The organism is Streptomyces sp. NPDC088194, assembly GCF_040702025.1.
Lineage (GTDB): Bacteria > Actinomycetota > Actinomycetes > Streptomycetales > Streptomycetaceae > Actinacidiphila.
Genome location: NZ_JBFBIV010000062.1, coordinates 1 through 52,704, shown reverse-complemented (window position 1 = coordinate 52,704; position 52,704 = coordinate 1). Strand labels below are relative to the sequence as shown.

Annotated in this window: 38 protein-coding genes; 20 read left to right on the top strand and 18 right to left on the bottom strand. The window is 73.5% G+C overall.

Annotation, left to right across the window (positions count from 1 at the left end):
• Nucleotides 1-59: 59 nt before the first annotated feature.
• The 6 genes from AB0399_RS28415 to AB0399_RS28390 form a co-directional block, all read right to left on the bottom strand.
• A complete protein-coding gene (locus tag AB0399_RS28415; protein ID WP_366413287.1) occupies nt 60-3,047 on the bottom strand; it encodes a glycoside hydrolase family 2 TIM barrel-domain containing protein in 2,988 nt (995 codons plus the stop codon).
• 53 nt (nt 3,048-3,100) lie between these two features.
• Nucleotides 3,101-5,836 (bottom strand): alpha-mannosidase, encoded by a 2,736-nt coding sequence (locus AB0399_RS28410; RefSeq protein WP_366413286.1) that lies wholly within the window; start codon nt 5,834-5,836, stop codon nt 3,101-3,103.
• Nucleotides 5,837-6,071: 235 nt separating this feature from the next.
• Nucleotides 6,072-6,878 (bottom strand): carbohydrate ABC transporter permease, encoded by an 807-nt coding sequence (locus AB0399_RS28405; protein ID WP_328473780.1) that lies wholly within the window; start codon nt 6,876-6,878, stop codon nt 6,072-6,074.
• Nucleotides 6,879-6,943: 65 nt separating this feature from the next.
• Nucleotides 6,944-7,897: a sugar ABC transporter permease gene (locus tag AB0399_RS28400; protein ID WP_366413285.1), complete on the bottom strand. Its 954-nt coding sequence runs from the start codon at nt 7,895-7,897 to the stop codon at nt 6,944-6,946.
• Between the two features lie 7 nt (nt 7,898-7,904).
• Nucleotides 7,905-9,248, bottom strand: a complete 1,344-nt coding sequence (locus AB0399_RS28395; RefSeq protein WP_329372244.1) for an ABC transporter substrate-binding protein — start codon at nt 9,246-9,248, stop codon at nt 7,905-7,907.
• 243 nt (nt 9,249-9,491) lie between these two features.
• The gene (locus AB0399_RS28390) at nt 9,492-10,499 is read right to left on the bottom strand and encodes a LacI family DNA-binding transcriptional regulator (protein ID WP_329372242.1); all 1,008 of its coding nucleotides are present in this window, start codon (nt 10,497-10,499) and stop codon (nt 9,492-9,494) included.
• A 553-nt stretch (nt 10,500-11,052) separates the two neighbouring features.
• Here AB0399_RS28390 and AB0399_RS28385 point away from each other — a divergent pair.
• On the top strand, nt 11,053-13,353 hold the full coding sequence (locus AB0399_RS28385) for an NEW3 domain-containing protein (RefSeq protein WP_366413284.1): 2,301 nt from the start codon (nt 11,053-11,055) through the stop codon (nt 13,351-13,353).
• A gap of 366 nt (nt 13,354-13,719) precedes the next feature.
• On the opposite strand, the gene AB0399_RS28380 is transcribed toward AB0399_RS28385, so the two are convergent.
• Nucleotides 13,720-14,223, bottom strand: a complete 504-nt coding sequence (locus AB0399_RS28380) for a MarR family transcriptional regulator (RefSeq protein ID WP_328460806.1) — start codon at nt 14,221-14,223, stop codon at nt 13,720-13,722.
• A 106-nt stretch (nt 14,224-14,329) separates the two neighbouring features.
• Between AB0399_RS28380 and AB0399_RS28375 the strand changes: the two genes are divergently transcribed.
• Nucleotides 14,330-15,544, top strand: a complete 1,215-nt coding sequence (locus AB0399_RS28375; RefSeq protein WP_366413283.1) for a PP2C family protein-serine/threonine phosphatase — start codon at nt 14,330-14,332, stop codon at nt 15,542-15,544.
• A gap of 58 nt (nt 15,545-15,602) precedes the next feature.
• Here the strand turns inward: AB0399_RS28375 and AB0399_RS28370 are convergent, their stop codons facing one another.
• The 3 genes from AB0399_RS28370 to AB0399_RS28360 all read right to left on the bottom strand — a co-directional run bounded on the left by AB0399_RS28370 (nt 15,603) and on the right by AB0399_RS28360 (nt 17,682).
• A complete protein-coding gene (locus AB0399_RS28370; protein WP_366413282.1) occupies nt 15,603-15,944 on the bottom strand; it encodes a hypothetical protein in 342 nt (113 codons plus the stop codon).
• A gap of 197 nt (nt 15,945-16,141) precedes the next feature.
• A complete protein-coding gene (locus tag AB0399_RS28365) occupies nt 16,142-16,390 on the bottom strand; it encodes a hypothetical protein (RefSeq protein WP_366413281.1) in 249 nt (82 codons plus the stop codon).
• 101 nt (nt 16,391-16,491) lie between these two features.
• The gene (locus AB0399_RS28360) at nt 16,492-17,682 is read right to left on the bottom strand and encodes a helix-turn-helix transcriptional regulator (protein WP_366413280.1); all 1,191 of its coding nucleotides are present in this window, start codon (nt 17,680-17,682) and stop codon (nt 16,492-16,494) included.
• A 368-nt stretch (nt 17,683-18,050) separates the two neighbouring features.
• On the opposite strand from AB0399_RS28360, the gene AB0399_RS28355 reads away from it, so the two are divergent.
• From AB0399_RS28355 to AB0399_RS28305, 11 genes are all read left to right on the top strand, one after another.
• Nucleotides 18,051-19,238, top strand: coding sequence for a LacI family DNA-binding transcriptional regulator (locus AB0399_RS28355; RefSeq protein ID WP_366413279.1), 1,188 nt, complete (start codon nt 18,051-18,053; stop codon nt 19,236-19,238).
• Between the two features lie 86 nt (nt 19,239-19,324).
• Nucleotides 19,325-20,200 (top strand): sugar ABC transporter permease, encoded by an 876-nt coding sequence (locus AB0399_RS28350; RefSeq protein ID WP_329374500.1) that lies wholly within the window; start codon nt 19,325-19,327, stop codon nt 20,198-20,200.
• Between the two features lie 101 nt (nt 20,201-20,301).
• Nucleotides 20,302-21,120 carry a carbohydrate ABC transporter permease gene (locus AB0399_RS28345; protein ID WP_328473782.1) on the top strand — a complete coding sequence of 273 codons (819 nt, stop codon included), beginning with the start codon at nt 20,302-20,304 and terminating at the stop codon, nt 21,118-21,120.
• Nucleotides 21,120-22,442, top strand: coding sequence for a sugar ABC transporter substrate-binding protein (locus AB0399_RS28340; protein ID WP_366413278.1), 1,323 nt, complete (start codon nt 21,120-21,122; stop codon nt 22,440-22,442). The genes AB0399_RS28345 and AB0399_RS28340 overlap by 1 nt, the downstream gene beginning before the upstream one ends.
• A gap of 302 nt (nt 22,443-22,744) precedes the next feature.
• Nucleotides 22,745-23,881 (top strand): ADP-ribosylglycohydrolase family protein, encoded by a 1,137-nt coding sequence (locus AB0399_RS28335; protein ID WP_366413277.1) that lies wholly within the window; start codon nt 22,745-22,747, stop codon nt 23,879-23,881.
• A 419-nt stretch (nt 23,882-24,300) separates the two neighbouring features.
• A complete protein-coding gene (locus AB0399_RS28330; RefSeq protein ID WP_329374498.1) occupies nt 24,301-25,575 on the top strand; it encodes an ADP-ribosylglycohydrolase family protein in 1,275 nt (424 codons plus the stop codon).
• Nucleotides 25,559-26,704 carry an ADP-ribosylglycohydrolase family protein gene (locus AB0399_RS28325; protein ID WP_329372225.1) on the top strand — a complete coding sequence of 382 codons (1,146 nt, stop codon included), beginning with the start codon at nt 25,559-25,561 and terminating at the stop codon, nt 26,702-26,704. Before AB0399_RS28330 ends, AB0399_RS28325 begins: the two co-directional genes overlap by 17 nt.
• A complete protein-coding gene (locus AB0399_RS28320) occupies nt 26,701-28,263 on the top strand; it encodes an ADP-ribosylglycohydrolase family protein (RefSeq protein ID WP_366413276.1) in 1,563 nt (520 codons plus the stop codon). Before AB0399_RS28325 ends, AB0399_RS28320 begins: the two co-directional genes overlap by 4 nt.
• Nucleotides 28,260-29,267, top strand: a complete 1,008-nt coding sequence (locus AB0399_RS28315; RefSeq protein ID WP_329372221.1) for a ribokinase — start codon at nt 28,260-28,262, stop codon at nt 29,265-29,267. Before AB0399_RS28320 ends, AB0399_RS28315 begins: the two co-directional genes overlap by 4 nt.
• Nucleotides 29,268-29,588: 321 nt before the next feature.
• Entirely contained in the window at nt 29,589-30,755 is a 1,167-nt protein-coding gene (locus AB0399_RS28310; RefSeq protein ID WP_329374496.1) for a CoA transferase, read from the top strand.
• A gap of 149 nt (nt 30,756-30,904) precedes the next feature.
• Nucleotides 30,905-31,747: an aldolase/citrate lyase family protein gene (locus AB0399_RS28305; RefSeq protein ID WP_366413289.1), complete on the top strand. Its 843-nt coding sequence runs from the start codon at nt 30,905-30,907 to the stop codon at nt 31,745-31,747.
• Nucleotides 31,748-31,838: 91 nt separating this feature from the next.
• Here the strand turns inward: AB0399_RS28305 and AB0399_RS28300 are convergent, their stop codons facing one another.
• The 7 genes from AB0399_RS28300 to AB0399_RS28270 all read right to left on the bottom strand — a co-directional run bounded on the left by AB0399_RS28300 (nt 31,839) and on the right by AB0399_RS28270 (nt 42,301).
• A complete protein-coding gene (locus AB0399_RS28300; RefSeq protein ID WP_366413275.1) occupies nt 31,839-35,189 on the bottom strand; it encodes a tetratricopeptide repeat protein in 3,351 nt (1,116 codons plus the stop codon).
• 40 nt (nt 35,190-35,229) lie between these two features.
• The gene (locus AB0399_RS28295) at nt 35,230-35,544 is read right to left on the bottom strand and encodes a trypco2 family protein (protein ID WP_328460832.1); all 315 of its coding nucleotides are present in this window, start codon (nt 35,542-35,544) and stop codon (nt 35,230-35,232) included.
• A gap of 186 nt (nt 35,545-35,730) precedes the next feature.
• Entirely contained in the window at nt 35,731-36,858 is a 1,128-nt protein-coding gene (locus tag AB0399_RS28290) for a MerR family transcriptional regulator (protein ID WP_366413274.1), read from the bottom strand.
• Nucleotides 36,859-37,078: 220 nt separating this feature from the next.
• Nucleotides 37,079-38,827: an ABC transporter ATP-binding protein gene (locus AB0399_RS28285; protein WP_366413273.1), complete on the bottom strand. Its 1,749-nt coding sequence runs from the start codon at nt 38,825-38,827 to the stop codon at nt 37,079-37,081.
• The gene (locus AB0399_RS28280; RefSeq protein WP_366413272.1) at nt 38,824-40,488 is read right to left on the bottom strand and encodes an ABC transporter ATP-binding protein; all 1,665 of its coding nucleotides are present in this window, start codon (nt 40,486-40,488) and stop codon (nt 38,824-38,826) included. Before AB0399_RS28280 ends, AB0399_RS28285 begins: the two co-directional genes overlap by 4 nt.
• A 647-nt stretch (nt 40,489-41,135) precedes the next feature.
• Nucleotides 41,136-41,864 carry a haloacid dehalogenase-like hydrolase gene (locus AB0399_RS28275; protein ID WP_366413271.1) on the bottom strand — a complete coding sequence of 243 codons (729 nt, stop codon included), beginning with the start codon at nt 41,862-41,864 and terminating at the stop codon, nt 41,136-41,138.
• 68 nt (nt 41,865-41,932) lie between these two features.
• Nucleotides 41,933-42,301 carry a VOC family protein gene (locus tag AB0399_RS28270; protein WP_366413270.1) on the bottom strand — a complete coding sequence of 123 codons (369 nt, stop codon included), beginning with the start codon at nt 42,299-42,301 and terminating at the stop codon, nt 41,933-41,935.
• Between the two features lie 63 nt (nt 42,302-42,364).
• Here AB0399_RS28270 and AB0399_RS28265 point away from each other — a divergent pair, with 63 nt between their 5' ends.
• On the top strand, nt 42,365-42,844 hold the full coding sequence (locus AB0399_RS28265) for a MarR family transcriptional regulator (protein WP_366413269.1): 480 nt from the start codon (nt 42,365-42,367) through the stop codon (nt 42,842-42,844).
• 236 nt (nt 42,845-43,080) lie between these two features.
• A complete protein-coding gene (locus tag AB0399_RS28260; RefSeq protein ID WP_329372207.1) occupies nt 43,081-43,629 on the top strand; it encodes a DUF4232 domain-containing protein in 549 nt (182 codons plus the stop codon).
• Nucleotides 43,630-43,792: 163 nt separating this feature from the next.
• Here AB0399_RS28260 and AB0399_RS28255 read toward each other — a convergent pair whose 3' ends face one another.
• Nucleotides 43,793-45,274, bottom strand: a complete 1,482-nt coding sequence (locus AB0399_RS28255) for an MFS transporter (protein WP_366413268.1) — start codon at nt 45,272-45,274, stop codon at nt 43,793-43,795.
• 89 nt (nt 45,275-45,363) lie between these two features.
• Here AB0399_RS28255 and AB0399_RS28250 point away from each other — a divergent pair, with 89 nt between their 5' ends.
• From AB0399_RS28250 to AB0399_RS28230, 5 genes are all read left to right on the top strand, one after another.
• The gene (locus AB0399_RS28250; protein WP_366413267.1) at nt 45,364-46,461 is read left to right on the top strand and encodes a LysR family transcriptional regulator; all 1,098 of its coding nucleotides are present in this window, start codon (nt 45,364-45,366) and stop codon (nt 46,459-46,461) included.
• A 338-nt stretch (nt 46,462-46,799) separates the two neighbouring features.
• Nucleotides 46,800-47,966 (top strand): L-rhamnose isomerase, encoded by a 1,167-nt coding sequence (gene rhaI / locus AB0399_RS28245; protein WP_366413266.1) that lies wholly within the window; start codon nt 46,800-46,802, stop codon nt 47,964-47,966.
• A 189-nt stretch (nt 47,967-48,155) separates the two neighbouring features.
• Nucleotides 48,156-50,195 (top strand): bifunctional aldolase/short-chain dehydrogenase, encoded by a 2,040-nt coding sequence (locus tag AB0399_RS28240; RefSeq protein ID WP_366413265.1) that lies wholly within the window; start codon nt 48,156-48,158, stop codon nt 50,193-50,195.
• A gap of 289 nt (nt 50,196-50,484) precedes the next feature.
• Nucleotides 50,485-51,894 (top strand): rhamnulokinase family protein, encoded by a 1,410-nt coding sequence (locus tag AB0399_RS28235; RefSeq protein WP_366413288.1) that lies wholly within the window; start codon nt 50,485-50,487, stop codon nt 51,892-51,894.
• Between the two features lie 58 nt (nt 51,895-51,952).
• On the top strand, nt 51,953-52,704 hold a 752-nt coding region (locus AB0399_RS28230; RefSeq protein ID WP_366413264.1), incomplete at its 3' end, for a (Fe-S)-binding protein.

Here is a 52,704-nt window from a genome sequence, read left to right as displayed (position 1 = left end):
GAGTTGACGCCGTGCCGGGCGCGGGGGCGGACCGGGCGGCAGCGGGTGCCGACCACCCGTCAGACCGCCCGCAGCCGCAGCCTGAGGGTGCGGGCCTCCGGGCGCAGCGCGAACTCCGGCGCCACGTCGGGACCGCAGGCCCGCGAGCCGAGACCGTGCTGGGCGGCGTCCACGATCAGGTGGCTCGCCGTGCCGGCGGGCAGCTCGAAGGGGTGCCCGGCGCGGGCGATCTGCTGCGGGGTGTGCCGGCTCAGGGTGAAGCCGGGCCGGCGTCCGCGCGTGTCGGGCAGCGCGGTGACGACCAGTACGCCGGTGCCGCCGCTGGTCAGCGTCAACTCCCGCAGGGCGGAGCGGTGTCCGCTCTCCTGGGGGCGCGCGTACGGCACCCCCCACTCCGCGACACCCGCGGCGAACCGGCCGGTGCGGGCGGCACGCATGCTGTCCGGGTAGGACTCCAGCGGGCCGGTGCCGAACCACTCGACGCCGTCCACCGGGCGCTCCCCGTCGGGCAGTTCGAGGTGGATGCCGATCCGCGGCCAGACCGTGGACCAGCCGCGCGACGGCGTCGCCTCCACCCGCAGTTCGAGCGCGTCACCGTCCAGCGACCAGACGGACTCGACCGTCACCCACCGCCCCGAGTTCGCCGCCGAGACCCGGTCGACCGTGCGCAGCGCGCCGTCGGCGCACTCCACGGACATCCGCCGCGTGGTCAGCCGGTCGAGGCCGTCGCGGCGCCACAGCGCGGCGTGGGAGGCCCCGGCGACGTTCGCGTCGGCGTCCGGGTCGACCTCGGCGCCCTCGTCGTTGTCGGTCGGCGCCCGGAACAGCTCCAGCCGCGGGCCCGTGACGGGCCGGCCGGCCAAGCGCACCAGGGAGCCGCCGGCGAACTCGGCGACACCGAGCGCCAGGGTGCCTTCGGCGGGCCGCCAGTCGCCGCGGGCCCGCGCGGCGGGCACGGGTCGGGGTGCGGAGCGGTCCAGTTGGGCGCTCGCCACCACGTGGCCCGCATCGGCCCAGGCGGTCGCGGACGCCAGTACCGCGTCGACGGTGAACCAGGTCTCGGCGTCCGCCGCGACGGGTATCGGCGGCAGCGGCAGCACGGCCGTGCCGCCCGCCGCCACCACCGGCGCCTCCAGCACGCCGTCGGCCACCACCGCCCCGTCGTGCTCGACCCGCCAGCAAAGGCGCAGGTCGGAAGTATCGGCCGAGTGGCGCTGGTTGGCGATCTCCACCACGCCGTCGGCGAAGGTGAACCGCACCGGCTGCACGACGGCCTTGAACTCGTGCAGGCTCGGCGTCGGCACGTCGTCGCTGAGCAGCATGCCGTCCATCACGAAGTTGCCGTCGTGCACGACCTCGCCGAAGTCGCCGCCGTAGGCGAAGAAGGGCGTGCCGTCGGGGGCGGTGGCGGCGATGCCGTGGTCACGCCACTCCCACACGAAGCCGCCGTGCAGCCGCGGGTGGGTGCGGGTCAGTTCCTCGTACGCGTCGAGCCCGCCGGGTCCGTTGCCCATCGCGTGGGCGTACTCGCACAGCACGAACGGCTTGGTGCGCTGCCGGGCGCCCTGCGCGGGGGTGCAGCCGAGCAGGGGTGCGCGCGAGCCGTCGGTGCCGATCTGCTCGCTCTCGCGCACCGAGGCGTACATCCGCGAGTAGACGTCGGTGTAGTCGCCGGTGTAGTCGCCCTCGTAGTGGACCGGCCTGCCGCTGTCGCGGGCGTGCACCCACGCGGACATGGCGGCGAGGTTGTCGCCGCTGCCCGCTTCGTTGCCGAGGGACCACATGACGATGCTGGGGTGGTTCTTGTCGCGCTCGACGGTGCGCTCGACGCGGTCGAGGTACGCCTCGCGCCAGGCCGGGTCGTCACTCGGGTTTCCGGTCCAGCCCACCGCGTCGAAGCCGTGGGTCTCCAGGTCGCATTCGAGCACCACCCAGAAGCCGAGTTCGTCGGCGAGGTCGAGCAGCCGGGGGTGCGGCGGGTAGTGGCTGGTGCGGATCGCGTTCACGTTGAACCGCTTCATCCGGGCCAGGTCGGCGCGGGCGTGCTCCTCGTCGAAGACCCGGCCGCGCTCGGGGTGGGCCTCGTGGCGGTTCATGCCGTGGAAGACCACCCGGCGGCCGTTGACGAGGAAGCGGTCGCCGCGGATCTCGACCGTGCGGAAGCCCAGCCGCACGGTGACCGTCTCGGCGGCGCTGGTCACCGTCGCCTCGTACAGCCGCGGTTGCTCGGCCGTCCAGGGCTGCACCGCGCCCGCGTCCAGCGGCGCGACGTCGGCCGGGGTGGCCCAGACCTCCTCGATGCCGAGTTCGGGCACCCGCAGGGTGACCGGGAAGGCCGCCGGGTCCGCGGTGATCTCGGGGTCGATGCCGCCCCGGCCGGCCGCGAAGCCGGTCCGCAGCCAGACGTCCTCGATGCCGCCGGCCGGGCGGGCGTGCAGGGTGACGTCGCGGAAGATGCCCGGCAGCCACCACTGGTCCTGGTCCTCGACGTAGCTGGCCGCCGACCACTGGTGCACCCGCACCGCCACGACGTTGTCGCCCGGCCGCACGGCCGCGGTCACGTCGAACTCGTGGGCCAGCCGGCTGCCGCTCGCGGCGCCGACCTCCTCGCCGTTCACCCAGACCCGGAACAGCGACTCGACCCCGTCGAACCGCAGCACCACCCGCTCGGCGCCGGCCCACTCGGCCGGCACCGTGAAGCGGCGGCGGTAGTCGCCGGTCGGGTTCTCGTCCGGCACGTGGGGCGGGTCGATCGGGAACGGGAACTGCACGTTGGTGTAGTGCGGCCGCCCGTAGGCCCCGTCGCCCTGGAGCACCCAGTGGGAGGGCACCGGGATGGTGTCCCAGCCGCCGTCGTCGAAGGCGCCGGCCGCGAAGTCCGCCGCGACCCGCGCGGTCGGCGACAGCCGGAACCGCCACGGCCCGTTCAGGCTCAGGGCCGGGGCGTCGGAGTGCAGCCAGGAGCGCGCGGGGCGCAGGGCACCGTGCCCCGGCGCGGGGTCGGCCACGTACGCGGTGTCTTCGGGGGCGGTGCGAGAGGAGGACACGGGGTCACGACTCTTTCTCGTAAAGGGCTGTGCGGGGGGCTCCTTGCCGCTGCTTATCGCAGGACGACCGTGCGGATCTCCCAGCCGCTCAGGGTCAGGTCGAGGGCGCCGTCGGCCGGCTGGGCGGACAGCGGCCGGCCGAGCAGGTCGACGGTGGCCGCCTCGGTGAACGCGCCCGTCACGCGGGCCCGGGCCCCGGTGTCGCTCATGGCGGTCAGCCGGACCTCGGTGCCGGTCCCGCCGTCCGCGGCGGCGACCCGGCGGACCGCCGAGACGAGCACGTCGGGGCCGTCGACCCGGATGCCCTCGGTGTCCGGGGGCAGGGCGCCGCCCGCGGGGGCGGTGCCGCGGGCCACCAGCACGTCGTTGCGGAAGAGTTCGGCCGCGCCGACCGCGCCGGCCGCCTGCCAGCCGCCGGCCGAGGGCAGCACCGCGAGCCGGTGCGCGATCCGCAGCCCGAGGTCCTGCGCGCCCGGCGCGGGGATCTCGCTCGCCGCGGGCTCGTCGCGGTAGGGGTGGATGTTGACGCTGATCGAGCCGACCGCCCGCAGCAGGGTGACGGCGAGTTCCGTGCCGTCGCCGACGACCTCGTACTCCGCGGAGTGGTCGACCAGCACGGTGACCGGGCCGGCGGTGACGAACTGGCCGGCCGGGTAGGTCGGCAGCGGGTGCTCGCCCCAGCCGCCCTCGGCGGTGAGCCCGCGCGGGGTGACGGCGAACTGCCCGGCGGACGCGGAGCCGGCGACGGGCTCGGGCAGGGGTGCGTGGAAGCGCAGCCGGTGGTCGGCGGAGCGGTTGAGGAAGGACAGCGAGATCCGTACGAACGGCTCGCCGGCCCGCAGCTCCACCACGGTCTCGACCGGGGTCGCCACGGTCTGCGCGCTGCGCACGTCGCGGTCCTCGGTGAGGGCGGCGGGCCAGTGGTAGACCCGGGTGATCCTGGTGCGCGCCCGCAGCGGGCCGTCCTCCAGGACCTCCACGGCGACCTCGGCGGGCTCCTCGACCAGCACGTCGCCGGCCGGGGGCCCGTAGTTGTAGCTGTCGCCGCGGTCACCGCCGTCGACCAGCCGGCCCAGGCCGCGCAGCACGGTGCCGTCGGCGCCGGTGACGTCGACCGTGCCGTCGGCGCGGACCTCCACGTCGACCAGGCCGTTCGCCAGGGCGCGGCCGGCGGCGGTGGCCGGGGTGAAGCCGGAGCCGGGGGCGTACTCGGGGGCCTGCTCGGCGGGAGTGACGCGCACGCTCGCCAGGCCCGAGGCGGGCACGTGCACCGGCACCAGGGCGGTGGCGCGGGCCTCCTCCAGGGTCAGCACCTGCCACTCCCCCGGGTGCGCGGCCGCGGCCTCGGCGACCTGGCGGCGCAGGATCAGCAGGTCGAACGGGCCGGACGTCGGCACCTCGGCGAGGTGGAAGACGAGCCTGCCGGGGGTGAGTTCGTAGCTGTCGATCTGCCGGCCGAACAGCTCGCGGCGGTGGATACGGCGCAGCACCCGCTCGACCTGGGAGGCGTCCATCACCTCGTCGCTGAGCACGGTCGGCGCCTGGGAGATCAGCTGCACGGGGTGCAGCGAGCCGTCGGCGGCGGTCGCGGCCAATGCGCCGCCCTCGGCGGGCGCCGCCACGTCCACCTCGATGTGGGCGGTACGGGCGAACGGCAGCGTGTTGCCGACCAGGTGGGCGTCGCCGGGCACCGCGGCGGCGGGCTCGGCCAGGGCCGCGTCCCGTACCGCGCGTGCGGCCTGCGCCGCCTCGGCGAGCCGGGCGTCGACCTGGTCGCAGGTCTCGTCGGTGCCGGAGCCGACGACCGAGTCGTGCGCCGTGGACTCGATGATCTTGTGCCAGGCCAGCTCCAGGAACGGCGCGTCGTCGCGCCCGGACCACAGGGCGCCGGCTCGTTCGGCGTGGTCGACGGTGCGCTCGGCGGCGGCCATCCGCTGCTTGAGGCCGAGCCGGACCGAGAGCACGCCCGGCAGGATGTTGCCGCGCACATGGCTGCGCAGCTCGCCGGTGACGACGGCGGTCGGCTCGTCGCGGACATGGCCGCGGAGGTACTCGTCGAGCGTGGCCAGGGTGATCGGGCGCTCGTCGCTGGAGGCGCGCCGCAGCCACTCGGTGAGCCGCGGGTCGGGCGCGCTGTGGTCGGTGCCCGCCATGGCGAGCAGCGGGTCGCCGCCCCAGCGGCCGGCGGTCATCTCGGCGTAGTCGGCGAGCGCGCGGCGGATGTCCTCGGGCACCAGCAGCACGTCGAGGCCGTTGTCGTAGCCGTCGAAGAGGAACTCGGTCCTGACCTCGGAGCCGTCGGGGGCCTGCCAGCGGAAGGCGTGGCCGTCGACGGTCCCGGGCACGCCCCGCCACAGCGCGGCGTGCGCGAACCCGGCGCGGGCCAGGATCTGCGGCATCTGCGCCACGTGGCCGAACATGTCGGGCAGGTACCCGATCGGCATGGCGCCGCCGAGCCGCTCCGCCGCGGCCCAGCCCATCCGCAGGTTGCGCACGATGGTCTCGCCCGAGCAGAGGAACTCGTCGAGCAGGATCAGCCACGGGCCGACGGCGAGCCGGCCCTCGGCGACGAGGGCGGCGAGGCGGTCGCGGTTCTCCGGCCGCATCTCCAGGTAGTCCTCGACCGCGGCCATCTGCCCGTCGACGGTGAACCGGAACTCCGGGTGCGCGTCGGCGGTGTCCAGCACGGTGTCGAGTGCGGTCACCAGGCGGTGCCGGAAGACCTGGAAGGGCTCGTACCACTCCCGGTCCCAGTGGAAGTGCGGGACGAAGACGGCGGATTGGGGCATGGGTCGGCGACCTTCTGTGGGCGGGCCCGGGCGAGGCGGGCGGACACGGGAGGGTGGTGGTGCCCGCGGGCGGGCGCGGTGGGCGAACGATGGTGCTGCGGTGGCGGTGCCGCGGTGCCGCGGCAGGGGTGGTGCTACGGCGGTGCTGGGTGAGGCAGCGCTGGGTGAGGCGGTGCTGCGTGAGGTGGTGCTGCGGGCGGGCCGGTCGGGATCGGTGAACCGGCCCGCCCGCAGGTCATTTCAGCGATCCGGCGGCGAGCCCGGTGCGCCAGAACCGCTGGAGCAGGATGAAGACGATGATCACGGGCACGATCGAGACCAGCGAGCCGGTGATCACCGACTCCTGGAGCAGGGGCGCCCGGGCGGTCTGCCCGTTCCACTCGAACAGGCCGAGCGTGACCGGGAAGAGCGACTCCTTCTGGAGCATCACCATCGGCAGGAAGAAGTTGTTCCAGATGGCGACGAACTGGAAGAGGAAGATCGTCACCAGCGAGGGCGCCATCAGCCGGGAGGCCACCGAGAAGAAGGTGCGGAACTCGCCCGCGCCGTCCAGCCGGGCCGACTCCAGCAACTCCTCCGGCACCGCCGCGGAGGCGAAGATCCGGGCCAGGTAGACGCCGAAGGGGCTGACGATGCTCGGCAGGAACACCGCCCAGTAGGTGTTGACCATCCCCGTCGAGGAGAAGAGCAGGAACAGCGGCAGGGCGAGCGCGGTGGTGGGCACCAGGACCCCGCCGAGCACGACGGAGAAGAGGAACTCCTTGCCGCGGAACTGGAACTTCGCGAGCGCGTAGCCGCACAGCGCGGAGATCAGGGTGCCGACGCCCGCGCCGACCACCGCGTAGATCACGCTGTTGAGCGCCCACTTCAGGAAGATGCCGTCGCTGCGGCTGAACAGCGTGTGCAGGTTGCTGAAGAGGTTGAAGTGCGAGAACGCCAGGCCGTTGGTGGAGGCGAGGTCGCCCTGGGGCTTGGTGGCCGCGACGATCAGGAAGTAGACCGGCAGCAGGAAGTAGATGGTCAGCAGGAGCATCAGCGCCATGACCGCCGTGCGGCTGGCGAGGCTCTCTCGGGAGGCGGCGGACCGGCGGCCCTGGTGAAGATTGCTCACAGTCCGGCCTTCTTCGAGGTCAGTCGCATGAACCCGAAGCTCAACACGAAGGTGATGACGGCGATGACCACGGAGATCGCCGCTGCCTGCTGGTAGTTGTTCCCGGAGGCCACCGCGTAGGCGAGCATGTTCGGGGTGAACGTGCTGGAGATGTTCGAGGAGATCTGCCGCAGCACGGCCGGCTCCGCGTAGAGCTGGAGCGTGCCGATGATCGAGAACACCGTGGTCAGCACGATCGAGGGCGCGATGATCGGGACCTTGATCCGCCAGGCGATGGTCCAGTTGTTCGCGCCGTCGAGCTTCGCGGCCTCGTAGGTCTCCTGCGGGATGGCCTGGAGCGCGGAGAACATGATCAGCATGTTGTAGCCGGTCCACAGCCAGGTGGAGACGTTCGCCGTGGACCACAGCACCGCGCCCGGCCCGAGGAAGTCCGGGTGCAGCCCGAGGTGGCCGAGCAGGTCGACCACCGGGCTGAGCTGCGGCGAGTACAGGTACGACCACATGATCGCGGCGATCACGCCGGGCACGGCGTAGGGCATGAACGCCGAGATCCGGAAGAACGCCTTGACCTTCAGCAGCGGGGTGTCCAGCAGCAGCGCCATGATCAGCGCGACGAACAGCATGACCGGCACCTGCACGATGCCGAAGAGCCCTATGCGCCCGATGCTGGACCAGAACTCGGTGTTGTGCAGCACCTGCGCGTACTGGTGGAAGCCGCCGAAGGTGGTGTACGACGTGCCGTACTGGCCGCCGCTCCGGCGCACCACCCGGAAGCTCTGCCAGAGGGCGTAGCCCACCGGCACCAGGTAGAAGAGCACGAACGGGAGGAAGAACGGCGTCAGGAAGGCGGCGATGGTGCCCGCCCGCGGGCCGCCGCCGGAGCGACGGCGGCGGCGGGGGGCATCGGGCGCCGCTACCACGCGCCGTGCGCGGGTTTCGGTGTCAGTCATGCTGGGGTCACTTGCCGGACTCGGCCGGGATGGCCAGGTCCTTCATCGAGCTGAGCGCCTTGGCCTGGGCGGTGGACAGCGCACCGCTGAGGGTGCCCTTGCCGGCGGCGGCCTTGGCCATCGCGTCCTGCAGGCTCAGGTTCACGGTCTTCTGCGTCGGGCCCCACGAGAAGTCGGTGTCGATGTTCTTGGACGACTCGGCGAAGACGTCGAAGATCTTCTCGTTGTTGTAGTAGGGCACGCCCTGGGACAGCGACGGCATCTTCAGGCCGGCGGTGGCCGCCGGGTAGAGGCCGCCGAGCTTGTTCTCCAGCGCCAGCGCCTGCGGGTCGGTGTTGAGCCAGGTGTTGAACTTCACCGACTCGTACAGGTGCGTGCTGCCCTTCATGAACGCGACGGTGGAGCCGCCCCAGTCGCCGGACGAGGCGTTGGTGCCCCACGTCGGCATCGGGACGATCGACCACTTGCCGGCCTGCTTGGGCAGGTTGTCGCGGAACATGCTGTAGCCCCAGGCGGCGCCGACGTAGCTGGCGATCTGGTCCTTCTGGTAGGCCGCGTACATCTGGGTCGAGCCGTTGGCGAGGTCGGTGCGGACCTCCTTGGCGTCGATCAGCTTCTGCCAGTAGTCGGCGACCTGCTTGCTCTTCGCCGAGTCGACGCTGACCTGCCACTTGTTGTCGCTGTAGGAGTACATCTTGGCGCTGTTCTGCCACAGCAGGCCGTTGAACCACTCGGCGTTGTTGGGGTCGAAGAACGTCATGCTGATGTTCTTGTCGGCGGCGTGCAGCTTCTGCGCGTCGGCCGCGTACTCGTCCCAGGTGGTAGGGACCGGCAGGTGGTACTTGGTGAACAGGTCGGAGCGCACGTAGAGCGCCATCGGGCCGGTGTCCTGCGGGAGGGCGAAGACGCCGGTGCCCCCGAAGCTGGTCTGCGACCAGGTCCACGGCACGAACTTCGACTTGTCGGCGGTGGCGGTGCCGCACTTGGAGGCGTCGACGAAGGCGTTCTGGGTGCGCAGGTTCGGCAGCTCGTCATAGCCGACCTGGGCGAGGTCGGGGGCGTTGCCCGCCTTCAGGGAGTTGCTGATCGTGCCGTACTGGTCGTTCGAGATGTCCTTCGTCTGGACCTGGATGTCCGGGTTCTGCTTGTTCCACAGAGCGACGACCTTGTCCATGCCCGGAACGGTGTTCCAGTACTGGAGGGTGACCTTGCCCTTCGCGGGTGCGCAGGCCGAGGCGGCCGACGAGCCGCCCGAGTGGCTGGACGACGAGCAGCCGGCGAGCGCGGCGATGCTTGCCACCGCGGTGACGGCGGCGGCGGCAAGGCGGACGCGCGAGGCGGTGTTTCTCATGGTTTCCTTCCAGGGTGTCCAGCTCCAGTGCTGGACAGGTCGACGTTGACACCTCAAGGCAGGCTTGCCTTCTGGTTGGAATGCTCAGGTCGGCGGGGCCGGGGCGGCGGCTTCGCCGAGCGATCGGACGGGCTGTTCCGTGAACGTTCCCGGGAGCGTTCACGGGACTGGTGAATTGCCGGAAGTCTGCGCTTCGTTCATGTCGAATGTCAAGACATACGGGTCAATCCCAAGTCGTTCAGGTTACGCGGAGCCGCTCAGCCGCAGCTCGGCCCGGACCACCAGGTCCTCGGGCGGCAGCGGATCTGCGCCGGTCAGACGCCTTCTGACCTGCTCGACGGCGAGCGCTCCCAGCCGGCGCGTGTCGAGCGCCACGCTGGACAGCGGGGGCTCCATCAGCGCGCCGAACTGCAACCCGTCGAAGCCGATCACGGCCAGTTCGCCCGGCACGTCGAGGCCGAGCCGGCGCGCCTCGCGCAGCGCCCCGACGGCGACGATGTCGTTGAACGTGAAGACCGCGGTGATCTCCGGATGGGCGGCGAGCAGGTCCCGCAGGCCCGCCCCGCCGCCGTCGGCCGACTGGGCGGCGCCGGCCACCCGGCCCGGGTCGACGCCGTGCGCCAGCGCGGCGGCGGTGAACCAGGCGCGGCGCAGGCTCGGTTCGGCGCGGCCGATGTGGTCGAGCATGCCGATCCGGGTGTGGCCCTGGGCGACCAGGTGCGCGATCGCGGCGTGCACGCCTTCCTCGCCGTCGATCCGGATGCAGCTGAACCGCTCGGTCGGGCGGTCGCGGTCGATCAGCACCATGGGCATGCCGCGGGTGTACCGGTCGAGCTCGTCCTCGGTGCAGCTGAAGTAGCCGACCACCCCGTCCACCTGCGAGCCGATCACCTGGAGGGTGCCGATCTCCTCCTCGCGGCGGTCGGCGGTGTCGTATACGACCACGTGCCAGCCGCAGGCGCGGGCGGCCTCCAGTGCGGAGGCGGCGACCTCGGTGAAGAACGGGTTGCGCAGGTCCGGGATGACCAGCCCGATCGTGGTGGTGTCCTGCCGGACCAGGCCCCGGGCGAACCGGCTCGGCCGGTAGCCGAGCTCGCGGGCGGCGTCGAGCACCCGCTGCTTGGTGGAGCGGTCGATCTCGTCCTTGCCGTTCAGCGCGCGTGACACCGTCTGCCGGGAGACCCCTGCTGATCGGGCCACGTCATGGATCGTGACCCTCCGCGCCGGCTCCTGCCCCGACGACGACACCATCGCGCACCTCCGCTGCTCACGGGCCCGACGGGCCCGCACACCGAGTATGCCTTGCCGAGTTCCCGCCGGAGGCCGATCAGGTGCCCCGCGGGGGCCGGGCGGGCGGGCCCGGCGCACCCCGTCCTCGGCCGGCCGCGAAGTTCCCCGCGCCCCCGTAGGGCGCCCTCCTGCCGGGCAGGGTGCCGTCTCACGGGGTGCGACGTGAGCCTTGACACAGTGGGCGCCCATGGTGCTATCTGTTGCTGAACGTTTGATCGTGTGCGCTCAAACCCGGTCAACACGGGGATCTTTGAGCGTTTGTGGTGCGATCGGGCGTCGTACGGCGACGGGTGGCCGAGTGTGCTCTGGCTGGTCCGCCGGCCCTTCTCCGGGACGGGGAGAAGAGCGCGGTGTGCCGCGTCACACGCCCCCGCAGCCTTCTCCGTACCCGGACCCTGCCCGACCCATGGCGCCGGCCGCTCCCAGGCCGACGGCCCGGGGTCGCGCGGACAGGGCCCGGGCCATCACCCACCCCTCTCGCGCTGTCAGGGCGCTGCGACGGAGGAAGTCCCCCATGAGGAAACCGATCAGAGGCGCGCTGGCCGCGTTCGCCGGAGCGCTGCTGCTCGCCGCCGGCACCACCGCGGCCGGCGGACCGGCCGCACAGGCCGCGAGCCCGGGCTCGGCCCCGGCCACCGCTCCCGCCGCGGCCGGCACCGCGGCGGCGAAACCCGTACTCGGCTGGAGCAGTTGGAGCTTCGTACGGAAGAACCCGACCGCGAGCACCATCGAGGCACAGGCCAGGGCGCTCAAGGACACCGGCCTGGCGAAGGACGGCTACGTCTACGTCAACATGGACGACTTCTGGCAGCAGTGCCCGGGCAGCCAGGGCCCCGACGTCGACGCGTACGGCCGCTGGGTCACCGACCCGGCGAAGTTCCCGCCGCGCGGCGACGAGAACGGCATCCAGGTCGTCGCCGACTACGTCCACTCGCTCGGCCTGAAGTTCGGGCTCTACGTCACCCCGGGCATCTCGAAGCAGGCCGTCGCGCGGAACACCGCGATCGAGGGCACCGGCTACCACGCGGACGACATCGCCACCACCGCCGCCGAGAACAACTACAACTGCGGCGGCATGGTCGGCATCGACTACACCAAGCCGGGCGCGCAGGCGTTCACCGACTCCTGGGCCGACCAGTTCGCCGGGTGGGGCATCGACTACCTGAAGATCGACGGGGTCGGCACCCCGGACATCGCGGACGTCCGCGCCTGGTCGCAGGCGCTGAAGCAGACCGGGCGGCCCATCCACCTGGAGCTGTCCAACAGCCTGGACATCACCAACACGGCCGCCTGGCAGCAGTTGTCGGACGGCTGGCGGACCGGCGGCGACATCGAGTGCTACTGCGGCCCGAACGGCAGCAGCTACCCGCTGACCACCTGGCCCTCGCTCGCCTCCCGCTTCGACCAGGTCGCGGACTGGGCACCGTACGGCGGCCCCGGCGGCTACAACGACTACGACTCGCTGGAGATCGGCAACGGCGCGAACGACGGGCTGACCCCGGACGAGCGGCGTACCCAGATGAGCCTGTGGTCGCTGGCCGCCTCACCGCTGATGCTCGGCAGCGACCTGACCCACCTCGACCCGACCGACCTGGCCATGCTGAAGAACACCGACGTCCTCGCGGTCGACCAGGACGGCATCGACGCGCGGCGGATCTCGGACGGCGCCGACAGCCAGGTGTTCGCCAAGAACGAGCCGAACCGCGACGCGATCGTCGGCCTGTTCAACACCGGCTCCACACCGCGCGAGGTCGCCACCACCGCGAAGGCGCTCGGGCTGCCCGGCGCCCGCGACTACGCCCTCACCGACCTGTGGGGCCACCGCACCACCGAGTCGGCCGGCCGGATCGCGGCGGACGTGCCGCCGCACGGCGTGGAGCTGTTCCGGGTCCACCCGACCCGGCACGTCCCGGGGTCCGCCGCCCCGTCGGTGACGCTGGCGCTCGACTGGGCGCCGGCCGCGAGCGACAGCACCACCCGTACGGTCACCGCGGCCCTGTCCGACAACGGCTCGCGCCCCGTCACGGACGCCGCGCTGGAGCTGACCGGGCCGGATGGCGCGACGATCACCACGCACTCGCCCACCAAGGCCCGTGTCCTGGGCGCCGGGCACGCGCTGCGGGCCACGTACACCGTCACGCTCAAGCCGTCGGACGAGTTGTTCGCGGCGAGCGCGTTCCAGGCGACGGCCTCCTACCGCGACCGTTCCGGCACCGCGCACCCGGCGGTCGGGGACACCGTGACCGTCAACCACCCGGTGGCGGCGCCCTACCGGACCTTCGCCTCCACCACGGCGTCCTTCAGCCAGTCCGGCAGCCGGCTCGGCATCAGCGCCCAGGGCGCCGACCTGTACAACGGCACCAACGAGTACGGCACGATCTACCTGCCGGGCGCCGAGCACGACGGCTCCACGACCACCGTGAAGATCGACGCCCAGGCGGACACCGACGTGTGGGCCAAGGCCGGGATCATGGTGCGCAACGACATCACGCAGTCCGACACCTCACCGGGCTACGTGGCGCTGGTCGCCACCCCGGGCAACGGCTACCTGCTCGACTGGGACTCCGACGGCGACGGCAAGCTCGACTCCCAGGACTCGGTGGGCACCGCGGTCTACCCCTCGTGGCTGAAGCTCGTCCGCGACGGCACCACCTACAGCGGCTACTACTCCACCGACGGCAGCACCTGGCACCTGGTCGGCACCATCAGCGTGCCGACCGCCGCCGCGACCCAGGACGTCGGCCTGACCGCGACCTCGCACGCCGCGGGCACGACGGGCGAGGTCGACTTCGACGACTTCACCACCACGCCCTGACCCGCCCCTGACCCTCCGGGTCCCTCTCCAGGTCTCCATCCGGCGGCCGGCAGCCTCCGCCCAGGCTGCCGGCCGCCGGCCGTCTGCGACCCCCGCGCCGCCACCCCCGACGATCACCGATGTCGATCTTTGCGCGCGTACAACATTTGCCATTTGACAACCATGTCTTGCGAGAACACCCTGGCGTGGTGCGGCGCGCACCGCCGTTCGGCTCGGCGCGCGCTCGTACAGGCGTGGCATCTTTCGGTATCCGGGTAGACGACGGTATGCAGCACGGAAGGCAGGTGACAAGTGGCGCTTCGACCCGTGGCCCGACCGGCCGCCCCGACGCGGGCGGAGGGCGCTCGGCGCCGCCTGCGACTCGGCCTACGCGGACTCGACGGACCCGGTCTCCGGAGGGGTGTCCTCGCGCGGGGCGAGGTCGGCCATCGCGGAACGGAAACCGCTCAGGCCCTCCACCAGCGCGACCCGTTCGGCCGGCGGCATGGCGGAGATGATGTGCAGCAAGGACGTCTCGCGGCGGGCCCTGAGCTCGGCGAGGTAGCTCTCCCCGCGCACCGACAGGCGCAGTTCGAGCTCGCGGCGGCTGGCGGAGCTGAGCGAGCGCTCGATGAAGCCCAGCGCGTGCAGCCGGTCGCACATCCGGCTGACCGACGACGGCGCGGAGCCCAGCAGCTCGCCGAGGGTGCGCAGATTGATCCCCCGGTCGCGGTCCAGCACATAGAGCACCTTGAGCTGCGACCAGGAGACCGGTGCGGTCGAGGTCATGTCCCGGTCCTGGGTCCAGAGCACCTCGAGTAGCTCGATCACCTCGCGGGCGGCTTGAGCGGCGGCGTCCCGGTCCCGACTGGAGGAGATCCCGGAGCGCATGCCCTCAACTGTGGCACTTCCCAACTGCCTTGTCAGTCGCCGAGGCATAAAGCGTCTTTCCCCTCCTTTTTGGCTTCCATACTCTCGAACAGGTGGTAATCGACCGGTGGACAGATTCACGGCTGCGGAACGCGAGCTGCGCGGCGCCGCACCCCATGCTCTCCTCGCGGCGGCCAGGGGCGCGCTCATCACGCACTACGCGGCCGTCGACGTCGACCTGCTCATGGCCGACTACGCTCTGACCATACTGCAACCCGTGGACGGGGCCCCTGATACGGCGGAGCCCGCGCCGATCCACTCCAGCGCCGCCGGACGGGCCTTCGGCGCCCAGCGCGTGCACACCGAGACCGATCCGCGCACCGGCGAGCTCACCGCCCACCTGCCGATCAGCGTGCGCGGCGACCGGATCGGGGTGCTGTCGGCACGGTTCGCCGAGGGCGGGTACGACCCGGCCGCGGAGCCGGAACTGGCTGAGCTGGCCGAGGTGTTGGGGCACGAGATCGTGGTCGCCGAGCGGGACACCGACCTCTACCTGCAAGCCCGCCGCGCCGACCGGCTCACCCTCGCCGCCGAGATGCAGTGGGAGCTGCTGCCGGCCCGCTCCTGCTCCCGCCCGGAATACGACATCGGCGGCGGCCTGGAGCCCGCGTACGCCATCCACGGCGACAACTTCGACTGGTCCGCGTCCGCCGGGCACCTGACCCTCACGGTCACCAACGGCATGGGCGAGGGCGTGGAGGCGGCGCTGCTCACCAGCCTCGCGGTGCACGCGCTGCGCAACGGCCGGCGCGCGGACCTGTCACTGGCCGACCAGGCGTTCCTCGGGGACCAGGCGGTCTACGGCCACTACCGCGGCCGGGTGCACCTCGCGGCGCTCCTGATGCGGTTCGAACTGGCCACCGGCGACGTCGAGGTCATCGACGCCGGCTCGCCCAAGGTGTGGCGGCTGCGCGGCGGCAAGGTCGAGCCGGTCGAACTCGAACCGCAGCTGCCGCTGGGCATGTTCGAGGACACCCTCTACACCACCCAGCACCTCCACCTGGAGAGCGGGGACCGGCTGCTGTTCGTCAGCGACGGCGTGTACGACGCGGTGTCCCCCGGCGGCGAGCGCTACAGCGAGCGCGCGCTGGCCCGGGCGATCACCAGCACCCGCCTCCTCCCCCCGGCCCAGGTGCCCCGCGCGGTGCTGCGCGAACTCACCACCCACCGCGGCTCGCCCGAGCCCGACGACGACGCGATGGTCGTCTGCCTCGACTGGCACGGCCGCGACACCGCCCCGCCCCCGGCCCCGGCTCCGGACCCGGCCCCCGACCAGCTCTGACGGTGCCCGGCCGGGCGTCGTACGGCCCGGGACCGTACGATGCCCGGCCCCGCGCCGGCTATCCGCCCGACCCCCGCTTCGTGCGCGGATGCCGTATCCGCAGGACCGCGTACAGCGTCTGCGCGACCTCGACGACGGTGACGGCGCACCCCAGCGCACCGGCCCCGTACAGCACCGCCGAGGCGGTCCCCGCGCGGTCCGCCGCCAGCACGAAGGCACCGGCGATCCCCGCGAACCGCAGCGCCAGCACCACGCGGAAGACCCATGCCAGCGACATCACGACGAACTCGGTGCCCGACACCCCGCGCCGGGCCAGCCGGCCGAGGTACAGGAAGAGGCCCCGGCTCGCGGCATCGGTGAGCAGTGCGGCCGACCCGAGGAGCCACCAGAAGAGCTGCATGTGATCCCCCAACCCTCGCCTGGCTGAAGCCCATCGTCCGCCGCCGGCCGGGCGCGGACCTGAGTACGCGTGCTCAACCCGATACGGGGACGGGCGCGCCGGGCTGAGTCGTCGGGAGGCGCGCGGGGCGCGCCGGGTGGTCGTCGTCCAGTAAGGAGTGCGGGGCCAGGCGCGGAGGTTCCGCGTTCTCCGGGTCCTCACGGGTGCGGCATCGGCGCGGGCGGTGTCGGCGCGGGCGGTGTCGGCAGCAGGCGAATGAGGTGCTGTGCCACGTCCAGCGGCAGCGGTGGAATGTGGACGTAATCGGCGCCCCGTTCATCGCTGCGGGGGACGACCCGTCGGAGCAGAGCTTCGTCTGCGCCCAGGTCCCGTAGCAGCCGGCGCAGGGCGAGGGATGCGTGTCGGGTCTCGCTGAGGTTGTTCCTCAGCGCGTCGGGCATCGGCATGGCGGTTCCCCGTTCGGCGATCGGATACTCACTGACCGTAGGAAGCGCGGGCGTGCTGCGGCCATGGCACTTTGACGGTCCGTCAGCTCGAAGTGCCACCTCTACAGCGGCACACCGACCGCGTCCGCAAGGACACGCATGCGTGGTGTCAGGGTCCGCCGCCGGGCGATGACCTGACCGAGGATGTCGCGGGCATACCGCTGGTGCGGGAGCCACTGCGGTGCGGCCTGCCAGATGGTCTCCAGGGTGTCCACCGCCTCTGCGTACTGCCGCAGCCGCACCCGCGCGGACGCCTGGTCCAGCCGGTTCCGGTTGAGGTTGTTCGAGGTCGGGCGCATACCCTCCCAGGAGATCTCGGCGGAAAGTCGCAGCACCCGGTCGGGTCGATCCGAGACCATGGCGTGCTCGGCGTCCTTGAGCTGGACCGTCCGCGCGTCGAACGCCCGCAGGAAGCCCCCCGGCACCTGCCGCGGACCCAGCGCCGCGGCGGCCGAACCGGCAAGGAGCAGCAGTCGCTCGGTGTCGTCCGGCCGGGCGTCCCGGTCCGCCGCCGCGGCGGCGCGCAGCAGCAGCCATCCCCACGCGCCCAGCTCCGCCGGCGTGGCCCGGGACATACGGGGCTCGATCCGCTCGGCCCACTCCTCGGCGAGCCGCCCGGCCTCGGCGATCCGGCCGCGACGCAGCAGCAGCCAACACCGCGTGCTGATCGCGGCCGCCGCGTCGAGATCGTCGGGGGCACCGTCCAGGGCACGGCCGAGTGCGTCCTCGGCGGCATCGAACTGCCTGGTCTGGGTGAGCATCCAGCCGACCAGCCGCATCAGCCCGGCGTTCACCGCGCGCCCCGCCGGGGCGTCGGCCACGGCCGCGGCGTCGCGCAGCAGCACGGGCAGCACCTCGGCCAACTCGTCAAGACGGTCACCGGCCGCAAGGGGCATGGCGGCGGCGACGGCCGCGCGGACTCCGGCGACCGTCGGGGCGTCGTCGGCGGGCCCGGGCGGTGGAGCGGCCAGCGCGGCGCGGACGGGCGTCCACAGGTCCACAACGCTCGGAGAGGCGCCCTGCGTCTCGTGCACGCCTCCCAGCAGCCGGCTGGTGGGCACCCGCAGGGCCACGGCGAGCGCGCGGGCCGTCTCCACCCGCGTATCGTCCCGCTCGCCCTGCTCCAGCTTCCTGACCAGCGACAGGGACACGCCGGATGCGGACGCAAGCTGGTGCTGGGTCAGCCCTCGCCGCTTGCGGATCTCGCGCAGCCGCTCGCCGATGGGGCCGCTGCTGCCGATGGGTTGAGGCATTCCGACCCCGGACCTACTCGTTTCGACCTCGACACCCGAAACGGTACAGCGGGTCCCGCCTCGCGCGGGGACGCCTTTCTCCGGCCGGCAGCGGATGCGGGCGCGGGCGCGGGTACGGACGTAGGTGACGGTCAGTCGGGTGTGTGACGGCGCCTCCCTCATGCGTGTGATTCAGGCCACAGCTCATTGACGATCAGTGAAACACCCGCGCAACATGGCGGAAACCACTTCCTCGGAAGCAGCTTGCCAGGTGCGAACTGTAAACGTTTACAGTTCGGTTGCGGTTCAGCTTCGGATGCATCTCCGGACTCGGCGGGACCCGGCTCCGGACCCAGCCTCAGAGCTTCAGCTTCAGCGAAAGGACGATCATGACGACTTCGGCCGGACCGCCGACCGTCGAGACCATCGCCGCGAAGGCGGGTGTCTCGATCGCGTCGGTGTCGAGGGTGCTGAACGGGCACGGCGCCCGCCCCAACACGGTCCGGCGGGTCGAACAGGCCGCCGCGGAACTGGGCTACGTGCCCAACGGCGTGGCCAGGTCGCTGAAGGGCGGCCGCACCCGGCAGCTCACCTTCGCGATGCCCGACGTCGGCAACCCGGTCTACGTCTCGATGGTCCGCCAGATACAGGCGACCGCGAAGCCGCTGGGCTACCGGCTGCTGCTGCACTCCACCGACGCCGTGGCCGAGGACGAGCTGGACGTGGTGCGCAGCCTGGCCGACCGGACCAGCGACGGCCTGATCCTGGTCCCGATCCGGGTCACCGACGAGCACCTGAAGGTGCTGTCCGGGGCGGCACGGCCGGTGGTCGTGATCGGGTCGCTGCCCGACCAGGCGCCGGTGGACAGCGTGCGGGCCGACTCGGTCTCCGGGGCCGTGCTCGCGATGCGCCACCTGCTGGCGAGCGGGCGGCGGCGGATCGCGTTCATCAACGGCCCCGCGGACACCGTCCCGGGTCGTAACCGCAGCCTCGGCTACCGCACCGCGCTGGAGGAGGCCGGGCTGGACCACGACCCGGCGCTCACCGTCACCACCGAGTTCGGCATCGCGGCCGGCGCCGCGGCGATGCACCGGCTGCTGGACGCCGACCCCGGTGTCGACAGCGTCTTCTGCGCCAACGACCAGCTCGCGCTGGGCGCCGTGCACGCCGCCCACGACCGGGGCCTGCGGATACCCGAGCAGCTGGCCGTGGCCGGCATGGACAACAGCGAACTGGCCCGCGCCGGCCACCCCGCGCTGACCAGCGTGGACCTCGGCTCGGCCGAACGTGGCCGGATAGCCGCCGAGATGCTGCTGGCCCGGCTGGACGGCGGGGATCACGAGGTGCGGTGCGAGACCGTCGCGCCCCGGCTGGTCGTACGCGGCTCCACCGCGCACGTCCGGCCCGGGCGCGACGACGGTTCCGGCCCCGATTCCGACGTCGGCGTGGACCGTGACCAGGACCGGGACCCGGGCACGAACCCGGGCACGAACCCGGGCACGAGCCCGGCCGCGGTCACGAACCCGAACCCGGGCACGGGCATCGCGTCCGGCAACACCCCGGCGAGCGCGTCGTGAGCGCCGGAGCGGTCCTGCGGCCGCGGCGCCGTACCGGACAGGGCGCCGGCACTCCCCCGCCGCGCTCCACCGCCGCGCGCCGCCGGGTGCTCGGCCTGGACAAGGACGCCTGGTTCCTGCTGCTGCCGGCGCTGATCCCGGTGCTGGTGCTGAGCGTGGGCCCGCTGCTCTACGGGATCTCGCTCGCCTTCACCGACGCCCAGTCCGGCGTCACCAACTCCACCTCCTTCACCGGCATCGCCAACTTCAAGGACCTGCGGCTCGACTCGCTCTTCTGGCAGTCGTTCCGGATCGGCCTGCTGTGGGCGGTGTGCGTCACCGTGCTGCAGTTCCTGATGTCGCTGGGCCTGGCGCTGCTGCTCAACCAGAACCTGCGGCTGCGCTGGCTGGCCCGCACCCTGGCGCTGGTGCCGTGGGCGATGCCCGAGGTCGTCGTCGGCATCATGTGGCGGCTGGTCTACAACCCGGACGCGGGCATCCTCAACAACACCCTGCACCACCTGCATCTGACCGACGGCACCACGGACTGGCTGTCCAGCCTGTCACTGGCGCTGCCCGCGGTGATCGTGGTGGGCGTGTGGGCGGGCATGCCGCAGACCACCGTGGTGCTGCTGGCCGGCCTGCAGAACGTCCCGCTGGAGCTGCACGAGGCCGCGAGCCTGGACGGCGCCGGGATGTGGCGCCGGTTCACCACGGTGACCTGGCCCACCCTCAAGCCGGTGGTGCTCTCCATCACCGCGCTGAACTTCATCTGGAACTTCAACTCCTTCGGCCTGGTCTACGTGCTGACCAGCGGCGGACCCGGCGGCAAGACCGAGCTGCCGATGCTCTTCGCCTACGACGAGGCGTTCCGCTACGGCCAGTTCGGCTACGCGGCCGCCATGGGCCTGGTGATGGTCGCGGTGATCGCCGTGCTGCTGGCCGTGTTCCTGCGCAACCGCCTGAAGGAGGACGAGTCATGAGCGCGACCGACGCGGCCGGCGCGGCCGCCGTACCCGCTCCCCCCGCCACCCCCGCGCCCAGCGCCTCCACGGGCGCCGGGCGGCGCAAGGCCCGCCGCCGGATGGGCCGCGCCGGGCAGTACGTCGCGCTGCTCTGCTACGTGGTGTTCCTCGCCTTCCCGCTGCTGTGGCTGGTCTCGACCGCCTTCAAGTCGCCGCAGGAGCTGGGCTCGATCCACCCGACGTGGCTGCCGAAGCACCCCACGCTGGACAACTTCCGGTCCGCCTTCGACGAGCAGCCGCTGCTGCACTCCGCGCTGAACAGCCTGATGGTGGCCGGCATCTCCGCGGTCGTGTCGGTGGCCATCGCGGTGCCCGCGGCCTACGTGATGGTGCGGTTCCGCTCGATGGTCAGCCGGGCCGGCACCGCCTGGATTCTGGTCAGCCAGATGTTCCCGCTGGTGCTGATCATCATCCCGCTGTTCATGGTGCTGAAGAACATGCACCTGGTCGACTCCCGGCTCGGCCTGGGCCTGGTCTACGTGGTGTGGACGCTGCCGTTCGCGCTGTGGATGCTCCAGGGCTACGTCAAGGCGGTGCCGGTCTCGCTGGAGGAGGCCGCCGCGATCGACGGGTGCAGCCGGGCCCGCGCGCTGCGCAGCGTGGTGCTGCCGCTGCTGATGCCGGGCCTGGTGGCCACGCTGATGTTCTCCTTCGTCACCGCGTGGAACGAGTTCTTCTTTGGCCTGGTCCTGCTCAAGTCCCCGGAGAAGCAGACGATGTCCGTGATCCTGACCCACTTCCTGGGCGCCGAGGGCGCCGCGGACCTCGGCCCGCTCGCCGCCGCGTCGGTGCTCGCCACCCTGCCCAGCCTGCTGTTCTTCGCGCTGCTGCAAAAGCGGCTGGTCGGCGGCATGATGACCGGGGCGGTGAAGGGCTGATGCGCCGCCGTACCTTCCTGACCGGCACCGCCGCGACCGCCGCGGTGGCCGGCTCCGGGTCGCTGCTGTCGGCCTGCGGCTCCTCCAGCGGCTCGGGCGTGCCGCGGCTGGACTTCCTGTCGCTCGCCTGGCAGACGGAGTCGGTCAAGGCGAACAAGGCGCTGGTCGCGCAGTGGAACAAGCAGCACCCCGAGGTGCAGGTCCGCTACGTGCAGGGCAGTTGGGACGACGTCCACGACCAGTTGCTGACCTCCTTCGAGGGCGGCGCCGCGCCGGACATCATCCATGACGAGGGCATCGACCTGACCGACTTCGGCTCCGGCGGCTACCTCGCGGACCTGACCGGCCTGCTGCCCGCGGGCCTGAAGAGCCGTATCCCGCAGAGCACCTGGGACACCGCGCGGTTCAACGGCGCGGTGTACGGGGTGCCGTTCCTCCAGGAGCCGCGGGTGCTCATCGCCAACCGCACCCTGCTGGTGAAGGCGGACGTCCGGCTGCCGGACGTCGCGCACCCGTGGACCTGGCAGGAGTTCGAGGACATCTGCCGGGAGCTGTCCCACCACGGCGGCGGCGCCGAGCGGTACGGCACGGCCTGGCCGATGAGTTCGCCGGTGAGCGTGACGCTGAACCTGGCGCTGACCAACGGCGGCCGGGTCCTGTACAAGGACGAGGGCAGCGGCCGTACCGAGGTGCGGTTCGGCAGCGCCGACTCGGCCTTCGCCGAGCTGGTCCGGCGGCAGGTGAAGACCGACAGGTCCGCGCCCTCCAGCGCGCTGGCGCTCGGCGGCGGCGACGTGCTGCCCGGGTTCTTCGCCGGGCGGTACGCCATGCTGCCGCTGGACTTCTCCTACCGGCAGCAGATCGAGCAGCAGGCGCCCAAGCACTTCGACTGGGTCGTCCTGCCGCTGCCGGTCGGCAGCAAGGCGCCCGACGGCGGGCGCTCCCAGGGGGTCAGCCCGCAGACCCTGTCGGTGGCGAAGTCCTGCAAGCACCAGCAGGCGGCCGTGGAGTTCATCGACTTCATGACGCAGACCCCGCACCTGGTGCAGCTCGCGCAGGGCGACTGGATGCCGCCGACCGGCGCCGCGGCGCTGCGCGACCCGTCGCTGACCACCACGAAGCTCGGGTGGAGCACCGGGATGGCGATGGCGAAGTACCTGAGCGCGTCCCCCGCGCTGGGCATGCGCGGCTACCCCGAGTGGTCCGACAAGATCGCCACGCCGGCCCTCCAGCAGTACTACAGCGGCGCGATCAGCCTGGACTCCCTGCGCGGGAAGCTCGTCCGCGACGGCAACCGCGTCTTCGAGCGGTACCGGGACTGAGGGGGTGCGGCGCGCCCCTCCCCCAGGGCGCGCCGCGCCGCCGAGCGAGCCGAGCGATCGGCCACCCGATCCCCTGACCTCGACCGTCGCCCGTATCCGTATCCGTATCCGTCCCCGACACCCGCACCGGAAGGAGCCCGCACCGTGTCCCGCACCGAGCACCACAGACGTCCCCGGCCGCAGGGCCACCGTCCGCGCGCCCACCAGCCGCCGGCGGGTCCGGCCCGCCCGCCACCGCCGCCGGGCACCCGCAGGGCACAGCCACGCACCACACAGCAGTACTCACCAGGAAACGGCACGGCATGAGCACAACTCCCGCCTCACCCAGCGCCTCTGACGCATCAGGTCCCCCACCCCTCAGCACGTCCGGCACGGCGCTGGCCCCGCCGCCGGGTGGCATCCGCCGCCCCCGCCCCGTACCCGGCAGCCCCCGTGACCACGCGCGCGGCGCGCTCACCGGGCTGGCCGTCGGTGACGCCCTCGGGGCGCCGGCCGAGAACATGAAGCCGTCGCAGATCCGTCAGCGCTGGGGCCGTATCGAGGACTTCGTCAGCGAGGACCCGGCGGGCACCGACGACACGGAGTACGCCATCCTGTCCGGCCTGCTGCTGGCCCGGTACGGCGCCGCGCTCACCACCGGCGACGTGGAGGCGGCCTGGCACGTGTGGATCGCCGACCGCGACGAAGGGGCCTTCCGCGGCGCCGGGTTCAGCGAGCGCGGCACCCTGGAGAACCTGCGCCGCGGGCTGGCCTCGCCGATCACCGCGCAGCACCGGCACGCCTGGAGCGACGGCCTGGCGATGCGCGCGGCACCGTTCGGCGTCTACGCGGCGGGGCGGCCCGCCGAAGCGGCGCGGCTGGTGGCGATCGACGGGACCGTCAGCCACGAGGGCGAGGGGATCTACGGCGGCCAGGCGGTCGCCGCCGGGGTGGCCGCGGCGATGACCGGCGGGGACTGCTCCGCGGTGATCACCGCCGCCCTGTCGGTGGTGCCCGAGGACTCCTGGACCGCGCGGTCGCTGCGGCGCGCGGTGACCGTGGCGCGCCGGGTCCGGCTCGACCCGACGCTCACCGTGCTCGACCGCGAGCGCGCGCTGCGCTCGGCCGTCGTCATCGGCGGGTACCCCTGGACCGACCTCGCGCCCGAGGCGGTCGGCCTCGCGTTCGGCGCGTTCGCGCTGGCCGGGGGCGACTTCAGCCGCTCGGTGCTCACCGCGGTCAACATGGGCCGCGACGCCGACACCACCGCGGCGGTCGCCGGCGCGCTGGCCGGCACCCTCGGCGGGTTCGGCGCGATTCCCGCGCACTGGTCGGAGGCGATCAAGCCGGTCACCGGCAGTTGCCTGCCGGCCATGGCGGGCTACCACGTCCGCGACATCGCCGACCTGCTCGCCCCCGGGGAACCCGTGCCCGGTCCGGCCGAACGGGTGGCGTCATGAGCACCACCGCACACGGCTTCTCGCGCGGGCCCGCTTCCGCGGCGAAGGCGACGGCCGACGGCGAGCCCGGCCACCCCGACAGCGGGCCCGGCCGCCCCGACAGCGGGCCCGGCCACCCCGACGGCAGCTCGGCCCCGGAGGCCGGCGCCCCCCGCGCAACGGCACCACGCCCGCGCACGGCGGCCGATGCCGGCACCGGCAACTCCCGCCCGCTCAGGCCCGGTTCTGCCACCTCGGCACTTCCGGCCGGCACGGCACACCGGACCCCCGGCGGTGCCGCCACCACGACGCCCCGTCCGGCCACCGGACGCGGCGACTCCCCACACCCGGAGCACACCCCCGTGAACCGCACCGGCACGTCCGGCATCCCCGCGCCCGCTTCGGACACCGCCCACGGTGCGGCGGCGCCGGGTGACCGGGTGACCCGGGACCGGGTGGAGGGGCTGCTGCTCGGGCTCGCCGCGGGCGACGCCGCGGGATGGCCGGCCGCACGCCATCGGGCCGCGCGGATGCCGGAGTGGACACGGCGGCTGACCCGCGAACTGGACACGTTCGCCGAGCAGAACGCGACCACGACCCTGCCGGTGCCGATCGCGCTCAACCAGCCGCCCGAGCCGCTGCGGCTGGGGCCGTCGGACGACGCGGAGTGGGCGGCCTTCACCGCCGAGTCGGTGCTGTCGGCGCGTGGCGCGCTGCTCAGCGACCTCAGCCGCGACCGCCGGGTGCGGGCCGCGGTGGACCTCGCCTGGATGTCGCTCGCCGCCGAGATCTCCTCGGCCGCGGCCCGCGCCTCGGAGGTGGAGTCCGCGGTGATCCCGCTGCGCGCCCGGATCTCGGTACGGGCCGGGCTCGGCAACCTCGCCACGGGGCTGCGGCCGCCCGCCACCGGCCACGACAACCCGCACTTCTTCGACGACGCGGCCTGCGGGCGCGCGTGCGTGCTGGCCGTGGTGCACCCGGGCGACCCGGCCGCCGCCGCCGACCTGGCGGAGTACGACGCCCACTACACGCAGGACGGCGACGGGGTGCACGGCGCCCGGGCGATGGCCGCCGCGGTCTCGCTCGCGCTGGCCGGCGCGTCCGCCGACGACTGCGTACGGGCCGCGCTGCGCGAACTGCCGGCCGGCTCGGAGATCTCCCGCAACGCCGAGCACGCGGTCGCCCTCGCCCGGGCCGCGCGCGCCGCCGAACCCGACGGCCACGGCCAGGCGTTCGGTCTGGTCCCGCTGCTGGAACACCAGATCGTGGACCACGTCTACAGCTACGGCATCGCCGCCGCGGAGACCGTGCCGGTGGCGCTCGCCCTGGTGCTGGCCGCCGACGGCGCGGTGGACCAGGCGGTGCCGGCCGCGGCCTGCCTGTCGCGGGTCGCGGACTCCGCGCCCGCGCTGGCCGGCGCCCTGGCCGGTGCGCTCGGCGGCGCCGCCGCGCTGCCGGTCTCCTGGCGGGAGGCGTGTCGGACCCTGCCCGGCTGCGCGCTGCCCCGGCTGGTGGGCACCGACCTGGTGGACCTGGCCGGGCGGTTGGCCGGCGTCGAGCCCGAGGCCGACCCGTACGCCGTACCGGACACCTCGCCACCGCCCGCCGAGCCGTTCGCCTCGCCCGGCGCTCCCGCACACCCCGTGGCGCCGCTCGCCACCGACCCCCATGCCCCTGTCACGGAAGGACCCGGAAGCAATGAAACTCACGCTTGAGGACCGCATCACCGGCTGCCTCGTCGGCGCCGCTGTCGGCGACGCCCTCGGCGGCCCGGTCGAGGGCTGGACGCCCGAGCAGATCACCGAGCGGCACGGCGGCCGGGTACGGGGCATCGTCGGCCCGTTCTACGAGGAGTGGCGCACCGCGCGCCCGATCGCGCCGTACCACAAGGGCGACGGGCACGTCACCGACGACACCCTCATGACGCACGCCCTGGTGCGGGTCTACGCCAAGGTCCGCGACCACCTCGACGCGTACAGCGTGGCCGACCACCTCGTGCCCGACCTGATCGGCACGCCCCGGTGGATTCCCGAGCTGGAGGCGGAGGCGCTGCCGCTCCAGCGGATCTTCCTCGCCGAGAAGTGGATCGTGGCGCGGCTGCACTACGGCCACGTCGACCCGCGCGAGGCGGGCGTCGGCAACATCGTCAACTGCGGTGCCGCGATGTACATGGCGCCGGTCGGCGCGGTCAACGCCGGCAACCCCGCGGCCGCCTACGCCGAGGCGCTGGAGGTGGCCGCACCGCACCAGTCGTCGTACGGGCGGGAGGCCGCAGGGGTGTTCGCCGCCGCGGTCGCCGCGGCGTTCGCGCCGGACGCCACCGCCGCCTCCGTGGTCGAGACGGCGCTCGCCCTCGCCAAGGACGGCACCCGCGCCGCGATAGAGGCGGTGTGCGAGCGCGCCACCGGCTTCGACGACTGGGAGGAGGCGCTGGCGCCGCTGCGCGAGGCGGTCGCGCCGTTCGACACGGTCGGCCCGCGCTACCGCGAGCCCTCGCTCGGCGCCCGCCGCCCCTCCCGGCTGCACGCGATCGAGGAACTGCCGGTCGCGCTCGGCATGTTGCTGATCGCGGGCGGGGCGTACGAACCGGCCGTGCTCGGCTCGGTCAACTACGGCCGCGACTGCGACTCCATCGCGACGATGAGCGGCGCGATCGCCGGGGCGCTCGGCGGCACCGGCGCGGTGCCCGCCGGGTGGAGCGACGAGGTGGCCCGCGCCAGCCGGCTCGACCTGCACACCCCCGCGGCCGACCTGTCCGCCGTCGCCCGCGAGGTCTTCGCCCGCGACACCGACCGCCGCCGCGCCCACGAAGCCGCGTTCACGGCGCTGGCGGAGGTCCGATGAGCCCGCACCCCGCGGAGTACCCGCCCCCGTCGCCGACCGGGCCGGGCACGGCCGACGGTGACGGCGGGCGCGGTGCCGGGTCCGATCCGGCGCTCGGGGAGCCGTTGCGGCTGACCTGGGTGCAGCCGGAGGACCTGGTGGGGCACGAACTGCGGCAGGCCGAGCAGGACGGGCGGGACACGGCCGCGGTGCGAGGGCGCTGGCTGGCCGCCGGCGGGCACCTGGCGCCGGAGCGGGCCGGGGCGTCGCCCGGTCCGGTGTGCCCGGAGGTGCGGGCGCTCGCGCACGAGCTGCTGGACGAACTGGCCGGGCAGCGCTCGCCGTTGGCCGAGCAGGAGCCGACGGATCTGGCCGGGATTCACGCGGCCGCGGGCGCGCCGCCCGCCGTGGCGCGGGTCGAGCGCCCGCAGGAGCTGGCCGAGCGGCTGGAGGCGGGCTGGCTGGGCCGGGCCGCGGGGTGCGTGCTCGGCAAGCCCGTGGAGAAGCTGCCGCTCGACGGCATCCGGGCGATCGCCCGCTCGACCGGCAACTGGCCGGTGCGCGGCTACTTCACCGAGGTGGGCCTGGACCCGCGGGTCGCCGCCCGCTTCCCGTGGAACCGCCGCAGCCGCCCCACCTCGCTCGCCGAGAACATCGACGGGATGCCCGAGGACGACGACCTCAACTACCCGCTGCTGGCACTGATGTTGCTGGAGGCCCGCGGTCACGGCTTCCGCACCCGGGACGTGGCGCAGCTGTGGCTGGACGAGCTGCCCGCGGGACGTACCTTCACCGCCGAGCGGGTCGCGTACCGGAACCTGCTGGCCGGGCTGGAGCCGCCGGAGACCGCCACCTGGCGCAACCCGTTCCGGGAGTGGATCGGCGCCCTGATCCGCGCGGACGTCTTCGGCTGGACCCGCCCGGGCGACCCGGCCGCGGCTGCGGACGAGGCGTGGCGCGACGCCGTGCTCAGCCACACCGCGAACGGCGTGTACGGGGCGATGTTCGCCGCCGCGGTGGTGGCGCGGGCGGCCGGTGGCGGCGCCGACGTGCACGCGTGCCTGGCGGCCGGGCTCCAGGTGGTGCCGCGCGGGTCGCGGCTGGCCGGCGCGGTCCGGCTCGGCATCGACCTCGCCGGCGCCGAACCGTCGGGCAGCGCGGAGGGCTTCGCCGTCGTCGTGGACGAGCTGCACCGGCGGTTCCACGACCACCACTGGGTGCACGTCCTGCCCAACGCGGCGCTGCTCGCGGCGGCCCTCACGCACGCCGACGGGGACTTCGCCGGGTCCGTCTGCCGTGTGGTGTCGGGCGGTTGGGACACCGACTCGAACGGTGCGACGGCCGGGTCCGTCACCGGGCTGCTGGCCGGTTCGGCGGCCGCGCTGCCCGGCGAGTGGACCGGCCCGCTGAAGAACCGGCTGGCCAGCACGGTCGGCGGGTTCGACGGCATCGGCTTCGACGCCCTCGCCCGTCGTACCGCCGCGCTGGCCGTGCTGCCGTCCGGCCCGAACCCGCGGGAGCACGAAGCGCCCGCGCGCCGCGCGCCCGCACAGGGCACCCCCGAGGAAGGCACCCGATGAGCACCGATCCGACCGTTCCCCCGGCACCCTCCGCTCCCCCGGGGCGCCGCGGCGCCCCGCCGTCCGGGCGGGCCCGCATCGTGGTGCTGGGCAGCGCCAACATGGACCTGGCGGCGTATACCCGGGTGGCGCCGGCGCGCGGCGAGACCGTCACCGGCGAGGCGTTCCGTACCGTGGCCGGGGGCAAGGGCGCCAACCAGGCGATCGCGGCCGCGCGGGCCGGTGGCGAGGTGACGTTCGTCGGCGCGGTCGGCGACGACGACTTCGGGCCGCGACTGCGCGCCGCCCTCGACGGCGCCGGGGTCGGCACCGGCCCGCTGCGGACGGTGCCGGGCCCGAGCGGCATCGCGCACATCGTGGTCGACGGCGAGGGCCACAACGCCATCGTGGTGGTGCCGGGTGCGAACGGCACGGTGACCTCCCTCGCCGACGGCGACGAGGACGTCATCGCGGCGGCCGGTGCGCTGCTGCTCCAACTCGAACTGCCGCTGGACGGCGTGCTGGCGGGTGCGCGGGCCGCGCACCGGCACGGCGTGCGGACCGTCCTCACGCCGGCGCCGGCCCAGCCGCTGCCCGGCGAACTCCTCGCGGTGACCGACCTGTTGGTGCCCAACGAGCACGAGGCCGCCGCGCTCAGCGGCCACTCCGACCCGCGCGCCGCCGCCCGCGCGCTGCTCGACGCGGTGCCCGAGGTGGTGGTGACGCTCGGCGCGGCGGGCTGCCTGTACGCCGCCCGCGGCCACGAGCCGCTGGTCGTACCGGCCCTCCCCGCGAAGGCGGTGGACACCACCGCGGCCGGCGACACCTTCGTGGGCGCCCTCGCGGTCGCGCTCGGCGAGGGCCGGCCGGTGCCGGCGGCGCTGGAGTGGGCGACGGCCGCCTCCGCGCTGTCGGTGGAACGCGAGGGCGCGTCGTCCTCGATGCCGGAGCGCGCGGAGATCGACGCGCGGGCGGCCGGCGGTACGCCCGTATCCCGCCGGGCCGACCGCCCGAGTCACGGATGAGCGGCCGCAGATGACCGACCGACGACGACTGCCGACGAACACCCCCGCTGATCGGGACGACACGACGACCGACGACGACCGGACGCGCGAGGACCGGCACCCCGGCGAATCCGCCGGACGCCGAAGCACGTGGAAGAAGCCGAGGTAGCTCCCATGCACCACCCCAGTACCCGCAGTACCCGCCCCGACGACCGACTCCCCGCTTCCGCCGACGCGGTGACGGCCGCGGGCTCGGGCAACGGCACCGCCGTACCGCCGCCGCGCACCGAGCCGTCGCCCGAGGCTCCCCACACGCCGCCCGCCGGCGGCCCGTTGGAGGGCATGCGGGTGCTGGACCTGGCCACGCTCTTCGCCGGGCCGAGCGCCGCGACCCTCCTCGGCGACTTCGGCGCCGACGTCGTCAAGGTCGAGCACCCGCGCAAGCCGGACCCCTCCCGCGGCCACGGCCCGAGCAAGGACGGCGTGGGCCTGTGGTGGAAGCACCTCGGCCGCAACAAGCGCAACATCACCCTCGACCTGTCGACGCCCGGCGGCCGGGACGTGCTGCTCAAGCTCGCCGCGTCCGCCGACGTCATCATCGAGAACTTCCGGCCGGGCACGCTGGAGCGCTGGGGCCTGGGCTGGGAGGAGCTGTCGGCGGCGAACCCTCGGCTGGTGCTGGCGCGGGTGACGGCGTTCGGGCAGTTCGGCCCGTACTCCGCGCGGCCCGGCTTCGGCACGCTCGCCGAGGCGATGAGCGGGTTCGCGTCGGCGACCGGCGAGCCCGACGGCCCGCCCACGCTCCCGCCGTTCGGCCTCGCCGACTCCGTGGCCGCCCTCGCCACCTCCTTCGCGGTGATGGCCGCGCTGGCCGGCCGGGACCGTACGGGCACGGGGCAGGTGGTCGACATGGCCATCATCGAGCCGATGCTCGCGGTGCTGGGCCCGCAGCTCATCTGGTACGACCAACTCGGTTACGTGCAGCCCCGGATGGGCAACCGCTCCACCAACAACGCGCCGCGCAACACCTATCGGACCGCCGACGGGGCGTGGCTGGCGGTGTCCTCCTCCGCGCAGTCGATCGCCGAGCGGGTGATGCGGCTGGTCGGGCGGCCGGAACTGGTCGAGGAGCCGTGGTTCGCCACCGGCACCGGGCGGGCCGCGCACGCCGACGAGATCGACACCGCGGTCGGCGGCTGGATAGCCGGGCACGACCGGGACGAGGTGGTCGCGGCCTTCGAGGAGGCGCAGGCCGCGGTCGCGCCGATCTACGACGTGCGGGACGTGATGACCGATCCGCAGTACGGCGCGCTGGGCACCGTGGCGTCCGTGGACGACGCGGAGCTGGGGCCGATGCGGATGCAGAACGTCCTGTTCCGGCTGTCGGGCACGCCCGGCGCGATCCGCTGGACCGGCCGCCCGCACGGCGCGGACACCGACGCCGTCCTCACCGAACTCGGCCTGGACGGGCCGGAGATCGCCGCGCTGAGGGCGGAGGGCGCGCTGTGAGCACCGGAACCCACGACACGACGGGCACCCCCACCGGACCCGGAACCCCCGCCGGTCCCGCCGCCTCCACCGGACCCGGAACCCCCACCGGACCCGGCACCCCCACCGGGCCCGCCGCCGACGACCGCGCCGGTGCGGACGACGCCGTCCTGACCTGGCTCTACGCCCCGGGCGACCGTCCCGACGTGGTCGCGAAGGCGCTGCGTTCCGGCGCGGACGTCGTCCTGGTCGACCTGGAGGACGCGGTCGCGCCCGCCCGCAAGGAGTACGCGCGGGCCGCCACCGCCGAGTTGCTCGCCGAGCCGGTGCCGGGGCCCGCCCGGGTGCACGTACGGCTCAACGCCCTCGACGGCCCGCTGTTCGCGGCGGACCTCGCGGCGCTGGCCGGGCTGCCGGGCCTGGGCGGGCTGCGGCTGCCGAAGGTCGCCGGGCCGGGCGATGTCGCGTCCGTGCTGCGGCTGCACCGCGAGCTGGCCGGGCCCGGCGCGGCCGTGCCCGGGCTCTACCCGCTGCTCGAATCGGCGCTCGGCCTGGAGAACGCCTTCGCCATCGCCACCGCCGATCCCGCGGTGCGCGGACTCGCGCTCGGCGAGGCGGACCTGCGCGCCGACCTCGGCGTGACCGAGGAGGACGCGCTCACCTGGCCCCGGGTGCGGACCGTCGTGGCGGCCCGCGCGGCCGGACTCGCCCCGCCCGCGCAGTCCGTCTACCCCGACGTGCGCGACCTCGACGGCCTCGACGCCTCCTGCCGTCGCGGCCGCGCCCTCGGGTTCCTCGGCCGCGCCGCCATCCACCCCCGCCAACTCCCCGTCATCGCCCGCGCCTACCTCCCCACCGCGGGCGAACTGGACGCCGCCCGCGAGACCGTGGCCGCGGCCGCCGCCTCGCCCGGTGCCCTGGCCCTGCCCGACGGCCGCTTCGTGGACCCCGCGGTGGTGGCCGGCGCCCGACGTGTCCTGACGCTTGCCGCCCGCGCGGAGGCGTACTTGTAGGCTCCGCTGACGACGAACGGGCGGCCGGAGTCCGCGTCGAGACCACCACGCCGGTTCGCGGCCGCCGACGGATTCGGGGTCGTGCTCGCCGCTACTCGCGGTGCTCCGCGGCTTCGGCGGCCTTCGCGGCTTCCTCGGCCTCGTCCAACACCTCGAAGACGTAAGGAAGTTGCTCTTCCAGATGTCGGCTGAGCATCGCCACGGCGGCGTTCCGGGGAATCAGCTGCGATCCGACCCGGCGCGCCACCTCCTGCATCGCGGTGTACGCCTCGACGAAGTCGCGGAGGTGGTCAGCGGGGTACGCGCGGACCAGCCCGCCCCAGATCTCCACCGCCGCCATCGACGGTTCCAGGGCCTCCTGCCAGCGGCCGTCCTCGCTCAGCAGGGCCACCGAGTCGGTCAGGAACGAGGCGATGAGCGGCTGGTACTTCGGCAGTTCCCGGTCGAGCCCGTACCAGAGGTCCAACGCGCGGCAGAGCGCGTCCGGGAGCGTCTCCAGGGAGCCGGACAGGGCCTCCCAGAGGCCGAGTTGGAGGGTGTGCTTGACCAGGCTGAGCTCCGCCTCGGCGCCGGCGAGCCCGATCCGCCGCCGGTGCTCCCCGATGCCGACCGCCTGCCGCAGGGCGTCGCACGCCTCGGCCGAACGTCCCAGCTGGTGGAGGATGTTGCCGAGGTTCACCAGCGAGGAGATGAGCCGGCCCTCGAAGTTGCGCGGGTCGCGGCGGGCCAGTAGCCGAAGCCCCTGCACCGCGTCCTCGGCGTAGCGGAGGCCCTCCTGGTGCCGCCGCATGCCGACGAGCAGCGCCGCGAGGTTGGAACGCCAGACGGGCAGCAGGATCTCGTGGGAGGAGTCGGTGGCGGCGAGCTGCTCGGAGAGTTCCACCGCCCGGCGCAGCGCGCGCCGGGCCTCGTCGAGGCGGCCCAGGTCCCAGAGCCCGTCGGCCAGGTTGTTCAGGTTCCAGGCGAGTCTCGTCCTGGTGTGCCGGTCGGTCTCGCCCAGCCGCTCCAGCAGCTCCACCGACTCTCCGAGGGCGAGCAGCGCCTCCTGGTCGCGCCCGGCGGCGGACAGGCAGGAGCTCAGCGTGCTCACCGCGAGGGCGTACGCGCGGTCGCGGCCGGGGTGGTTCCGGTCCAGGCGTTCGATGACCCGCAGCTGCTCCGCAGCCGCGGCCAGCGCCTCCTCCGCGCGGCCCGCGCCGCTGAACGTGCTGCTGAGCAGGTCCAGGGCGATGCCGAGGTCGTTCAGTGCGGGCGCCGAACCGTCCGCCGCCTGCCGCCGGGCGGCGGTCACGGAGTCCTCGGCGAGCTTCAGGGCGAGCCGGTCCAGACCGTCGTGGGCGTGGATCAGGACGATCCGGAGCCGGTTCAGCACCTCGACGCTGAGGCCGCCGGCCGGCATCGCGTCCAGCAGCGCCTGTTGCACGCCGGCCGTCCTGGCGGTGCGGCCCGTCCCGTGGTGCGCGGCGGCGGCCCGCGCCAGCACGGTCACCAGCCGCACTTGCTGGTCGGCGGAGGAGCGCGCCAGCAGGTCGGCCAGCGGGAGCGGCGGATCGAGGTCGAGCAGGGCGCGGGAGGCGTGGTACTCGCCGACCCGGTCGGGTTGCAGCGGGCCCCAGAACCGGTCAGGTCCCGCCGGGTAGAGGGTACGCAGCCAGGCCGCCATGACCGGTGCCCGCGCGGGCGGGATGCCGGGGAGCGCCCCGACGGCGGCGACCGCCTCGGGCTCGTCTCTCGCCCCGCACAGCGCGGCGACGGCCACGGCCTGCTGGAGGACGGTCGGATCGAGCGGCCCGAGCCGTTCGGCGGCCCGCACCCAGTACCGCTGCTCGTGCCGCAGTAAGGTGGCCTCGGCGGGCTCCTCGGGCGCGGCCGAGACCGGCGCCGAGCCGTGCTGCAACAGGGCGGTGAGCGCGGCCATCTGCACGGTCAGCACCGACTCGTCGCCGTCCACGCCCAGTTGGCTCGGCACGCCCAGGGCAGGCGCCAGGGCAGTCCATCCGGCGGGCGGCCGGCCGGGCAGGCCGGGTAACGCCTCCAGCAGATCGGCGAGGTCGCCGACCGCGCCGCGGAACAGCGCGGTCATGGCGTCGGGCGGGCCGCCCGCACCGACCAGTGCGGCCAGTTCGATGGTCGGGGCCCTGGCCAGGATCTCGTCCGCGTACGACGCGGTCAGCCCGTCGCTCTGCCAGGCGCCGCCGGTACGGGCGAGGAGCAGCAGCCGCGTACGGTGCCGGCAGCCGCGCAGCTGGTCGATGACGCGGCGCACCAGGCTCGGCCGGGCGTCCGCGTAGTCGATGACCAGCAGGAAGTCGAGCGCGGTCTCCAGGGACCTGAGTTCGGGCAGGGCGAGGTCGCTGTCCCGCAGTTCCGCCCGGAGGTGCCCGGTGACCCACCCCTCCGCCCGCAGGTCGTCGGCCAGTCGGCGGGCGAGGCGGGACTTGCCCTGCCCGCCGGGCCCGGTGACCACCCGTACCGAGAAGCCCTCGGCACCGACCTGGCACCAGTCCCGCAGCGCCCGCAGCTCGTCCGCCCGCCCGCGGAAGGCCACCGCCTCGGCGTCGGCGCGCAGCAGCATCGCCGGCGAGCGCAGGTCCCGCTCGGGGGCGGCCGGATCGAGCAGGTCCACCGGTTCCGCGGCTTCCAACAGCGGCTGCCAGCCGCCGTGTTCGGCGATCAACGCGGTGAAGCCGTCGTCCGCGAGCAGCAGCGAGGCCGGGGTGGCGGTCAGCCGGGTGCCGCCCACGGCCTGCCGGTCCGCGCGGACCACCCCGCACAGCAGCCCGCTCTGGCGGCTCTCGGTCAGCAGCGCGGCACCGGACATCCCGGACCAGCCGGTGCCGGTCCCGTCCCGTACCGGGATGGTCGCGTCCTTGCTGAAGACCTCGTAGCGACCGGCGAGCGAGCCGGTCCCCGGCATGATCTCGCCGCTGATCCGGCCGTCGAAGCGGTCGCCGCTGCTGGGGTCCTTCTCCATCCGGGGGAAGCCGGCGACGGCGACCGGGTGGGGGCGGGTGCCGATGATCCGGCCCCACCGTTGCGGCGGCCGGGTGCGTATGTCGGCCAGCGAGTCGGGCGGCTGCCAGCGCCGGCCGGCTCCCCCGCCCGGCCCGGCTCCTTCGCCCGGCCCGGCTCCCCCGTCAAACCCGGTCACTTCGGCCTGGCCATCTCCCCCGCCCGCCCCGTCGACTTCCACCTGGCCGTCGACTTCCACCAGCGCCGCGTCGACCCGGTCGTCGACGCGCCACCACCGAACCGCCGCCGGGAACTGCTCCGTCCCCGCATCCGGCCGGCAGACGGTCACCCGGGCCGGCTCCGGCCCCATCGCCGCCTGGACGACATGACCCGCCGTCAGCGCCAGCCGCGGCGCGACCAGGTAGCCGGACCCGAACGTCGTGCCGGTCTCCCGGTGGACCCGGATCTGCACCCGCCGGTCGAACTCCATCCGGCCCCCTCCCGCCGTCCCGGACCGCTACCGGGCCGCCCTACTCCTCATCGGAGACGTTCACCGGGGCATGATCGGCTCCACGTGCGTCCAGCCGCACCGTGACCTTGTGGGTGGCCTGGCGCGTGCGCTCGGCGCCGCCGCCCACGCTGACCACCGCGAACCGCAGTCCGGCATCCGCTTTCCGGCTGCCGGTCAACTCCATCCCGAGCTCCAGCGTGATCTCCCCGAGGGAGAGGTGGACCCCGTCGTCCCCGTCGGTCGCCACCCGCCGCTGCGCCTCGGCCACTTGACGGCGCAGCAGCGTGATCGCGTCGGCCAGGTCGAGCCAGTCGTCCCCGCTGCTGTTGCCCACGGGTCCCCCTGATCGCTCGGTCACCGGCACGCTCGATGGGACAATCCTATAGATCCACCTGAGTCGCGACGCGGCTCACGGGAAAACCACCCACCGGTGATCGTGCGAACGCCGGTGGAGCCGCGCCGCCGTTGGCCGTCGGCCTGCTGCCGCACCCGGACCGCTCGGCGCACTCCGTACGACCGTTCAGGCCACCAGCAGCCGCAGGCCCAGCTCGGCCGCGTCCAGCGCGACCAGGTCGCGGTTGCGCTCGGCCCACCGCCCCGAGGCGAGGTCCCCGCGCAGTCCGTCCACCGCCCGCCGCTCCGCCTCCGGCCCGACCCTGGTCCACACCGACACCGCGCGACGCACCTGCTCGTCCAGATACGCCTCGGGACGGCGCCAGTACGCCTCGAAGAAGCCGTCGGCGCAGTCCCACGGGACGAGCACCGGCTCCGCGCGGCCCCCGATCGCCCGGGTCAGGTCGGCCAGCGACGGCCAGTCGACGAGGAGGTCGGCGAACTCCGGCAGGTAGTCGCGGGTGAGCCAGAACCGCTGGAGCCAGCCGGTCGTGCTCGCGTCGTACGTGAACACCACCACCCGGCGGGCCACCCGCCGCATCTCGCGCAGCCCGGCGATCGGGTCCTGCCAGTGGTGAACGGTGCTGAACGCCATCGCGGCGTCGAAGGACTGGTCCTCGAACGGCAGGTTCTCCGCGGCGGCGGCCACGCACGGCGCCGCGCCCGCGGGACGCTGCGCCCGCATCACCGCCGACGGTTCCACCGCCGTGACCTCGCGGTCCGGCGGCTCGTAGGAGCCGGTGCCGGCCCCGACGTTCAGTACCGTCCGCGCGTCGCCGAGCGCTTCCCACACCCGCGCGGCGATCCGCGGCTCGGTGCGCCGTGTCGCCGGGTAGGCGGACCCGATTTTGTCGTACAACTGGGCTCCGAACACCTTCAGTTGCTCCTCCGGCGTCGTCCTGATCCCCATGGCCCGTGCCTCCAGTTCCTTGTCGATGGCCGTCACCATCGCGGTGGTGCGGTCGCGCTGTTCCACCAGCAGGCCGCGCAGCCGGCGCAGGTGCGCGACCGCGTCGGTGGCCGGGTCGTCGACGAGATCCGCGATCTCGCGCAGGCCGAACCCCAGCCGCCGGTAGCCGAGCACCTCCCGCAGCCGCTCCACGTCGCCCGCCGAATAGGCCCGGTACCCGGCCCCGGTCCGCGCGGACGGCTCCACCAGGCCGATCTCGTCGTAGTGATGCAGCGTGCGGACGCTCACGCCCGCCAGCTCGGCCACGCGCCCCACGGTCAGGTGCTCTTCCACACCCCCGACCATGCGGCATCACGCCACGTGAGGGTCAAGCGCGCTCCTCGACGTCGCGGGCGGGGCTGCGGCGGCTTCCGTGCGGAGGTCGGCGACGCGGTAGTCCCTGAGCCGCATGATGAGTCGACCGGCCCGCGGCCGAGCGGTGCGGGTGTCGTCGAGAGCGAGGGTTCCCGCGTTCGTCGGGTCAGCCGGCGGTCCGGTACCCGTTGATCCGCGACCGCCTCAGGAGTCAGGTGGTCGCGTGGTGGTCGGACCATGCCTGCCAGAGTCGCGAGTAGCGGCCTTGCCGCGCGAGGAGTTCGTCGTGGGTCCCCTGCTCGGCGATCGCCCCGTCGTGCATGACCAGGACGCGGTCCGCCAGCTTGGCCTGGGTCAGCCGGTGCGCCACGATGAGGGCCGTACGGCCCTGTACCGCCGCGGTTGCCGCTGCCTCCAGTACGCGCGCACCCGCCGAACCGGCCTCTGCCGTCGCCTCGTCGAGCACCACGAACCACGGGTCGCCCAGCACCACTCGGGCCAGCGCGAGCTGCTGGACCTGGTCGGCCGTCAGCCGGTTTCCCTCCTCGCCGACGACGGTGTCGAGCCCGTCGGGAAGGGCGTCGACCCACCGGTCCGCCCCGGTGACGTCGAGGGCACGCCGTACCTCCTGGTCGGAGGCTCCTGGACGGACAAGGGTCAGGCACTCACGTACCGTGCCGGCGAAGGCGTGAACGTCCTGGGTGATGAGGAAGACGTTGGCGCGCACGCCGGTCCGGACGGGATCGTACGGCTGCCCGCCGTAGGCCACCACGCCGTGGGAAGGCCGCAGCACGCCGGCGGCGATCGCGCCGAGCGTCGTCTTGCCCGCCCCGGTGGAACCGACCAGGGCGACCCGCTCACCCGGGGCGATACGCAGGGACACGTCGCGCAGGACCGGCGTGCCCGGCGTGTACTCGTGGGTGATCCCGGACAGGACGATCTCGCCCTGTCCGGGTTCGAGGTGGCCCTCCGGCACCGGGGGCTTCGGCATCAGTGCGATGCCGACCAGCCGGGACAGGGCCGCCCCGACCGCCTGGAAGCGGTCGAAGGTGAAAAGGATGCCGGCGATCGGGGTGAACAGGCGGAGGAAGTACAGGGCGGCCGTGGTGACGGCACCGACCGTGGTGAGGTTCCGGCGTACCAGGACGAACCCCAGACCGAGGATCAGGACCAGGCCGACGAGTTCGGTCACGTTGTTGCGCATGAGGAAACGCAGCGACATACGGAAGACGCTGACGGTCAGGGCCGCGACGCGCTCGGAGGTGTCCTCGATCCGATGGAGCAGCCGGGTGCCGATACCGAAGGCCCGGGCCGTGGGCGCCGCGCCGATACCGGTGAGGAGTGCTTCGGCACGCTCGCCCTGGGCGATGCGTTCCTCCCGGTAGAGCGGCTCCGAGCGGGGCAGGTACCAGCGCAGACCCATGGCGAACAGCGGTGTGACCGACACGATCGCAAGGCCGAGGCGCCAGTCGAGCGCCAGCGTGCCCACCGCGGTGAGGGCGATCGTGACGGCCGAACTCACGATTACCGGCACGACGTTGCCCAGCCCCTGGGACACGGTGCGCACATCCTCCGAGAGCCGCGAGAGCAGGTCCCCGGTGGTGGCGCGTTCGATCCGGTCCGCGGGCAGATGCAGCGCGCGGTCCAGGACCTCTTCCCGCAGTTCCGCCAGCGCGGGCTCACCGGCACTGGCCATCGCACTCACCGACAGGCCGCCGAACACCGCGGCCGCGGCCGTGGCGACGCAGATGACGAGCGCCTGGGAGAAGATGGTGTCGTGGCCTGAGCCGATGTCGTTGACGATCTTTCCGATGGCCCACGGCGGCACGAGGCCGGCCACACTTGCCAGGAGGGTCGTGCCTGCCGCGGCCGCGGTGGCCCGGCGGTTGGCCGCGGCCATGCGGCCCAGAAACCTGAATGTCTGCCGGTGGCCGCTGATGGGCAGCAGTTCCTGGCTCACCTCAGCACCAGCTCCTGGTAGTCGGGGCGTTCCAGTAGATCCCGGTGGGTGCCCTCGCCGGCCACCTGTCCGTCCGTCACCACGACGACGCGGTCCGCGGTGGCCAGCAGCGCCGGACTCGTGGTGATGATCCAGGTCGTACGCGCGTCGGCGGGGCCGTGGCGCAGGGCTTTGACGCCGCGGGCGATCTGCTGTTCGGTGACCGCGTCGACTGCCGTCGTCGGATTGTCGAGCACGAGGAAGGGCCGGTCGGCCGCCAACGCCCGGGCCAGCGCGATGCGCTGCCGCTGCCCGCCGGAGAACGTCGCTCCGTCAGCCGTGACCGGCTGGTCCAAGGCCCTCTCGTCGAGGTCGACGATGTCCTGGGCCGCCGCCGCGTCGAGGACCTGTGCCAGCCGGGCCCCGTCCAGCCGGGCCGCGGGGTCGAGGTTGCCGCGCAGGGTGCCTTCCAGCAAGTGGGTGTGGTGGGGGTTCACCAGGAGGAGGCCGCTGCGGGCGCGGATGCTCAACCCGTCGATCGGGATGCCTCCGACCAAAGCCTCGCCGCTGAGGTCGTCCGGCTGGACCTCACCGCTCAGCAACCGGACCAGGGTCCCGGCCGCGGCAGGGTCGGGAATCACGAGGCACAGCAGCTCGCCGGTCCTGGAGGTGAGGGAGAAGTCCCGCAGCGCACCGGTGGTCACCTCGTTCAGGGACACCTGCGCGGCCCCGCCGACCACCGCGTCCGCGTCACCGTCGGCGAGCAGCGGCGGCGTATCCAGGAACGCCACGATACGGGCGGCCGAGGCGTACGCCGACCCCGCTTGCGCGCCGATGCCGCCGAGCGCGCGGATGGGCACCGCGAGAAACTGCGTGAGGCCCACGACGGCGATGAGGTCCCCCACCGAGATGGCGCCGTCGAGCGCGCGGCTGCCCGCCAGCAGCGTGACCGCGGCCAGGAAGAGACCGCTGAGCCCGGTGGACACGCTCTCCAGGATTCCGTGCGACCTGCCCAGCCGTACGCCGGCGCGCTTGGCTTCCTGGCTGTGCGCGCGGTAGCGCGCGGCGGCCTCGTCCTCGGCGCCGATGCCCTTGAGCACGCGCAGTCCTCGGACCAGGTCCGCCGCCATGGCGCTGGTTCGGGCGATCTCGGCGAGCTGGGTGCCGCTGCGGCGGGAGATCATGGGCGTACTGAGCTGGATGAGCGCCAGCACGACGGGCATGCCCACCAGCACGACCAGGCCGAGCTCGATGTCGATGCCCAGCAGGATGACGGCGCTGCCCGCGACGGCGACAGCCGACGCCAGTGTGTAGCTGGCGGGCTGGGTCAGGCTGCCGGCGCCCTCGGCGTCGGCGGTGGCCAGGGACAAGGTGGCGCCGGGCAGGATGCCGCTGCGGGCGCCGAGCGGGCGCAGCACGTGGCGGGCGATCTCGACACGCAGCCGGTGGCGTTCACCCTGGTCGGTTCGGAACGCCTCGGCCGCACCGTAGAGATAGGTGACCATCAGGGAGGCGAAGACGAGGAGCAGCAGCGCGCCCCACGCCAGCAGGGCGTGGACACTGCCGACCGCGACCGCGTGGTCGATGACCATGCCGACGACGACGGAAACCATCGCCTCGGAGAACTGCCAGACCGAGAGCAGGCCGAAGGCGGCCGCCATGCTCCGGCCGTTGCGCCGCACCGCTCGCCACAGTAATCCTGACGCCGAGGCGGGAGGCCGCCCCGCATCGAAGTGCGCCCCGTCGCGATACGGCGTAGGCGAGGCCGGCGGCGGGCGCCTGCGCGTCAGCCCGTCCCTGCCCGATATACGGGTCGTCCGTGTCATGACGTCGCGGAGTCCGCTTCGGTGAGGAAACGGTCCAAGGACGGAGCCGCACGGCACACGCCGAAATCCGACATTCCATATTTTCTGGTGCGCGCCGACCGGCCCATATATCTCCCACCCATGGACGTGCCACTTCACCACCGATGGCATACCGCCCATCGGCAGAACAAGTCATACGCATTGCTTCCGGACTTTAACACGGAGTTGATTCACCGTCACCACGCCAGGTGCCCGTTGACACCGTTGACACCGTGCGGCGACCGCGGGTGGTTTCCCGAAGAATCAAGACAACCGCACCCACCTGCGGAGCGGTGCCTACGGGAGGGCGAAAACGCCCGTGGAGCAGTCGATACCGAGACGGTGAACAACGGCATCGCGTTATCGTGAATTCGGTGCGCCGCCGCATGGGCCGGAAATTCGGACGAGGAATTCCGCGCCGCCCCACGCAGCCGACGCCCCAAGGATGTGAACCCGCGCCGCCCGCCGCCGGGGTGCCCGGGCGATTACCAGCCGAGCGCTGGACCGCAACGGCTCGCGAAATCACGGAGGTCGGTCAGGACGATGTCGGCTCCGGCCCGGCGTAGTTCCTCGGTGGTGTACGTGCCGGTCGCGACCGCCACGGCCAGCGCGCCGGCGTCCAGTGCGCCGCGGACGTCGTGGGGCGTGTCACCGATGACCACGGTCAACCGGCCGGCGAAGCCGTGACCGTACTTCTCGGAGGCCCGCTTACGGGCTTGGCGCACCAGGTCCGCCCGGTCGCCGCTGTCGTCGCCGTAGCCGCCCACCGCGAAGTCGATGCCGTCACCGAGGCCCAGCGCGCCGAGCTTGGCGATGGCGACGGGACGTATGTTGCCGGTGACGGCTGATTGGACGGTGTGCCGGGCGCTGCACGACGCGATGGCCTCGCGCGCCCCCGGCAGGACCGTACCGGCTTCGCGCATGCGGTCGGTGAGGCGTCGAGTGGCCGTCGCCAGGGCGGCGTAGAACTCGCCGAAGAGGGTTTCGGTCTGCTCGACGCCGTTCAGGCGAAGCGTCTCCTTCAGGATCGCCCGGTCGGTTCGGCCGGACATGTCCGGCAACTCACCGAGCGGCTTTCCGGTCACCTGCCGGAAGGCGAGTTCGTAGGCTGCGCGGCTCACCCCGCCGCCGATGGTGACGAGCGTGCGGTCGATGTCCCACAGGACGAGGTGAGGGGATGAAGCGGCCTCGCCGGGAGGGCTGTCCGTAGCCATGCGGGACAGCGTAGGGCGTCGGCTCGCGACCACGCGGACAGGTGACCGCCGCCGACCGCCGAGGGGCGTCAGGCGCGGTCGTGGAGGGTGACCTGGTAGCCGTCGGGGTCGGCGAAGGTGAAGGTCCGGCCGAAGGGGCCGTCGATCGGCGCGGAGACGATGGCGTGACCGTCGGCGACGAGAGCATCGTGGATGGCCTGGACGTCGGTGGCGTGCAGCCAGATCGCGGCACCGATGCCGGGCTGGGCGACGGATGCGAGATCGGTGCCGGGAACGTTGTCGCGGAGTGCGAACGCGATCGGCTTCGTCTCGAAGACGACGGCGTGCGGGGGCCCGGCCTGGGAGCGGACGAGGCCGAGGTACCGCTCGTAGAACGCCTGCGAAGCGTCGAGGTCGCGCACCTGGAGGGAGATGAAGTCAGGGCCGGTGGCGGGCATGGTGATACTCCTTCGCTTCGTGTCAGTATCCTGACACAGACCACTGTATGTCAGAATGCTGACATGAGTCAAAACGGTGCCGGCGTCGACCTGGACAGATCACTGGGCTACCTGCTGAAGGAGGCTTCGAGCGCCCTGCGCGCAGCCATGGAGGAGGTGCTGCGGCCCCTCGGGATGAACGTGACGCACTACTCCTGCCTCGAACTGCTCTCCCAGCGGCCGGGCCTGTCGAACTCCGAGCTCGCGCGGGGCGCGTTCGTGACGCGTCAGTCGATGAACGTGCTGCTCCAGAACCTGGAACGAGACGGCTACGTGACCAGGCCCGCGCAGGCACCCGTCGGGAAGGTCCTTCCCACCCGGCTCACGCCGCGCGGCCGGCGGAGCCTGGAGAAGGCGACCGTGGCGGTGCGGTCCGTCGAGGTCAGAATGCTGGCCGGCATGTCCGAGACGGAGCAGTCGGACGCGTTCCGGATACTGCGGGGCATGGTCCGTTCCCTGCGCGACGGCGACCGCGACGGCGACGACGGCAACGACGGCGCGTAGTGCGTTCCCTGGCGCACTCCGGGCCGGCGCACTCCGGGCCGGCGCGGCCGAGCCGATGAGCAGCGCACCACCTGCCGCCGTACGGCGGTTCTCGTACGTGGTCACCCGGGAACAGCTGTTTGTCGGAAAAAGGTCGTCCGCATACCGAACCTTCCCCCGGGTTCGCCCGTCTTCAGGTGCGTAGGCGCGCACTTGACCAGCGCGCCGGATCACCATCGAGGGGAAACCAGCACTTCATGAAGAGCAAGCTGACCGCCGTGGCCGTCGCGGCCGTCGTCATCGCCGGCACCGCCGCTGCCGCCATCCCGGCCTCGGCCGCCACCTCCACCGCCAAGGCCAAGCCGACCCGTTGCCACACCGCCGACCTGAAGGCGGGCTTCGCCACGGGGGGTGACGCGAGGCCGGAGATGAACCAGACCAAGAAGCAGACGCAGGCGTACATCTGGTTCACCAACACGAGCAAGCGCACCTGCACCGTGTCCGGCTTCGCCGGTGTCGACATGGTCGGCGCGCAGAAGACCGACGGCACCTGGTCGCTGCGGCGCTCCTCCCAGAAGCCCGTGAAGATCACCCTGAAGCACGGGGACACGACGGACTTCAGCATCACCCTGGCCCCGGTCGCCAAGTCCAGGCCGACGAAGGAGAAGTTCGTCCCGGCGAAGTTCCTGGTCACCCCGCCCAACGAGACGAAGCACTTCACCCTGAAGTGGCCGTTCGGCGGCCAGATCCTCAAGCAGGACGGCGCCACCCGCCCGGCCACCTACCTCAACCCGGTCGGACGGTAACCAGCCGGGCAGCCGCCGGGGTTCCTCCGGCTGGTGGCCGCCGGGGTTCCTCCGGCTGGTGGCCGCCGCACACACCTCCGGGTGGTGCGGCGGCCACGTCCGGCACCCGGCCCGCCCGGGTACGACCGGGTACGGCCGGGCCCGGACCGGAAACCGCCGCGGGCTACGCCCCTGAGCGACCGCTCCGCCCGGCCCGACGCGCGCCGGCCGCGCGGAGCACGACGGGCAGCACCGCCGCCAGGGCGCAGACCACCCCGGGCAGCAGCAGGCCCCAGCCGGCACCGCGGGCGGAGGGGTGCACCGCGACGAAGGAGCCCAGCACGGCCACCCCGAACGTCGCCCCGAGCTGCCGGACCGCGTTGAGCAGACCGCCGGCCGCACCCGCCGATCCGGCCGGAGCGAGGGTGATCACCGCGGTGGTCAGCGCGGGAAGCGCCAGGGACACCCCGCACCCGGCCGCGAACAGCCCCACCGCGAGCACCGGATACGGCGCCCCGCTGCTCGCCGCGCCCGCCATCACACCGCCGGCCGCCGCGAGCAGCGCCAGCCCGCCCAGCACCGGCCCCCGCGGCCCGAACCGGGCCACCAGCCGCCCGGTCACCAGCAGCGGGTTCACCGCGGTCGGCAGGGTCAGCGGCAGGAAGGCCACCCCCGCGGCCACCACGCCGTACCCCCGGGTGGACTGGAGGAGCAGCGGCAGCACGAACAACACGGCGGTGAGCGCGAACCCGACGGCGGCGCCCGCCACGAGCATGCCGGTCATCCCGGGTGCCCGCAGCACCGCGGGCACCACCACCGGCGACACGCCGCGGCGCTCCCGCCCGTCCGTGCGTTCCGGCCGTTCCCGCGGCCTCCGTTGCCCCCGCCACTCCCGCCGTTCCCGCCGTACGAACAGCGCGCCCGCGACGACCGCCCCGGCGGCCGAGCAGGCACCGTGGACGACCGCGTGCGCGCCGAACGCGATCAGCGCGTCCGTGAGGAGCCCGAGCGCCGCGCACGCCGCGAACTGCCCGCCCCAGTCGACCTCGCGCTCCCCGCGAGGGCAGCGCACCGCGCGACCTGCGACCAGGGTGAGCACCAGCGCGGTCAGCGGCACGTTCACCAGGAACACCGCCCGCCAGCCCGCGAGCGCGACCAGCAGCCCGCCCGCGATCGGGCCCGCCGCCAGTGCCGCTCCGCTCACCGCCGCCCACACCGCCACCGCGCGGGCCCGCCGCGCCGGGTCCGGGTAGAGCCGGCTGATCATCGCCATCGAGCTGGGCACGCACGCCGCCGCGGCCACCCCGAGCACCGCCCGGAGCCCCACCAGCGTCCACAGCCCCGGCGCGCACGCGCTGAGCAGCGATCCCGCGCCGAACACCGCGACGCCCGCGCGGAAGACCCGGTGCGCCCCGTACCGGTCGCTGACCGCCCCCGCCGACAGCAGCAGCGCGCCGAACGCGACGGTGTAACCGGTCACCACCCATTGCAGCCCGGCCGTCGAACTGCCCAGCGACCGCGCCAGGTCGGGCTCGGCGACGGACAGCACCGTCGTGTCGAGCAGCACCATGAAGTACCCGAGGGCGATACCGAGCAGCGCGGTTCCCGTACGCGGGGCGGCAGTCGGCAGACGTGGCGGGGCAGGGGACGGAAGCGTGTGCGACATGCCCCGCACCCTCCCGCCCCGCCCCCTTCCCGCTCCACCGCCGGCTCCGCACGCTCCGTTCGGCGGAACCGAATGCGAGGATGAGGCACATGGAGAAGCGAAGCGCTGCCGCGGGCAGGGCGGGCACGGCGGGCACGGCGGGCACGGCGGGGATACGGACACGGGTGGGCGCGGCGCGAACGGGCACGGGCACGGGCGCGGGCGCGGGACCGGCCGCGGGCGCGGCAGGCGCCGACCGGTCGGCGGGCGCCGGCGGCACCCCGGTTCCCGCTCAGCCCGCGGCCGCGCCCCCACTGGACCTGCGGCAGTTGCGCACCTTCGAGGCCGTCGCGGGGACCGGAAGCGTGACGGACGCCGCCGTACGGCTCGGCCTCGCGCCGTCGTCGGTGTCGCAGGCGGTGCGCACCCTGGAAGTGGCGCTCGGGGTCGAGCTGTTCGATCGGCGGCCGCGCGGCATGCGGGTCACGGCAGCCGGTGAGCGGCTGCTGGTGTGGAGCCGGCGGCTGCTGGAACAGGCCGAGCAGGCCCGCCGAGAGGTGGTCGACGCGGGCCGGGAACGTACGGCGGTACGCCTCGGCGCGCTGGAGTCGATCGCCGCCGCGATCGTGCCGGGGATTCTGCAGCGGCTCGGCGCGCGCAGGCCGGACCTGGACGTGGAGGTCACCTCGCAGGCCGACCGGTCCGCGCTGCTGGCGTCGGTCGCCGCCGGGGAGTTGGACGCGGCCCTGGTGCTGGACGCCGGCGACTCGCTCGGCGGCCTCGGGTTCGCGCCCCCGGCCGGCGCGGAGTTGGAGTTCCTGGACCTGGAGCCGGTGCCGCTGGTGCTGGTCGCGGCGCCCGGGCACCGGTACGCGACGGCCGACCGGCTCGCCCCGTCGGACCTGCGCGGCGAGCGGCTGCTGGTCAACGTCCACTCCTCCTGTTCCTTCGCGCTCGCGACCGGCCGGCTGTGCGGCCCCGGCGTGGAGCGGGTGCACGCGGGCAGCGTCGCCGTGATGCGGGCCTGGGCCCGGCGCGGTGTCGGCCTGGCGCTGCTGCCGTCCTTCGCGGTCGCCGACGACCTGGCCGCGGGCACCCTCACCGCGCTCCCGCTGCCCACCCCCACCCTCCACCTCCGCCTGACCTGGCCCCCCTCCCGCACCACCCACCCCCCGACGCGCGCGCTCCTGTACGCCGCGAGCGCCTGACCCGGCACGCTCCCCGCGAGCCCGACCCGGCGCCCGATCCGCCCTCCTTCGCCGTCCGCGCGGCCGGAGCCTCCAATGCCCCGAGTCCCTCGTGCAGGCGCAACGTCGCCAGGCACGGGTCCCCGGCGCGCCGCGCTTGCGTTTCACGGCGTGAAATGATTCATCGCGCTCCCCTCAGCACGCCCCGGCGCGCCTCCCGCGGACCTGCCTGACAGCAGCGCCAAGGCACGATTCCACCTGCCGTAGATCGGTCGGCGTACACCTTGACAGCATTCCGGCACGCCCCTATCTTCGTGGCGTGAATCGATTCATTTCAAACGGTCAGCGGAGGGTCGTCCATGCCTGATCGGTCGGCGGTGAAGGCGGCACTGAGCTCCCAGGTGATCGAGACCCCGTCCTGGGGGTACGGCAACTCCGGCACCCGGTTCAAGGTCTTCGCCGAACCGGGCGTGCCCCGGGACCCGTTCGAGAAGCTGGACGACGCCGCCCAGGTGCACGCCGCGACCGGGGCCGCCCCGGTGGTCTCCCTGCACATCCCGTGGGACGCGGTCGGCGACTACGACGCGCTGGCCCGGCACGCCAAGGAGCGCGGGCTGCGGCTCGGCGCGGTGAACGCGAACGTCTTCCAGGACGACGCGTACCGGCTCGGGTCGGTGGCCAACCCCGACCCGCGGGTGCGCCGCAAGGCCGTCGACCACCTGCTGCACTGCGTCGACATCATGGACGCGACCGGCTCGCGCGACCTGAAGCTGTGGTTCGCCGACGGCACCAACTACCCCGGCCAGGACGACATCTCCGCCCGCCAGGACCGGCTGGCCGAGGCCCTCGCCGAGGTGTACGCGCGACTCGGCGAGCAGCAGCGGATGCTGCTGGAGTACAAGTTGTTCGAGCCGTCGTTCTACTCCACCGACGTGCCGGACTGGGGCACGTCGTACGCGCACTGCCTGGCGCTGGGCGAGCGGGCGCAGGTCGTGGTGGACACCGGTCACCACGCGCCGGGCACCAACATCGAGTTCATCGTGGCGTTCCTGCTGCGCCAGGGAAAGCTCGGCGGCTTCGACTTCAACTCCCGCTTCTACGCGGACGACGACCTGATGGCGGGCGCGGCCGACCCCTTCCAGCTCTTCCGCATCCTGCACGAGGTCGCCAAGAACGGCGGCTTCGCACCGGAGACCGGGGTGGCGTTCCTGCTCGACCAGTGCCACAACATCGAGGGCAAGATCCCCGCGGTGATCCGCTCGGTGATGAACGTCCAGGAGGCCACCGCCAAGGCGCTGCTGGTCGACCTGGACGCGCTGCGGGCCGCGCAGGCCGCCGGTGACGTGCTGGGCGCCAACGCGGTGCTGATGGACGCGTACAACACCGACGTACGGCCGCTGCTCGCCGAGGTGCGCCAGGAGCAGGGGCTCGACCCCGACCCGCTGGCGGCCTACCGTGCTTCCGGCCACCAGGAGCGGATCGTCGCGGAGCGCGTCGGCGGCACGCAGGCCGGCTGGGGCGCGTAACCCGCGCGCCGGGCACCGATGTCGGGGCCGCCGTACGCCGGTGGCGCCCGCGCGAATCGGAACCGGACGCCCGTCCGTCCCGTCATCGACTCCACCCGACCCACTCGACCTCACCCGAGCACCGGAACCCGACCCGGCAGACCCGGACCCGACCCGGACCCGACCCGGACCCGAAGGAAGACGACCGTCATGACCCTCTCCCCCGAGGCAGCGGCGCTGCTCGCCCGCTCCAACCGGCTGGGCGCCGACCCTCGCAACACCAACTACGCGGGCGGCAACACCTCCGCAAAGGGCACCGCCCCCGACCCGGTGACCGGCGCCGACACCGAGCTGATGTGGGTGAAGGGCTCCGGCGGCGACCTCGGCACGCTGCGCGAGCCGGGCCTTGCGGTGCTGCGCCTGGACCGGCTGCGCGCGCTCACCGAGGTCTACCCGGGCGTGGAGCGCGAGGACGAGATGGTCGCCGCGTTCGACTACTGCCTGCACGGCAAGGGCGGCGCGGCCCCCTCGATCGACACCGCGATGCACGGCCTGGTGGACGCCGCCCACGTCGACCACCTGCACCCCGACTCCGGTATCGCGCTGGCCTGCGCGGCCGACGGGGAGGCGCTCACCAAGGAGTGCTTCGGCGACACCGTGGTGTGGGTGCCGTGGCGCCGCCCCGGCTTCCAACTCGGCCTGGACATCGCCGCGGTGAAGCAGGCCAACCCCAAGGCGATCGGCTGCGTGCTCGGCGGCCACGGCATCACCGCGTGGGGCGCGACCAGCGAGGAGTGCGAGCGCAACTCGCTGCACATCATCCGCACCGCCGAGACCTTCCTCGAACAGCGCGGCAAGGCCGAGCCGTTCGGCCCGGCACTGGACGGCTTCGCACCGCTGCCGGCCGGCGAGCGCCGGGCCCGGGCGGCCGAACTGGCGCCGCTGCTGCGCGGTCTGGCCTCCGCCGACCGCCCGCAGGTCGGCCACTTCACCGACAGCCCCGAGGTGCTGGACTTCCTCTCCCGCGCCGAGCACCCCCGGCTGGCCGCGCTCGGCACGTCCTGCCCCGACCACTTCCTGCGCACCAAGGTCCGCCCGCTGGTGCTGGACCTGCCGCCGACCGCGCCCCTGGAGGAGGCCAAGGCGCGGCTGCGGGAGCTGCACGCGGAGTACCGCACGCAGTACGCCGCCTACTACGAGCGGCACGCCGCGCCCGACTCCCCCGCGATGCGCGGCGCGGACCCGGCGATCGTGCTGGTGCCGGGCGTCGGCATGTTCAGCTACGGCAAGGACAAGCAGACCGCGCGCGTGGCGGGCGAGTTCTACGTCAACGCGATCAACGTCATGCGCGGCGCCGAGGCGGTCTCGACGTACCGGCCGATCGAGGAGTCGGAGAAGTTCCGCATCGAGTACTGGGAGTTGGAGGAGGCCAAGCTGCGGCGGATGCCGGCGCCCAAGCCGCTGGCCACCCGGATCGCGCTGGTCACCGGGGCCGGTTCCGGCATCGGCAAGGCCATCGCGCACCGGCTGGTGGCCGAAGGGGCCTGCGTGGTCGTCGCCGATCTCGACGCGGCCAACGCGGCGGCCGTCGCGGAGGAGTTGGGCGGTCCGGACAAGGCGGTCGCGGTGACCGTGGACGTGACCTCCGAGGAGCAGATCACGTCCTCCTTCGAGCAGGCGCTGCTCGCCTTCGGCGGGGTGGACCTGGTGGTCAACAACGCGGGCATCTCGATCTCCAAGCCGCTGCTGGAGACCACCGCGAAGGACTGGGACCTCCAGCACGGCATCATGGCCCGCGGCTCGTTCCTGGTCTCCCGCGAGGCCGCGCGCGTGATGACCGAGCAGGGCATGGGCGGCGACATTGTCTACATCGCCTCGAAGAACGCGGTCTTCGCCGGCCCCAACAACATCGCGTACTCCGCGACGAAGGCCGACCAGGCCCACCAAGTGCGCCTGCTCGCAGCCGAGTTGGGCGGCCACGGAATCCGCGTCAACGGCATCAACCCCGACGGGGTGGTCCGCGGCTCCGGCATCTTCGCCGGCGGCTGGGGCGCCCAGCGCGCGGCGGTCTACGGTGTCGAGGAGTCCAAGCTCGGCGAGTTCTACGCCCAACGCACCCTGCTCAAGCGGGAGGTGCTGCCCGAGCACGTGGCGAACGCGGTGTTCGCGCTGACCGGCGGCGACCTCACGCACACCACGGGCCTGCACATCCCCGTGGACGCGGGGGTCGCGGCGGCGTTCCTGCGCTGAAGGCCGCGGGGGCCTTCCTGCGCCGAGCGGGCGGCGCCCCCGCCGCACCGAGCCCCACCAGCCCTACCAGCCCTACCAGCCCTGCCAGTCCCACGGGAGCCGCACCGATCCTCGCCGGCTCCCGCCGACCGCAGCCGTCTCCCGCCGACCCGCACCGCCCCCCACCGACGATCCGCGCCAAGCCGCGCCGCGCCCCGCACCCGAGGTAACCACCGTGCCCCGCAGTCCCTCCTCCACCTCCCCGTCCGCGTTCGCCGCCGCCGATCTCGGCGCCACCAGCGGCCGTGTCATGGTCGGCCGGGTCGGCCCGGCGCACCTCGACCTGAGCGAGGCGCACCGCTTCCCGAACCGCCCGGTCCTGGCCGGCGGCAGCCTGCACTGGGATGTACTGGGCCTGTACCAGGGGGTGTTGGACGGGCTGCGGGAGGCGGCGCGGTCCGGCGGCGTGACGTCGGTGGGGGTCGACTCGTGGGCGGTGGACTACGGACTGCTGGACGCCGACGGCCGGCTGCTCGGCAACCCCCACCACTACCGCGACAGCAGGACGCAGGACGCGGCGCCGCGGGTATGGGACGCGGTGCCGGCGAAGGAGCTGTACCGGGTGACCGGACTGCAGCACCTGCCGTTCAACACGGTCTTCCAGCTCGCCGCCGCCCGCGGCAGCACCCAACTCGCCGCCGCCCGGACGCTGTTGCTCATCCCTGACCTGTTGGTGCACTGGCTGACCGGCACCGTCGGCGCGGAGCTGACCAACGCGTCCACCACCGCCCTGCTGGACGCGGCGACCGGCGACTGGTCGGGCGACCTGCTCGGGCGGCTCGGCCTCGACCCGGATCTCTTCCCGCCGCTTCGCCAACCGGGCGAGATCGCGGGCGAGTTGCTGCCGGTGGTGACGCGGGAGACCGGCCTGGCCGAGGGCACCCCGGTGGTGACCGTCGCCTCCCACGACACCGCGTCCGCGGTGGCCGCGATCCCGGCCGACCGGCCCGGTTTCGGCTACGTCTCCTGCGGCACCTGGTCGCTGGCCGGTCTCGAACTGGACCAGCCGGTCATCACGGAGGCGTCCCGGGCCGCCAACTTCACCAACGAGCGCGGCATCGACGGCACGTTCCGGTTCCTGCGCAACATCATGGGGCTGTGGCTGCTGTCGGAGACGCTGCGCACCTGGGCGGCCGAGGGGCTGCCCACCGATCTCGCACCGCTGCTGGCCCGGGCCGCCGACGCGCCACCGTTCGCCGCGCTGGTCGACCCGGACGCGCCGGAGTTCCTGGCGCCCGGCGACATGCCGGCCCGGATCGCCGCGTACTGCGAACGCACCGGGCAGCGCGCCCCCGCCGACCAGGCCGCCATGGTGCGCTGCATCCTGGAGAGCCTGGCGCTGGCGCACCGGGCAGCGCTGCGCACCGCGGCCGAACTGTCCGGGCGTGACCTCGACGTGGTGCACCTGGTCGGCGGCGGCAGCCGCAACGACCTGCTGTGCCAACTCACCGCGGACGCCATCGGGTTGCCGGTCGTCGCCGGTCCGACCGAGGCGACCGCGCTCGGCAACGTCCTGGTGCAGGCCCGCGCGCACGGCCTCGTCGCCGACCGCACCGCCATGCGCCGGCTGGTGGCCGACACCCAGCACCTGCGGCAGTTCCGGCCCAGCGGCGACCCGAACGCCTGGGCCGCCGCTGGCGTCCGGATCGGCCTCGGCTGAGCCTCCCGCCGGGGCGCGCCGGGCCCCCGGACCGCACCGCCCACCCCTAAGGAGCCGCATGCGGGTCGCACTCTTCCTCACCTGCGTCAACGACGCGCTGTATCCGGGCACCGGTTGGGCCACCGTCAGGCTGCTGGAGCGGTTGGGCGTGGAGGTGGACTTCCCCGCCGCCCAGACCTGTTGCGGGCAGCCCCAGTTCAACACCGGCTACCGCCATGAGACCGAGCCCCTGGTCCGCCGGATGGCCCGCGCCTTCGACGGCTACGACTACGTGGTCACCCCGTCGGGCTCGTGCGCGGCGATGGTCCGCGACAACTACCCGCGGATCGGCGCCAAAGCGCTCGCCGAGGGGCGCGGCTCCGAACTCGCCGACGCCGCCGCGTCCTTGCAGAACCGCACCCTGGAGCTGACCGAGTTCCTGGTGGACGTGCTCGAAGTGACGGACGTGGGCGCCTACTTCCCGCACACCGTCACCTACCACCCCTCCTGCCACGGCCTGCGCATGCTCGGCCTCGGCGAACGCCCCCGCAAACTCCTCCAAGCCGTCAAAGGCCTGGAACTCAGGGAGCTGGAAGGCGCCGAGGAATGCTGCGGCTTCGGCGGCACCTTCGCCGTCAAAAACCCCGACGTCTCCGTCGCCATGGGCCAGGACAAGGTCCGCCACGCCCTCGACACCGGCGCCCGCGTCCTGTGCGGCGCCGACAACTCCTGCCTCCTCCACCTCGACGGCATCCTCCGCCGCGACCACGCCCCCCTCCACACCCTCCACCTCGCCGAAATCCTCGCCTCCACCGAACAACACCCCTACCG

Bases quoted from the DNA above. Each gene is read 5' to 3' on its own strand.
- AB0399_RS28410 (WP_366413286.1), bottom strand. From the start codon at position 5,836: ATGCCCCAATCCGCCGTCTTCGTCCCGCACTTCCACTGGGACCGGGAG.
- AB0399_RS28405 (WP_328473780.1), bottom strand. From the start codon at position 6,878: ATGGCGCTGATGCTCCTGCTGACCATCTACTTCCTGCTGCCGGTCTAC.
- AB0399_RS28400 (WP_366413285.1), bottom strand. From the start codon at position 7,897: ATGACTGACACCGAAACCCGCGCACGGCGCGTGGTAGCGGCGCCCGAT.
- AB0399_RS28395 (WP_329372244.1), bottom strand. From the start codon at position 9,248: ATGAGAAACACCGCCTCGCGCGTCCGCCTTGCCGCCGCCGCCGTCACC.
- AB0399_RS28390 (WP_329372242.1), bottom strand. From the start codon at position 10,499: ATGGTGTCGTCGTCGGGGCAGGAGCCGGCGCGGAGGGTCACGATCCAT.
- AB0399_RS28385 (WP_366413284.1), top strand. From the start codon at position 11,053: ATGAGGAAACCGATCAGAGGCGCGCTGGCCGCGTTCGCCGGAGCGCTG.
- AB0399_RS28380 (WP_328460806.1), bottom strand. From the start codon at position 14,223: ATGCGCTCCGGGATCTCCTCCAGTCGGGACCGGGACGCCGCCGCTCAA.
- AB0399_RS28370 (WP_366413282.1), bottom strand. From the start codon at position 15,944: ATGCAGCTCTTCTGGTGGCTCCTCGGGTCGGCCGCACTGCTCACCGAT.
- AB0399_RS28365 (WP_366413281.1), bottom strand. From the start codon at position 16,390: ATGCCGATGCCCGACGCGCTGAGGAACAACCTCAGCGAGACCCGACAC.
- AB0399_RS28360 (WP_366413280.1), bottom strand. From the start codon at position 17,682: ATGCCTCAACCCATCGGCAGCAGCGGCCCCATCGGCGAGCGGCTGCGC.
- AB0399_RS28355 (WP_366413279.1), top strand. From the start codon at position 18,051: ATGACGACTTCGGCCGGACCGCCGACCGTCGAGACCATCGCCGCGAAG.
- AB0399_RS28345 (WP_328473782.1), top strand. From the start codon at position 20,302: ATGGGCCGCGCCGGGCAGTACGTCGCGCTGCTCTGCTACGTGGTGTTC.
- AB0399_RS28340 (WP_366413278.1), top strand. From the start codon at position 21,120: ATGCGCCGCCGTACCTTCCTGACCGGCACCGCCGCGACCGCCGCGGTG.
- AB0399_RS28335 (WP_366413277.1), top strand. From the start codon at position 22,745: ATGAGCACAACTCCCGCCTCACCCAGCGCCTCTGACGCATCAGGTCCC.
- AB0399_RS28325 (WP_329372225.1), top strand. From the start codon at position 25,559: ATGAAACTCACGCTTGAGGACCGCATCACCGGCTGCCTCGTCGGCGCC.
- AB0399_RS28320 (WP_366413276.1), top strand. From the start codon at position 26,701: ATGAGCCCGCACCCCGCGGAGTACCCGCCCCCGTCGCCGACCGGGCCG.
- AB0399_RS28315 (WP_329372221.1), top strand. From the start codon at position 28,260: ATGAGCACCGATCCGACCGTTCCCCCGGCACCCTCCGCTCCCCCGGGG.
- AB0399_RS28310 (WP_329374496.1), top strand. From the start codon at position 29,589: ATGCGGGTGCTGGACCTGGCCACGCTCTTCGCCGGGCCGAGCGCCGCG.
- AB0399_RS28300 (WP_366413275.1), bottom strand. From the start codon at position 35,189: ATGGAGTTCGACCGGCGGGTGCAGATCCGGGTCCACCGGGAGACCGGC.
- AB0399_RS28290 (WP_366413274.1), bottom strand. From the start codon at position 36,858: ATGGTCGGGGGTGTGGAAGAGCACCTGACCGTGGGGCGCGTGGCCGAG.
- AB0399_RS28275 (WP_366413271.1), bottom strand. From the start codon at position 41,864: ATGGCTACGGACAGCCCTCCCGGCGAGGCCGCTTCATCCCCTCACCTC.
- AB0399_RS28270 (WP_366413270.1), bottom strand. From the start codon at position 42,301: ATGCCCGCCACCGGCCCTGACTTCATCTCCCTCCAGGTGCGCGACCTC.
- AB0399_RS28265 (WP_366413269.1), top strand. From the start codon at position 42,365: ATGAGTCAAAACGGTGCCGGCGTCGACCTGGACAGATCACTGGGCTAC.
- AB0399_RS28260 (WP_329372207.1), top strand. From the start codon at position 43,081: ATGAAGAGCAAGCTGACCGCCGTGGCCGTCGCGGCCGTCGTCATCGCC.
- AB0399_RS28255 (WP_366413268.1), bottom strand. From the start codon at position 45,274: ATGTCGCACACGCTTCCGTCCCCTGCCCCGCCACGTCTGCCGACTGCC.
- AB0399_RS28250 (WP_366413267.1), top strand. From the start codon at position 45,364: ATGGAGAAGCGAAGCGCTGCCGCGGGCAGGGCGGGCACGGCGGGCACG.
- rhaI (WP_366413266.1), top strand. From the start codon at position 46,800: ATGCCTGATCGGTCGGCGGTGAAGGCGGCACTGAGCTCCCAGGTGATC.
- AB0399_RS28240 (WP_366413265.1), top strand. From the start codon at position 48,156: ATGACCCTCTCCCCCGAGGCAGCGGCGCTGCTCGCCCGCTCCAACCGG.
- AB0399_RS28235 (WP_366413288.1), top strand. From the start codon at position 50,485: ATGGTCGGCCGGGTCGGCCCGGCGCACCTCGACCTGAGCGAGGCGCAC.